Origin of the sequence: Aeromonas sp. QDB63 (assembly GCF_027707425.1) — a bacterium.
Classification (GTDB): Bacteria; Pseudomonadota; Gammaproteobacteria; order Enterobacterales; family Aeromonadaceae; genus Aeromonas; species Aeromonas caviae.
The window spans coordinates 1-57,671 of the sequence record NZ_JAPCIS010000016.1; the positions used below are offsets into that span (position 1 = coordinate 1).

A 57,671-nucleotide genomic window follows, 5' to 3' on the forward strand; every position below is an offset into this window, starting at 1 on the left:
GGGGTAGCGACCCACTATCTGAGAAATTATCTGGGTTGGCGAAGGATGTTGGAGCGCTACGGGCGGGAAGTGAATGTACCACGTTGCTTGCATGAGGCGCTGGGGCGCCCCATGCAACACGTAATTGGGACATAGCCTAAAAAAAGAGAGGCCATTGGCCTCTCTTTTCATTGGGACTGTCCGGGAAGGGGCGTATTACTTCACGCGCATGCCCGGCTGGGCACCTTCCTGGGGCTCGAGGATCCAGAGATCCTTGCCGCCCGGACCTGCCGCCAGCACCATACCTTCGGACATGCCAAAGCGCATCTTGCGCGGGGCCAGGTTGGCCACCATCACGGTCAGCTTGCCTTCCAGATCTTCCGGGTTGTAGGCGGACTTGATACCGGCAAAGACCTGACGGGTTTCGCCGCCGATATCCAGCTGCAACTTCAGCAGCTTCTCGGCTTCCGGCACCGCTTCGGCTTTCTTGATCAGCGCCACCCGCAGGTCAATCTTGGCAAAGTCGTCGTAGGTGATGGTCTCGCTGATGGGATCGTCCACCAGGGGGCCTGCCGGCTTCTTGCTCTGCTCCTTGGCGAGGTCTTCCTTGGACGCTTCCACCATGGCATCCACCTTGGCGGACTCGATGCGGGAGAAGAGGGCCTTGAAGGGGGCGACGCCGTGGTCGACCAGAGGGGCGGCGATGCCGTCCCAGGTCAGGGTCTCGCCAAGGAAGGCTTCGGCGCGCTCGGCCAGTTGCGGCATGACGGGCTTCAAGTAGGCCATCAGCACGCGGAACAGGTTGATGCCGACGGAGCAGACGGCTTGCAGCTCGGCATCCGCCCCTTCCTGCTTGGCGATGACCCAGGGAGCCTTGTCGTCCACATAGCGGTTGGCCTTGTCGGCCAGGGCCATGATCTCGCGGATGGCGCGGCTGAATTCGCGCGCTTCATAGGCTTCGGCGATGCTGGCGCTGGCGTTGGCAAACTCGGCGTAGAGTGCGGGCTCGGCGCAGGTGGCGGCCAGCTTGCCGTCAAAACGCTTGGCGATAAAGCCGGCGTTGCGAGAGGCCAGGTTGACCAGCTTGTTGACCACGTCGGCGTTGACGCGGGAGACGAAGTCTTCGAGGTTCAAGTCCAGATCGTCGATGCGGCTGTTGAGCTTGGCGGCGTAGTAGTAACGCAGGCACTCCGGATCCAGGTGCTTGAGATAGGTGGACGCCTTGATGAAGGTGCCCTTAGACTTGGACATCTTGGCGCCGTTGACGGTCACATAGCCGTGTACGTTGACCTTGGTCGGCTTGCGGAAGTTCGCGCCTTCAAGCATGGCCGGCCAGAACAGGCAGTGGAAGTAGGCGATGTCCTTGCCGATGAAGTGATAGAGCTCGGCGTCGGAGTCCGCTTTCCAGTAGTTGTCGAAGTCGATGTCGCCGCGCTTGTTGCACAGGTTCTTGAACGACGCCATGTAGCCGATGGGGGCGTCCAGCCAGACATAGAAGTACTTGCCGGGGGCACCGGGAATTTCGAAGCCGAAGTAGGGGGCATCACGGGTGATGTCCCACTGCTGCAGGCCGCTTTCGAACCACTCTTGCATCTTGTTGGCCATCTCTTCCTGGATGGCGCCGGAGCCGCGTACCCAGTCGGCGAGCCAGGCTTCGAACTGGGGCAGGTCGAAGAAGTAGTGCTCGGAGTCCTTCATCACCGGGGTCGCACCGGAGACGGCGGATTTCGGATCAATCAGCTCGGTCGGGCTGTAGGTGGCGCCGCACGCGTCGCAGTTGTCACCGTACTGATCGGGGGACTTGCACTTGGGGCAGGTGCCCTTGACGAAGCGATCCGGCAGGAACATGGATTTTTCCGGATCGAACAGTTGGGAGATGGTACGGATCTTGATTTTGCCGGACTCTTTGAGGCGGCCATAGATCACGCCCGCCAGCTCGCGGTTCTCGTCGCTGTGGGTGGAGTGGTAGTTGTCGAAGCTGATGTTGAAACCGGCAAAATCCCCCTGGTGCTCCTGGGAGACGGCGGCAATCATCTCTTCCGGCGAGATCCCCATCTGCTGAGCCTTGAGCATGATGGGCGTACCGTGGGCATCGTCGGCACAGACGAAATGCACCTGATGGCCACGCATTCGCTGATAACGAACCCAGATATCGGCCTGGATGTGTTCCAGCATGTGGCCGAGATGGATGGAGCCGTTGGCATAGGGGAGGGCGCAGGTTACCAGCATTCTACGAGGATCAGTTGCCATAATACGTTCTTTATGTGCCTGTTGGGATGATACAGTGCCGTGCATGTTACCCGAATTGGGGGCGGCCTGCCTAGGGTTGTGGCCCCCGGTGCCCTGACTGGCGGCATCGCGATGACGTCGGCAAGCCACTGATTTATGTGCGGTAACCGTTCACCTCAGCATAACGACAACATAATGGGGAGTTAATGGTGATTGATTCAGTAAAACAGATCCTGGCCGAATTTAAGCCGGCAGGATGGGGCAAGGATCTGGTCGCGGCCGGTTTTGTGCGTTCCGTTGAGCGGCACGAACAGACCCTGGCCATCACGCTGGTGCTGCCCTTTGCCGGCCAGTCCCTGTTTGAACAGATCAAAGAGGAGTTCGATGCGCAGCTGCGCAGCGCAACCGGCGCGACCCGCATCGACTGGGCGGGGGAGATAGACGTGGCCAGCATGCCCCGCGCGCAGCAACTGGCGGCGGTGCAGGGGATCCGCAATATCCTGGTGGTTGCCTCCGGCAAGGGAGGGGTGGGCAAGTCCACTACCGCGGTCAACCTGGCGCTGGCGCTGCAAAAAGAGGGGGCGCGGGTCGCCCTGCTGGATGCGGACATCTATGGCCCCTCCATCCCGACCATGACGGGGACCCTCAAGGAGCGCCCTGTCAGCTTTGATGGCAAGTTGATGGAGCCGGTGATGGCCTGCGGCATCAAGAGCAACAGCATCGGTTATCTGGTGGCCGAGCAGGATGCCACCATCTGGCGCGGTCCCATGGCGAGCAAGGCACTCGGGCAGATCCTGCACGAGACCCGCTGGGGTGAGGTGGACTACCTGGTGGTGGACATGCCCCCGGGCACCGGCGATATCCAGCTGACGCTGGCCCAGCAGGTGCCCACCACGGCGGCGGTGATCGTCACGACGCCCCAGGATGTGGCACTGGCAGATGCCCGCAAGGGGATCGCCATGTTCAACAAGGTCAATGTGCCTGTGCTTGGCATCGTCGAGAACATGAGTTACCACGTCTGCAGTGCCTGCGGGCATCACGAGCCGTTGTTCGGTACCGGCGGTGGCCAGAAGATGGCGGAGCAGTATCACGTGGCGCTGCTTGGTCAGTTGCCGCTGCATATCGACATTCGCCAGCACATGGATGACGGCTGCCCCACCGTGTTCGGTACGCCGGATGGCGAGCTGTCACAGACTTACCTGAAACTGGCTCGCCGGGTAGGGGCCGAGCTCTATTTCAGCGCAAAACCGATTGCGACTCCGCTCTACACGGTGGCGCTGGACGAATAATCGGCGTTCGGCCAAGGGGGACGGATTTGGGGTGGGCATGGCCACCCCTTTTTCATATAATGGATCGGTTTAAACAATCCCCAGTGCTCTTCTCTTTAGGTATTTTCAATGTCTGATACTCAACATTCCTGTGTGATCATCGGTATTGCTGGTGCATCCGCGTCCGGCAAGAGTCTTATCGCCCAAACCATCTATGAAGAGCTGGTGGCCGAGCTGGGAGCGGGTCAGATTGGTGTGATCACCGAGGATTGCTACTACCGTGATCAGACCCACCTGACCATGGAAGAGCGGGTCAAGACCAACTATGACCACCCCAATGCCCTGGATCACGATCTGCTGGTGCAGCATCTGACCCAGCTGACGCAAGGGGAGGCGGTCAACATCCCCCAGTACTCCTATACCGAGCACACGCGCATGACCGAGGTCACTACCTTTGCACCGCGCCGTGTCATCATCCTCGAAGGGATACTGCTGTTGACCGACAGCCGCCTGCGCGAACTGATGGACGCCTCCATCTTCATGGATACCCCGCTCGACATCTGTTTGCTGCGCCGTCTGGTGCGCGATGTGCAGGAGCGCGGTCGTACCATGGACTCCGTACTCAAGCAGTATCAGAAGACTGTGCGTCCCATGTTCATGCAGTTCATCGACCCGTCCAAGCAGTATGCCGACGTGATCGTGCCCCGTGGCGGCAAGAACCGCATCGCCATCGACATGCTCAAGGCGCGTATCCGCCATATGTTGATTGGTTGAGAGAAAACAAGCCGGGTGATGCCCGGCTTTTTTTAATGAATCTTTTGTCAGGAGAGTCGCAGAATGCGTCTTTGTGATACCGATATCGAACGGCACCTGGATGAAGGCAAGATCGTCATCGAGCCGCGGCCCGGTGTTGAGCGGATCAGCGGCGTCAGCGTCGATGTGCTGCTGGGCAACGAGTTTCGGGTGTTTCGCGATCATACCGCGCCTTACATCGACCTTGGCGGTACCAGTGCCGAGATGGCCGATGCCATCGAGCGGGTGATGAGCGAGGAGATCCACGTGCCGGACGGTGAAGCCTTCTATCTGCACCCGGGTCAGCTGGCGCTGGCGGTGACCTATGAATCGGTTACCTTGCCCGCCGATATCGTCGGCTGGCTGGATGGTCGCTCCTCCCTGGCGCGCCTGGGCCTCATGGTGCACGTCACCGCCCACCGCATCGATCCGGGCTGGTCAGGTCGCATCGTGCTGGAGTTTTACAACGGCGGCAAGTTGCCTCTGGCCCTGCGTCCCAAGATGAAGATCGGTGCCCTGAACTTCGAGATGCTGTCAGGTACCGCGGCTCGCCCGTACAACAAACGGGAAAATGCCAAATACAAGAGTCAGCAAGGGGCTGTGGCCAGCCGGATCAACCAGGATTGACCCCCGCACCGTGCGGCTTGTCTATCGAGGAGGGTGCCAGGGCACCCTCTTTTATATCTGACAAAAGGAAACGGACGTGCCGAGCGGGTTGAAAACGGCCTTTTTCGGGACATCGAGCTATGCTTCGGCTTTGATTGGCGCCTATCCACAGCAATGGAATGGACTTAAATTAATCCTCGACAAGCCCCGTTCCTACAGGCCCTAAGACATTTTCTGACGGAATGCCCTTTTTTTTTTTTGCTGAAATATTTCAACAACGGGTATGGCGCATCGAGCCTTCTGGCATAATCCGCCGCAACTCATAAACAGGTTCGTTTTTATGTTTGAAATGTTTAGTGGTTTGGGTTTGTGGTGGTCAATCGGTTTGGTATTGGCCGTTTTTTTTGTGCTGGCCTATGAATTCATCAACGGCTTTCACGATACCGCCAACGCGGTAGCAACGGTTATCTATACCAAGGCGATGCCGGCTCATATGGCGGTGGTGGCTTCCGGTCTGTTCAATTTCGCCGGTGTCATGCTGGGTGGGTTGGGGGTGGCCTATGCCATCGTTCACCTGCTGCCCATCGATCTGCTGCTTGGCATGGACTCTACCCAGGGTCTGATCATGGTGTTCTCCCTGCTGTTCTCGGCCATCGTCTGGAACCTGGGAACCTGGTACTTCGGCATTCCGGCATCCAGCTCCCACACCCTGATCGGTTCCATCCTGGGGGTAGGCGGCGCCTATGCCCTGATCAGCCATCAACCCCTGAAAGAGGGTATCAACGTCGGCAAAGCCATCGACATCATGCTCTCTCTCATCATCTCTCCCACCGTGGGCTTCATCATTGCCGCCCTGCTGCTGTTCGCCATGAAGCGCGTATGGCTTGGCAGCAAGATCCACAAGACCCCGGAAGAGCGCCTGCTGGTGGACGGCAAGAAGCATCCACCATTCTGGGCCCGTGTCACTCTGATTTGCTCCGCAATGGGGGTGAGCTTCGTGCACGGCTCCAACGATGGCCAGAAAGGCATCGGTCTGGTGATGCTGGTGCTGATCTGCATGGCGCCTGCTTATTTTGCGCTAGACATGAACAGCCGCTCCTATGATCTGGACAGAACCCAGGATGCCAACCAGCGCATCATGGAGATCTACCAGCGTAACCAGGAACAGGTTTCCCATCTTGTGAACTTCAGTGTGCCTGCCAAAGCCCAAGAAGAGCTGATGAGTCACTGTGCGGCAGGGGAGGCCCTGCAGGCCATGGCGACCCTCGACAAGCGTCTGGGCCAGGTGCGCACCTACGAGGAGATGAACCTGGTGGATCGCCGCGAGGTGCGTCGTCTGCTGCTGTGCATCGACGACACTGCCCGCAAGGTCTCCAAGTTGCCACTGCCGGCCAAGGAGCTGACCGATCTTGCCAAATGGCGCAAGGATCTGACCGCCACGGCCGAATATGCGCCGACCTGGGTCATCGTGTCCATCGCCCTGGCGCTCGGTTGCGGCACCATGGTGGGCTGGCGTCGTATCGTCTACACGGTAGGGGAGAAGATCGGTTCCTCCGGCATGACCTACAGCCAGGGCATTGCAGCCCAGATCACGGCCGCCGCGTCCATCGGGATTGCGAGTCTGACCGGGATGCCGGTGTCCACCACCCACATTCTCTCCTCAGCGGTGGCGGGGACCATGGTGGCCAACAAGTCCGGCCTGCAGAGCCAGACCATCAAGACCATTCTGCTGGCCTGGGTGCTGACATTGCCGCTCACCATGCTGCTCTCCGGCGGTCTCTTCCTGCTGAACAACCATCTCTTTGGCGGGTAAGACGACAGTCATTGGAAATGAAACAAGGGCCTTCGGGCCCTTTTTTGTTGCCTGGTGAATATCACGTCATGCGGCAATAGTTCAATAAGTGATAGTTGTATGCCATCAGACAAGAAGTTGAATTACATTATCTATCACCTCTTTTGCTTCTCTACATCCCTGAGCCACTCGTTGTGCACAGTGAGGGGACCTGTCTGTGTGATGCCTTGTTACAAGCCGATGCTTGCACGTAAAGCAGAAGGGAGGGTGTGCAACGTGCCTATGTTCCTCACCAGAAATGATGAGAGTGAAGAGCGCCACAGGTTGCCCTATGTCTGGCATTCCCGTTCAACCTGGGTTGTCTCAGCCACCACTGAACACACCGACTGTGCTACCAAAGGGGAACGCTGCCAGACGGTTTGCCAATGGCTTCATATGCTGTCAATGCACGGACCCTGTCGACAAAGCAGAGCATGTCGTGATGCTTTGACAGAGATGAATTCTCTGTCTGGTGTGTTATTCACGTCTTGTTTGGACTGTGTGTGGTCGCTGAACATCGGGAAAGCGGCGGATATCGAAGAATGGGCAGGGGGGAGAGCAAGGCGATGTCAGCCCAAAAAAAGAGATAAAAAAAGAGCCACACGATGTGTGGCTCTTTATTCAGACTAACGAGTCTGCTCAGGGGCGACCGGCCGGGCTGGTTGCCACGTTGCTGGCAGCGGTGCTGCCACCGTGGCGACCGGAGGTCACGACTTCGCTGCGTACCAGGGGAGCGTACTCCACGGGTTCACGGGGTGTCGGGGCAGGAGCCGCAGCCGGCGTTGCCATGGGGGCATAAGCCTTGCGGGCACGGGCCAATACACCGGCACCCTTGCTGACCTTCACTTCGGGGCTGGTTGCTGGCTCGGTTTGCACCACTGCAGCCGGCATCTCGACGACCTTCGCCTCGGCGGTGGCCGTCTCCTCAGCGATCACGACAGGTGCCGCTTCAGCAACCGGTGCAACCTCTTCTGGGATGGCCTCCACTTGCTGGGTCTGCTCGACAGCGTCGATCAAGGCTACAGGTTCGTCATGAGAGGCGGTGTCGACGATAGGTTCGACCATCTCGGGTTCGACAACTGCCACTTCGGCGGCGGGTTCAGCGTCTGCTTGCGCAGCCTGTTCAACTTCGTCAGTGGAGGGCGCGTCCACTGCCTGGGCTGCCAGTGCTTGCTCTGCCGCTTCCTCAGCAATGGCTTCAGCCACCACGTGCTCGGTCAGAGCGGCGGAGGCCTGCAGGGCTGCTGCAACCGCTTCTGCGCTCGGAATGGTGATGACAGGCACAACCGGTTCTTCCACCTTCACCTGAGCCGCATCGGCCTGGGCCGCGGTAGTCAGCTGCACTTCACCTTGTGCTTCGTCTTCACGCTGGCCACGAGCCTCTTCGTTGATGCGCTTGCGACGTTGCCCTTCGATGCGCTGATTGCGCGGGGTACGGCGGGAACGACGCTGACCTTCGCCTTGCTCTTCTTGCTGCTCAGCGGCGGCTTGCACGTCGGCGACATCGATGATTTGCTCGTCAGTCGGCAGGGCAGGGGTGTCGGTCGCGGCGACATCGACACGGATCTGCTTGCGCAGTTGGCGACGTTCGCGGCGCTCGGCCACTTTTTGCTCTTTTTCCTGACGCGGTTCAGCGCTGGCGACCGCAGTATCAACGGTATCAACCGCCTCGACGATCACCTCGGCACGGGGTTCGCGGGGGGCGCGAGGTTCACGAGCCGGACGCGGGGCACGAGGTTCGCGCTCTTGGCGGGGTTCGCGAGGCTCACGCTCCATGCGCTGCTCGGTGCGCACTTCGCCACGGGGTTCCCGTTCCTGGCGCGGTTCCCGCTCTTGACGAGGCTCACGCTCTTTGCGCGGGCGACGATTGCGATCACTGCTCTCGCGGCTGGCTGCGCCTTCACGCTTCTCTCCGGCCTCGGCATTGCGACTGCCGCGGTTGTCGTCGCGACGACCACGTTGACCACGGCTGCGGGATTCATCGCGCTGGTGACGGTGCCCGTCATCCTTGCGAGCTTCGCGCTGGGCGGCCGGTTTGTCGGCAGGCGCCTTCACCTCGGCCGGAGCCGCATCGGAGGAGGCACCGAACAGGCCGGAGAAGGCCTTGGCCAGCTTGCCAAAGAAGCCGACTTGTTCTGCAACCGGAGCGGGAGTCGCAACAGGAGCCGGGGCGGCGGGCGCAACCGGCTGAGGAGCCGGGGCAAACCCTTGCAGCAGCGGTTGTTCACGCTCGACTACCTGAGCTTGGCGCGGCTGGTAGACCGGCTTGGCAATCTCGGTTTTGAGCTCGTAGCTGGCCGCTTCTGGGATCTCGTTCTGACGGATGCGGGTCACTTCGTAGTGCGGGGTTTCCAGATGCTGGTTCGGAATGATGTAGACACGCACATCATTGCGCTGTTCCAGATTGGCGATGGAGGTACGCTTCTCGTTGAGCAGATAGGCGGCCACATCGACCGGCACCTGGGCATGCACCTGCTCGGTGTTGTCCTTCATGGCCTCTTCTTCGATGAGACGCAGGATGGACAGGGCGAGGGATTCGTTGTCACGGATGACCCCCTGACCCTGGCAACGGGGGCAGATATGGCTGCTGGACTCGTTGAGGGAGGGACGCAGACGCTGGCGAGACATCTCCAGCAGACCGAAACGGGAGATACGGCCCAGCTGGATACGGGCACGATCCTGATGCACCGCTTCACGCAGACGGTTTTCCACTTCGCGCTGATGGCGAACCGGGGTCATGTCGATGAAGTCGATGACAATCAGGCCACCTAGGTCACGCAGGCGCAGCTGGCGAGCGATCTCATCGGCCGCTTCCAGGTTGGTCTGCAGGGCGGTCTCTTCGATATCGCCGCCCTTGGTAGCGCGGGAGGAGTTGATATCGATGGAGGTCAGTGCTTCGGTCGGATCGATGACGATGCTGCCGCCGGAGGGCAGGCGCACTTCGCGCTGGAAGGCCGATTCGATCTGGCTCTCGATCTGGAAGTGGTTGAACAGGGCGACATCACCCTTGTAGAGCTTCACGCGATTGAGGAAATCGGGACGGACCAGCTCGATATGTGACTTGGCGCGCTCGAAGATGACCGGGTTGTCGATCAGGATCTCGCCCACATCGCGACGCAGATAGTCACGGATGGCGCGCACGATGACGTTGCTCTCCTGGTGAATGAGCACCGGAGCGGAACGTTGTTGTGACGCCTTATGGATGGAGTCCCAGTGATTGAGCAGAACGTTCAGATCCCACTCCAGCTCTTCCGGGGACTTGCCCACACCGGCGGTGCGCACGATGAGGCCCATGCCGTCCGGTACGGTCAGTCCGCTCAGGGCTTCCTTCAGCTCGGTCCGCTCGTCACCCTCGATGCGACGGGAGATGCCGCCGGCACGGGGGTTGTTCGGCATCAGCACCAGGTAGCTGCCAGCCAGACTGATGAAGGTGGTGAGGGCTGCACCCTTGGTACCACGCTCTTCCTTGTCGATCTGGACAATCACTTCCTGGCCTTCGCGGACCACTTCTTTGATGTTGGGACGACCCTGATAGGAGTAACCGGAGGGGAAGTAATTGCGGGCGATTTCCTTTAACGGCAGGAAACCGTGGCGTTCGGCGCCATAGTCAACAAAAGCAGCTTCGAGACTGGGTTCTACTCGGGTGATTTTGCCCTTGTAAATGTTCGCTTTTTTCTGCTCGTGTCCCGGACTTTCAATATCCAAATCGTAGAGCTGTTGTCCGTCAACCAGCGCTACGCGCAACTCCTCTTCCTGAGTCGCGTTGATTAGCATTCTTTTCATTGAGTTCTCATTATTTTGTCATTTTGATTCCTCCACTGGGTCCTGCCGGCGCCGGCCTCGGGTCTTCAGCATGCTGGGGCAACCTCCCGGTTGGGGTATGCATGAGGCGCAAACTAAGGGCACTCTGGTTCAGCCTTCTCGAGAGGGCGTGAATTAAGGATACCGATGTGGAGACAATTTACGTCGGCTCTGTTTGTGTTCTCCATGCGTTGTACCTCGCACCCGGGAACCGTCATGTTCTTGTATACACGGTGTTTCGGGATTGGGTGGCATACATTTTGGCCACTTAGTACAAGGCTTGAACACAATGACAAAACCTTGTTTATTATCCCATTTAAACCACTTTTATAGCAAGACGCCATTTTTTAACAAAGCATGCAGCCAAGGGCTGTCGGCGGTGTTAAAATCCGCGCCATGACACAGATACATCAACAAGTGCAGCTGCTCACCATCGAAGCTGAGCATGACGGGCAGCGCATCGACAATTTTCTCAAGACTCAGTTAAAGGGCGTCCCCAAGAGCCTGATTTATCGCATCCTTCGAAAAGGGGAGGTGCGGGTCAACAAGAAGCGCATCAAACCGGAATACAAGCTTTGTGCCGGTGACGAGGTGCGGGTGCCCCCCGTGCGTGTGGCCGAGAAGAATGAGTTGCCTTCTGCCAACCTCGGCAGCATCCAGCGTCTGGAGAGCCAGATCCTGTTTGAAGACGACGCCATGATAGTGCTAAACAAGCCGTCCGGCATGGCAGTGCACGGCGGCAGCGGCCTCAGTTTTGGCGTCATCGAAGGGCTGCGTGCTCTGCGCCCCGAAGCCCGTTTCCTCGAACTGGTGCACCGGCTGGATCGCGACACCTCCGGCGTGCTGCTGGTTGCCAAGAAGCGCAGTGCCCTGCGCAGCCTGCACGAGCAGTTGCGGGTCAAGACCATGCGCAAGCAGTATCTGGCGCTGGTGCGCGGCCAGTGGCAACCCCACGTCAAGGTGGTCAATGCGCCACTTCGCAAAAATGATCTGCAATCCGGCGAGCGGGTGGTGCGGGTCAGCAGCGATGGCAAACCTTCCGAGACCCGGTTCCGGATTACCCGTCAGTTTGCCGAGGCCACACTGGTCGAGTGCAGTCCCATCACTGGCCGTACTCACCAGATCCGTGTCCACACCCAGCACGCCGGCCATCCCATCGCCTGCGATGACAAATATGGTGAGGCCGGGTTTGATGAAAAGATGCGAGGGCAGGGGCTAAAGCGTTTGTTCCTGCACGCCTGGAAGCTCACCTTTACTCATCCGGTGGACGACCGGGAGATGCAGGTGGAAGCGCCATTGTCACCGGAGCTTGAGGCGTTTCTCGCCAAGCTGCCACGCTGACAACCATGAAAAACGGGAGCCAAGGCTCCCGTTTTTCATGGCAGAGTTCTTGTTATGGCAGAGCCAGGCCGTGGCGACCCAGGAGATCAACCAAGCCTATCAGGGGAAGACCGACAAGGGCGTTGGGATCGCGCCCCTCCAGCGCCTTGAACAAGACGATGCCCATTCCCTCGCATTTGAAGCTGCCGGCACAATCCAGAGGACGTTCGGCCTCCACATAGCGACGGATGGCTGCTTCGTCGAGCGAGCGAAAATACACGGTGAAAGGCTCGACGAGCTGCTCGGCATGGCCATTCGCAGCATTGATCACACAGAGCCCGGTGTAAAAGATGACGCGCTTGCCTTGTGCCCGCAGCAACTGCTCGACCGCCTTCTCCACCGTGCCGGGCTTGCCGAGGATCTGCCCGTCACAGACGCACACCTGATCTGAACCGATGATCAATCCTTGATCACGGTCAGTAGCAACGGCATTCGCCTTGGCAAATGCCAATCTGCTGACCAGGGCTTCTGCGGTCTCCCCGTGTCGCGCTGTCTCATCGACTTGAGGCGCAGCACAGTGAAATGGCTGACCGAGTTTTTCCAGCAAGGTTTTGCGGTAGGACGAGGTGGACGCGAGGATCAAGGAAGGCTGCATGTTTTGATGATATCCATTTATAAATCAATTGGTTGATTCTATCTGTGCAGATGGGGCCACGCAAACAGGAGATGTCTACAGCGGGACTCGCCTAATTAGCGGGAAGCATGCATGCTGATGGAACCACAGCACAAACACAATCGCCAGCTGGGCAGGGACATGGCAACTTCGTCAGGGGGATGAGGGGGTGATGCTTTGGACCCAGCCACATCCTCCGACATCTTTTCAGGCCTTACGTCTGGAGATGCGCGTGAATGTCGATCCTGGCGCGCTGATCACGGTACTGCGCAACACGGTGCGCCATGAAGAGTGGTTGCCCCAGAGCCGTGAAGTCAGGGTGCTGGCCAGATCTGGTCCCGACGATGATCTGGTCTATACCCGCCTGGCGTCTCCCTGGCCGGTGCAAGACAGGGAGCTCATCACCCGCTCCCATTTGAGTCGACGCATCGATTGCGGCCTGACTCTCGAGGTGTGGGCAGAGCCGAATGCCCTGCCATTGCATGCAGGGCTGTTCCGGATCCAGGAAAGCGCTGGACGGTGGGAGGCGCTACCCCAACGGGATGGCAGCACACTCGTTCGGCTCGAAACCTATACCAACCCGGGCAACAACTTGCCGGGCTGGCTGGTCAATCCCATTGCCATCAAGGCTGCCGTGGGCAGTTTCAAAGCCATACGCAGACTGATGGAAGCCGAGCCCAGAGTGGCTGCGACACCAGGCCTGCTGGGGAGAGACCCGCGCTGTTCTGCCACCTGATGAGACACCAAGGAGCACATCCGGTGGACAGACAGGAGAGGGGAACAGGATCCTGTGCCAGATCCTGCACGATATGGCATAATCGGCCACCGATGAGCACAAGTTCCTCTTGCAGGGGCCTGTGAAGGTAAAATCATCGGCGGTAAGGACTTTTTCCTTTGACTATCCCTTGTTGGACCTATAATATTCGCGCCCTATGCAAAAGGTGAAGTTGCCCGTTAAGGTTGATCCAGTCCGTAATGCCTTGAAGCTACTCGATTATGTCGGGATAGTGGAAAAGTCGCAGATGCCCAGGCTGGAGGAATCAACCGAAGGCTTGCGAAGTGATGTGGATGTCACACTGCACTTTGGCAAAGATGTCCAGAAGTTGACCGTTATGAAAGGCACTGCCCATGCCAAGGTCGACCTGGTTTGCCAGCGTTGTGGTGAGACGTTTGAACACCTTTGTGAAGCTAGTTTTATTTACACTCCGCTGTTCGAAAGAACAAACGAGGAAGAACTGCCGGAAGCTTATGAGCCCATTGAGTTGGACGAAAACGGCGAGATAGATCTTCATCAAATCCTGGAGGATGAACTCATCCTCTCGTTGCCTCAGGTAGCCATGCATCCGGTGGATGTGTGTCCCAGAGGAAACATGGAGATGACCTGGGGTGAAATCGAACCTGCTGATGAGCGGCCGAATCCCTTTGCAGTTCTTGAAGCGCTCAAACGTAAGTGAATTTTAGGAGTTAGCCTACCATGGCCGTACAACAGAACCGTAAAACCCGCGCCAAGCGTGGCATGCGTCGTTCCCACGATGCGCTGACCACCGCTGCCCTGACTGTTGATCAGACCAGTGGCGAAATTCATCGTCGTCACCACGTGACTGCCGATGGTTTCTACCGCGGTAAAAAGGTAATCGCTTAAGGATTGCCTTTGTCTACGCAAACTGTCGCGCTAGACATAATGGGGGGAGATATCGGCCCCTCGGAAACAGTGCCTGCCGCCGTGCAGGCACTGTCTCTTCTACCCCAGCTAAAACTTGTTCTGGTCGGTGATCAACACCAGACCGCCTCTCTTCTGCAGCAACATGGCTTGCTCAACCACCCTCGCGTTCGTCTCGTGCATGCCTCCCAGGTCGTGGGCATGGGCGAAAAGCCTATCGTGGCGCTGCGTACCCTGAAAGACTCCTCCATGCGCGTGACCCTGGATCTGGTCAAGAGCGGCGCTGCCGATGCCTGTGTCAGTGCAGGCAACACCGGTGCCTTGATGGCCATGGCCAAGTGCGTGCTAAAATCCTTGCCCGGTGTTGACCGGCCAGCCCTCATCAAGGCGCTGCCCACATTGAGTGGAAAGCGGACCGTGATGCTGGATCTGGGTGCGAACGTGAGCTGCGATGCCGACACCCTGCTGCAATTTGCCGTGATGGGCGCCGTAGTCGCAGAGAAGGTGGAGGGGATACCTTCACCCAGAGTGGCACTGCTCAACGTAGGGGAGGAGGAGATCAAGGGCAACGACCTGGTGCGCCACAGCGCCGAGTTGCTGCGCCAATGCTCCGCCCTGAATTTTGTCGGTTTTATCGAGGGTGACAGGATCTTCAGCGGCGAGTGCGACGTGATCGTCTGCGACGGTTTCGTGGGCAACGTGGCGCTCAAGACCGCGGAGGGGGTGGTGCGGATGATGGCCGAACTGGCCGGATATCCGCGCAAAAAACGCAGTTTTCTTGGTCGACTCGCCGGATTTATGTTCAAACGGCGTTTCTCTTACCTGAACCCCGACCAGTATAATGGCGCGAGTCTGTTAGGATTGCGCGGCATTGTGGTAAAAAGCCATGGGCGGGCCGAGCGCCGCGCTCTGTGTCATGCGATTCTGCTGGCCGCACAAGAAGCCAGACATCAACTTCCATTGCAAATTGCAGATCGCCTTGAATCTGTCTTTTCCGACAGGGATTTATAAAACTCTATGCATAGCAAAATTCTGGGTACTGGCAGTTATCTGCCGAGTTCGGTTCGTACCAACGCCGATCTTGAACAGATGGTTGAAACCAGTGACGAATGGATCGTGGAACGCACCGGGATCCGTGAACGCCGTATCGCCGGAGCCGACGAAACCGTCGCGACCCTTTCTCATCAGGCGGCCTTGCGTGCGCTTGATGCGGCAGGTCTGACTGCCGCCGATCTGGACATGATAGTGCTGGCCACTACCAGCGCAGAGAATGCCTTCCCAGCTGCTGCCTGTGAACTGCAGGGGCTGCTTGACGTACCGGGGATCCCGGCGTTTGACGTAGCCGCCGCCTGTGCCGGCTTTACATATGCTCTCGCCATCGCCGATCAGTTCGTCAAATCCGGCGCTGCTCGCTACGTGCTGGTTGTCGGTGCGGACGTGCTGTCACGCATGTGCGATCCCGAGGATCGCGGCACCATCATCCTGTTCGGGGATGGGGCAGGGGCCGTGGTCATCGGTGCCAGCGACACTCCTGGGATCCTCTCCACCCATCTGCATGCCGATGGCCGTTATGGCGAGCTGCTCAAACTGCCGCAGCCCCGTCGCGGCATGCCGGGTGCTGAGCTCGAAGCCTACATGTACATGAAGGGCAACGATGTCTTCAAGGTGGCGGTGACACGCCTTAGCGAGATCGTGACCGAAACCCTGGCTGCGGCCAACGTCGAGCCGAGCGAGCTGGACTGGCTGGTGCCCCATCAAGCCAACTTCCGCATCATCAATGCCACCGCCAAGAAACTCGGTATGGGGCTCGACAAGGTGATCCTGACCCTGGATCGTCATGGCAATACCTCCGCGGCCTCCGTGCCCATCGCCTTCGATGAAGGGGTGCGCGATGGTCGCATCAAACCCGGCCAGCTGGTCCTGCTGGAAGCCTTCGGCGGCGGTTTTGCCTGGGGCTCTGCGCTGGTTCGCCTCTGATACCGAGCGGTGCCCGGTCCTCGGGCGCCCGCTTACCGAATTCGTCTTACCTTAAAGGAATCAATGATGACCCGATTTGCCATTGCCTTCCCGGGACAAGGCTCCCAGAGCGTCGGCATGCTGGCCGAGCTGGCCGAGCAACACGCAGTGATTAAAGAGACCTTCGCCGAGGCGAGCCAGGTGCTGGGCTATGACCTGTTTGCCCTGGTGATGGCAGGCCCGGCCGAGGATCTCAACAAAACCTGGCGTACCCAGCCAGCGCTGTTGACCGCCTCCGTCGCGCTGTGGCGCCTGTGGCAACAACAAGGCGGGGTAACCCCTGCCGTGATGGCCGGCCACAGCCTGGGGGAATACTCCGCCCTGGTGTGCAGCGGCGCGCTGGCGTTTGCCGATGCCGTCAAGCTGGTCGAGCTGCGTGGTTTGGCCATGCAGGAAGCCGTACCGGAAGGCACTGGCGCCATGGCTGCCATCATCGGTCTGGACAACGAAAGCATCGCTGCCAACTGTGAGAAAGCGGCCCAGGGGCAGGTGGTTTCTCCGGTCAACTTCAACTCTCCGGGTCAGGTGGTCATCGCCGGCCACAAAGAGGCGGTCGAGCGTGCCAACGTGCTGATGAAAGAGTCAGGTGCCAAGCGTGCCCTGCCGCTGCCGGTCTCCGTGCCCTCCCACTGCGCCCTGATGAAACCGGCCGCAGAAAAGCTGGCCGCCGCCCTGGATGGGATCGAGATCAAGGTTCCTGCCATCGCCGTCATCAATAATGTTGACGTCTCTTGTGAGCAGGATCCTGCCGCCATCAAGCAAGCCCTGGTGCGTCAGCTGTTCAGCCCGGTTCGCTGGACTGAAACGGTAGAGTGCATGGCAAACGACGGTGTTACCCTCGAGATCGAGATGGGCCCGGGCAAGGTATTGACCGGCCTGGCCAAGCGTATCGATGCGCGAGTGGAAGGTATTCACGCCAACGACGCCGCCTCGTTCGAGCAGGCACTGGCCCAGATCAAGTAAACAGGAGCAAGTCATGAGTTTTACCGATAAGGTTGTGTTGGTCACTGGCGCCAGCCGTGGCATTGGTCGTGCGATTGCGGAGATGTTTGCTGCTCGTGGCGCCAAAGTCGTGGGGACCGCGACCAGCGAGAGCGGTGCCGAGGCGATCAGTGCTTACCTGGGTGAACAAGGCTGCGGCATGGCACTGAACGTGACCAGTCAGGAATCTATCGAAACCGTCTTCGCCGCCATCAAGGCGCGTTTTGGCGACATCGACATCCTGATCAACAACGCCGGCATTACCCGCGACAACCTGCTGATGCGGATGAAGGATGACGAGTGGAACGAGATCATCGACACCAATCTCACCTCCCTGTACCGTCTGAGTAAGCCGGTATTGCGTGCCATGATGAAGAAGCGTAACGGTCGCATCATCAGCATCGGTTCCGTGGTCGGCACCATGGGCAACGCCGGTCAGGTCAACTATGCTGCTGCCAAGGCTGGTCTGGTTGGCTTTACCAAGTCGCTGGCCCGTGAAGTGGCATCTCGTGGCATCACGGTGAATGCGGTTGCTCCCGGTTTCATCGAGACCGACATGACCAAGGCGCTCAATGAAGAGCAGCGCGCCGGCATCATGAATCAGGTGCCTGCTGCCCGTTTGGGCGATCCGAAAGAAATTGCTGCCGCTGTGGTATTCTTGGCATCGGATGATGCCGCCTATATTACCGGCGAAACCCTGCATGTTAATGGCGGGATGTACATGGTGTAATCAATTTGTCGTGAGTTCTGTTCAAATTTGCGATAATACGCCGAAGTTTGGCGAATTTCGTGGTTTGACCAGCGGCAAGTCACTTGCAAACTCACGTCAATTGAATACACTACCCCAACCAGACGCAATAGCGTATTTTTAAAGGAAAATTCAGGTCATGAGCAACATCGAAGAACGCGTAAAGAAAATCATCATCGAACAACTGGGTGTTAAAGAAGAAGACGTGAAGAACGCTGCCTCCTTCGTCGACGACCTGGGCGCTGACTCTTTGGATACCGTTGAACTGGTAATGGCGCTGGAAGAAGAATTCGATACCGAAATTCCTGATGAAGAAGCCGAGAAGATCACCACTGTTCAAGCGGCTATCGACTACATCACCGCTAATCAGGAATAAGTTCCTGTTCTGAAAGAAGCGGCCCAAGGGCCGCTTCTTTTATGTTTACCCCTTTCAAAACACCTCTCGGAGACTACCTCAGTGTCAAAACGCAGAGTCGTGGTGACCGGCTTGGGGATGCTTTCCCCGGTAGGCAACACTGCCGAATCCAGCTGGCAAGCCCTGCTCAACGGGCAGAGCGGCATTTCCCTCATCGACCACTTTGATGCAAGCGAGTTCGCAACCCGTTTCGCAGGCCTGGTCAAGGATTTCGACCCCGAAGAGTTCGGCATCAACCGCAAAGAAGCCCGCAAGATGGATCTCTTCATCCAGTATGGCGTGGCGGCGGGTGTTCAGGCCCTGGAAGATTCCGGCCTGATCATCAACGAAGAGAACGCGGAGCGGGTAGGCGTTGCCATCGGCTCCGGTATCGGCGGTCTGGGTCTGATTGAGCAGAACCACAGCAGCCTCATCAATGGCGGCCCTCGCAAGCTGAGCCCTTTCTTCGTTCCGTCCACCATCATCAATATGGTGTCCGGTCATCTTTCCATCATGAAAGGCATGCAGGGCCCGAACATCGCCGTGACTACCGCCTGTACCACGGGTACCCATGCCATCGGCATGGCTGGCCGGATGATCGCCTATGGCGATGCGGACGTGATGGTTGCCGGTGGTGCCGAGAAAGCCTCCACCCCCATGGGCATGGGCGGCTTTGCCGCTGCCAAGGCGCTCTCCACACGTAATGACGAACCGCAGAAGGCGAGCCGCCCCTGGGACAAGGATCGCGACGGTTTCGTGCTGGGCGACGGTGCCGGCGTGTTGGTGCTGGAAGAGTATGAACATGCCAAGGCCCGCGGCGCCAAGATCTATGCCGAGCTGGTCGGCTTTGGCATGAGCGGGGATGCCTATCACATGACGGCCCCTCCCTCGGACGGCGATGGTGGCGCACGCGCCATGAAGAACGCCATCAAGGATGCTGGCATCGCACCCGAGCAGATCGGTTACATCAATGCCCACGGTACCTCCACGCCCCTTGGGGATGTGGCAGAGCTGCGCGGCATGAAGAAGGTGTTTGGTGACCATGCCAGCGCCCTGATGGTCAGTTCCACCAAGTCCATGACAGGCCACCTGTTGGGTGCGGCTGGCGCCATCGAGGCGATCATCACTGTGCTCTCTCTGCGTGACCAGATGGTGCCTCCCACCATCAACCTGGACAAGCCGGATGATGAGTGCGACCTGGATCTGGTGCCGCATGTTGCCAAGGCTGGCAGCTTCGAATATGCCCTCTCCAATTCCTTCGGTTTTGGCGGCACCAATGGCTCCCTGATCTTCAAACGCGTATAATTCGCTCTGGGCGAATGATAAGGCCCGATACGGCAGTATCGGGCCTTTTTTATCGGAGGGATCCCCTTGCTGATTAATGGAATACCCACAGAAACACTGTCAGCCAGGGATCGTGGGCTGGCATACGGTGATGGTCATTTCACCACCATGCTGGTGAGGGAAGGGAAGGTACTCTGGTGGCAGGACCATCTGGCCCGGCTGCAACATGCCAACGCCCGGCTTGGTTTTGGTGAGCACTCCTGGGACCTGCTTGCCGACGAGGCGGCGCAGCTGGCTTCTGGGCAGGCACAGGCTGTCGTCAAGATAATGCTGACCCGGGGCGCCGGTGGGCGGGGATATGACGGCGCAGGCTGTGACACGCCCACTCGCATCGTCTCTTTGGCACCTTATCCTGAGCATTATCATGATTGGCAGCAAACCGGCATCAATGCCTTGGTATGCCAGCAGCATCTTGGGGACAGTCCCATGCTCGCCGGTCTCAAGACGCTGGGGCGCCTCGAACAAGTGATGCTGAAGCGCGAACTTGCTGCGCGCGGCGGGGTCGAAGGTATAGTCTTGAACAGCCGGGGATTTCTGGTAGAAGGGGTCAGCGCCAATCTGTTTTGGCGTCGCGGCAGGACGGTGTTCACACCGGATCTCACCCGCGCCGGGATCGATGGCATCATGCGCAAGCGCGTGATGACGATGCTTAAACAGATGGGCATTGAACTGCGTGTCGTTGAAGCTCCATTGGAGTCACTCTGGCAGGCGGAAGAGGTCTGGCTGACCAATACCCTGATGGGGATTGTCCCGGTCACCAGCATCGGGGATATGCACTATCCCAGTCCGGTATTGATCCGCCGTTTACAGGAGCGCTTGGTCATTGAAGTTTAATCGGCTTTACACCCTGCTCGCGGGGGCGGCACTCTCTGTCGCCGTTGCCGGAGGGTACGTGTATCACAAGTGGCAACAGGTGGAGACGCTCACCAACAAGGGGCCAACCCGCCTCTTTACCGTCGAAAAAGGCGCCCATGCGGCGCGCCTGATTGCCGAACTGGGAGAGGGGGAAACCAGCCCCTGGGCGGTGCGCCTCTGGTTGCGCGGTCATCCCGAACTGGTGGCCATCAAGTCCGGCACCTATGAAATCAAGGAAGGGGCGCCGCTCAAGGAGACTCTCTCTCTCTTTGCTTCCGGCAAGGAGTTTCACTTCAGCCTGACCTTTGTCGAAGGGTCCCGTTTTGAGGATTGGCTGAAGCAACTTTCCAGCGCCCCCTATCTGGAGCGCCTGACTCTGGAGCAGAGCGAAACCGAGCTGGCTCAGGAACTCGGCATCGAAAATGGCAAGCTGGAGGGGTGGTTCCTGCCGGAAACCTACGCCTATACCACTCATGCCAGCGATCTTTCCATCCTGCGCCGCGCCTATCAGGACATGAAAACGTTCCTGGAGGCTTCCTGGGAGAAGCGTCAGGCCAATCTGCCCTACAAGACACCCTATGAGGCGCTCATCATGGCCTCCATCATCGAAAAAGAGACGGGCCAACCGGATGAACGAGCCCAGATTGCCTCTGTGTTCGTCAACCGTCTACGCCTTGGCATGAAGTTGCAGACCGACCCTACCGTCATCTACGGGGTGAAGGAGAGGTACGATGGCAACATTCGCCGCAGCGATTTGACCGACGTGAACCCCTACAACACCTATGTGATCGACGGTCTGCCTCCGACGCCCATCGCCATGCCGGGCAAGGCCTCCATCGAGGCGGCGCTCAACCCCAAATCGACCGACTATCTCTACTTCGTTGCCAAGGGGGGCGGTGCCCACTACTTCTCCAAGACCCTCGATGAACACAATCGGGCGGTGCGTGAATACATATTGAAGAAACCCTAATGTCTAAATTTATCGTGATTGAAGGATTGGAAGGGGCAGGGAAGAGCTCTGCGGTGCGCTATGTGACCGACTATCTGCAAGCCCACGGAGTTGCGCGGATCGAGTGCACCCGGGAGCCGGGCGGCACGCCGCTGGCGGAACGCATGCGGGCCATCGTCAAGGAAGTGCACGACGAGCGCCTGACAGTCGAGGCCGAGCTGCTGTTGATGTACGCCTCCCGGGTACAACTGGTGGAGACCCGGATCAAGCCTGCCTTGGCAGACGGCATCTGGGTAGTGGGCGATCGCCACGATCTCTCCTCCCAGGCCTATCAGGGGGGTGGCCGCGGCATCGATGCGAACCTCATCGGCGCCATCAAACGGGCGGTCCTCGGGGATTTCAAGCCGGATCTGACGCTCTATCTGGACATCGATCCTGCCATCGGCCTGCAGCGGGCCCGCCATCGCGGCGAGCTGGACAGGATTGAGCTGGAGCAGATCGGCTTCTTTGAACGTACCCGCCAGCGTTACCTCGAGTTGGCGGCCGCCGATGATTCCATCCAGGTCATCGATGCCGGGTTGCCCCCGGCGCAAGTCAAAGCCGCCATCGAGGCTGCCCTTGAGCATTATCTGGCAAGCGAGGGGCTATGTATCCCTGGCTGATCCCGGATTGGCATGCCCTGAGCGAGACGGCCCGGGCCGGACGGCTCGGGCACGCCTGGTTGCTGCTAGGCGATCCCGGTCTTGGCAAGGAGCAGCTTGCAGAGCGACTGGCGCGACTGCACCTGTGTCAGCATCCACAACGAGGTGAGCCTTGCGGTCAGTGCCACTCCTGCCAACTGTTTGAGAAGGGGCATCACCCGGATCTTGGCACCCTGGGGCCCGAGGGCAAGACCATAGGTGTCGAAGCCATCCGGGAGATTTGCAGCCGCCTCCAGAGCACATCCCAGCTCGGTCGCGGCAAGGTGGTGATCATTCAGGAGGCGGAGCGCATGACGGAGTCTGCCGCCAATGCTTTGCTGAAGACGCTGGAAGAGCCGGCTGGCGACAGTCTGTTGCTGCTCATCGCATCCCGGGTATCTCGCCTGCTCCCCACCATCTTGAGCCGTTGTCACAAGCATGTCTGCCAGCTCCCCTCTGAGGGGGAGACCCTTGCCTGGCTCGCCGAGCAGGGCCATCAGGCCACCCAGGCCCAGGTGCGGATCTGCCAGGGTGCGCCGCTGCGGGTGCTGAGCTACATCGAAGCACAGCAAGATGATGCCAGACGGGCATTGCTCGACGGATTTGTCTCGCTGGCATCGGCCCCCACCCGTGCGGCGAATGTCTGTGCCCAGTTGGCCGAGGATACTCAGGTCCGGCTGCACTGGTTGCAGCTCTTCCTGTGTGATGCCCTCAAGCTTCAGGCTGGCTGCGGCCATCATCAACTGGCAATGCCGGATCTTGCATCACTCAGCCAGCAACTGGCAGAGAAACACTCCAGCGAACGGCTCCTGGAAGCCGAACAGCAGCTGGTTATGCTGAAAGAGGCTTGTCAGCCAGGGCAGCTTTCCAATCCCACCATCCATTTGATGAACTGGCTCAATCGCTGGTTATAAACAAGGTTGTCTATGTTACTCGTTGATTCCCATTGCCATCTCGATCGCTTGAGTTATGGCTCCAAGCAGACCGACATGGCCGATGTATTGGCCAAGGCGGCGCAGCAGAGCGTGGGATATTTTCTCTGCGTGAGTGTGACCCAGGCCCAGTTCCCGACCATGATGGAGGCCATCGCTCCCTATCCCCAGGTGTTTGCCTCCTGCGGTGTCCACCCGCTCAATCAGGATCCCGGGGTGGATGCTGCCTTGCTGCTGACTCAGGCGGCCGATGAGAGAGTGGTGGCCATCGGCGAAACCGGGCTCGACTACTTCTATTCACCGGAAAACAAGGATGTACAGCAAGCCTCTTTCCGCGAACATATTCGTGTAGCCCGGGCACTGAACAAACCGCTCATCATCCACACCCGGGATGCCCAGGAAGACACGCTGCGGATCATGCGAGAGGAGGGGGCCGAACAGGTGGGCGGAGTGCTGCACTGCTTCACCGAGTCCCTCGAAATGGCCGAGGCCGCGATGGCCATGGGGTTCTATATTTCCATCTCGGGAATAGCCACTTTCAAGAACGCCTCAGCCCTGCAGGCCGTGGTCAAGGCGTTGCCCCTGGAGCGACTGCTGGTTGAAACCGACTCTCCCTATCTGGCACCGGTTCCGCACCGGGGGAGGGAGAATGAGCCGGCCTTTGTTCGCGACGTTGCCCAATTTATCGCGGATCTTCGCCAGATTCCGCTCGCTGAATTGGCGGAGGCCACCAGCCACAATTTCTTCGAGTTGTTCAAGTTGGCAAAGCGATAACAGACAACGCCCCGCATAGCGGGGCGTTTTACTATGACAATTTGCACTATCATGATCCATCCAAAAACAATCATGCCAAGTTGTTATCTCTCATTTTGTATGGTGGGTGCTGACGAGATTAAATCGCCAGCACCTGATAAAACGGAGCAGGGATGACAGAGTGCTTGAGGAATCAATGAGGGAGCTGAAATGGGTTAAAGCAGTCTTCATAAGTATCGATAATATTCATTATCGATACTTGATAGATCTGAATGATCCTGTAAGATCCACCGAAACTCCGCTTTAAATCATAGAGTTAAGTGAACTACCCAAGCCTTCAAAACCCAGTTCAGCAATCCTTGCAAAGCGTCTTCGATCCTCAGCTGAACAGCCGGGCAAGACGCTTCCTGCGCAGCGCTAAAGCCGACTCCACCCTCAATGCCTATCAGGCAGATACCCGTATCTTTGTCTCCTGGTGCCAACTCCATGGGCTGGATCCCTTGCAGACAACACATCACGACATCATGAATTTTCTGGCGGATCAGGCCGACGGCATCCTGGCCAACTGGGTCTGGCTGGACAAGGAAGAAGGAAAGGGGGAACTTCGCAACGGGGAACCTCGCAAACCGGCCACCCTGGTAAGACGGCTTGCCGGCATTCGTTATGCCTTCAAGCAGAAGGGGATCCACCCCATGCCGACAGAGCATGCGGAGATAAAGGAGATGATGCGGGGCATAGTACGGCTCGGTGATAACCGCAAACGCAAAACGGGGGCGCTGACCCTGAAACCATTGGCCTGCGTATTGGACGAGATAGACACCAGCAACCTGGCTGGGCTTCGAGATTACACCCTGTTGCTCCTGATGTTCAGTGGCGCCTTGCGTCGATCGGAAGCGGCCAGGATCGAGGTGAATGACGTGCAGTTTGTGGGGCAGGGGATACGCCTTTGTCTCAAACCAAGCAAACATCAGCTCCATGAATCGGAGATAGCACTCATTCCAGGAACCCGGTATTGCCCGGTCTCTGCACTGCAACAATGGCTGAAAAAAAGCCGGATTGCTGAAGGCCCCCTGTTTCGTCGAATGAATCGCTGGGGACAGCTGATGACAGATCCCCTGGGGCCGCAAGGTATCAACTTGATGATCAAGCGGCGAACCGGCCAGGCCATCGACGATCTCCACGTCAGTGGCCACAGTTTGCGGCGGGGGTTCATCACCTCGGCGGTGACGGCGGGCAAGCCGATGAACAAGATCATCGAGGTGACCCGACACAAGGACATGCGCACCTTGCAGGAATATTTCGACGATGCCCACAAGTTCTCCGATCACGCCCTGGATGGGTTGTTATAGAGAACCGCGCCTCTCCATTTTTTATGTTAAATGATATCCTGTTGATCTGGTGATATATTCATGTCGTCCTCCACAGACATCATAACGGTGGGAGAGTCGTAATCCGATTTACTTTCGTAGAAGATGCCAATGAAAAATGAGAGATAACATTCACGATGTAGACATGTCGGAAGGTCACGATAGCCAGGAATTGAAGAAAAGCGCTGCGCAAGAGAATGCCGAACGGCAGCGCCAGCACGTGAAGCGCAAGCAGGAAACCCACAGCCGGTTGCAATGCTGGATAAGCAATCGTCATGCAGAGAGGTTGGCCATGCTGGGGCAACAACTGGAAGACAGTCAGGCCTCCATCATCGAGCAGGCAATCGATCTGCTCTATCAGCACGAACTGCAACAAACGACCAACGCGCAGCAGAGCGATATCCCCGAGTCGGCAGACATACTCGAATAGACGATGGTATCGAACCGGCGTGATTGAAAAAGGAAGACAAAAAAAGCCAGGTACGAATTCCTTGTACCTGGCATAGGGGAATTGGCTCCTTGCAGAGCCGTGCGCTAACTGGTATGCAGATAGCCTTAAGCTTAGACAAGGCTCTAGGCATTTCAAGAACCGGATAAAAGTTCAACCAGAGTGGGGGTTTTTCAGACTCGAACAGGCGCTATTTTTGCTCGAGCGACCCCACTCTCACGCATTGAACAGGTTGTTATCCCGTACCAGCTCCCGGGGCAGGGCATTCTTGATGCGACTCCCCACCCATTTCCCCATGCCGAGCGGGTGCCCCTGGTAACGAACGATCACTTCCCCAGTCCCGGCATCCTGCTCTGGCCAGACATCTCGTCCCATCATGAATTCACGGGCATTGGAGGCATCCAGCTCGACGCATCCCTTACTCGCCTCATGGCCGTAAGCCAGAGCCCATTCATGGGTCAATCGATATCCCTTCTTGAAGGTCTCAGCCAGCTTGATGCCGATGCGATCGAAGCGCAGCTTCCCCTGTACCTGCTCGAAGGCGTGAGGGAAGAGCCAGATCTCGTCATTGCGGCCAAACAGTTGGCCATGGGGCACGATGCCAAAATTCCCTTCAATCTCCCGCAGCATGGGGCCAGCCTCTTTCTCTGGCAGCGGCGAGAAGGGGAACTTGCCGAGCTTGCCCGGTTTGAACATGGTGTTGGGCACGGAGTGATGCTTGCGCAACCGGGCGACGAAAAATCCTTCACTGTCGAAGATCTGGGGCCAAACGTGCAAGTATCCCTCCGGTGTACAGGCTTTCTCCGCTCCCGGAAAGAGATCGGCCAACGAGTCAAAGCTGAAGGCATCACCGAACTTCTCCTGCAACGACTGACAGACGGCCTGATTCTCTTGCAGGCTCAGGGTGCAGGTGGAGTAGACCAGTACGCCGCCGGGTTTGAGGGCGTGAAAAGCGCTCTCCAGCAGGCCACGCTGCACCGCGGCAATCTCGTCGATGCTCTCGAGACTCCAGTTGCGCAGCGCGTCTTCATCTTTTCGCACCGTCCCCTCGCCGGAGCAGGGGGCGTCGAGCAGGATGGCGTCGAAGGTTTCAGGCAGCCATTGGCCAAAGACCTTGGCATCGAAATGGGTCATGCCGACGTTGGTCACACCGCAGCGCTGGATATTGGCGCTCAGCACTTTCAGCCTGCTGCTGGAAAACTCGTTGGCGATCAGCATGCCGCGGTTCTCCATCAGCGCCGCGATCTGGGTAGTCTTGGAGCCAGGGGCGGCGGCCGCGTCCAGCAACATGCCATCCCCTCTGGTTTGCTCACTGGCAAAGAGCGCCGTCACCGGCAACATGGAGCTCGCTTCCTGAATATAGAAGAGGCCGCACAGATGCTCGGCCGTGTTGCCAAGGGGGACGCTCTCATCACTGCGGGTGAGCCAGAAGCCGGTTTCACACCAGGGCACGGGATCCAGCTGCCAGCCAAGCGGCGCCATGCGGGCGACAAACTCGGATACCGTGATCTTGAGGGTGTTGACCCGGATGCTGCGCCGCAGCGGCTGCCGGCAACTCGCCACGAATGCCTCCATGGAGAGATGGGATGGCATGAACTCCGCAATGTGACGCAGGAAGTGATCGGGGAGGTAGGTGTTGTCGTGCACGGCGCAATCTCGCTGACCCAAAATGAGGGGCGACATCTTACCACAGTGCGCCGCCCTTCTTGATGGGAGAGTCCATGAGGCCATAAAAAAACCGGCACAAGGCCGGTTTTTGACGAGCAGGGGAATAACTCAGGGCAAGATGCGGGGACTCCACTCCAGCCACTCTTTCTCTGCCTTGGCATGAAGCGGATAACGATGGCCCGCCTTGACGGTCGCGCCCATCTCCCGCTCCGGCGTATTGAAGGCAATCCCGCCCGCCAGCAGGCTTTGCACCGTTTCGACCTCGATGGTGCCACCGGTCAGCCCGATATCGGCCTTGACCCCGGAGACATTCCAGAACCGGCTGTTGGCGCGTATCAGATGGGCGTACTGTCCATCCACATTCACATCGATCAGCACCTCGCTGCCATCCCGGGCCAGGGTCACGCCGGTGACGCTGCCCACCACCATCTTGCGAAACAGCAGGGGGCTGCCCACGCTGATGCCATCGACGGAGGGGCTCTTGAGGGTCAGGGCAAGACCGGCGGGGCCACTCTGGCTCAAGGGGAAGGTCTCCTTGCCAGCCCCTCGGCCCGGTGTCGCCTCCACAAAGGCCCCCTTGATCAGGGTATCGAGGTGGGCAACGCCTCCCAGCCCGACCTTGGCCTGCACCAGTGCATAGCGCGCCCCGGATTGCAGGAAGCGCGCGGCATATTGCTCATTCAGCTCGGCCTTGAAGCTTACCTGGCCCAGGGTCGGATCCAGTTCCACCTGCTCCACCTTGCCGATGTCCACTCCGCGATAGCGGATGGGGCTGCCGACCCCGAGACCCGGGTTGTGATCCGCCGTGAGCGTGAGGGTACGCACCTGGGAGCTTGCCTGCTCCTTGCTGTCAAAGAGCTGATGACTGCTGCGACCTGTCCCCAGCTTGTCGAATTCGATGGCACCACGCAGCAGGGTGGCGAGGTTCCCCATCTTGACCTGCACGCCGTCGAGCCGGATCTTGCCGTCGATGGCGGCCTTCTTCCAGAACTGAGGTTGCTGCTTGAGCAAAGGAGCATAGATGGCATCGATCTCCAGGGTGATGGCCACCCCGCGATCATCGGCATCCAGCGCCTTGACCTTGCCCGCTTCCAGTCCCAGATAGAGGACGGGGGAGCCCACACCGATCCCATCAGCCTGAGCGGCACGAAGCGTCCAGCTGACCGCTTTGGCATGGCGGCTCCCAAGCAGGGCCAGCTCCTGGCTGGGGTAGAGGCGGTCAATCCTGTCACCCTTCGGGGCCTGTACCAGCTTGATGCCCCCCGCCAACCAGGCACTGGCCGGGCTGGTCTCCACCTTGATACCGCTGAGGTCCGCCTCCACCTGCAAGGGGGCGGCGCGATAGAAGCGAGCCCGTTGCAGCAGATGGCGATAACGCTCGTTCACCAGCAACTCGACACTGGCATTGCCGCCGGCATCCAGGGTCAGTGCCCCGAGCTGACCTATCTGCAACCCCTTGAACCAGAGCGGAGCCCCTTCGCTCAAACCGGCGAGATCCTCTGCCTGCAGGGTCAGCTTGATGCCGCCGCGCTGTGCCTGGCTCTCCAGGGTCATGGTGTTGACCCGTTTACCGGGTTCATAGTCCAGACGAATGGCGGGCCCGGCCAGCAGGCGATCCGCATGCTTGATCCCGGCAGGGGAGAGAGAGACCGTCTCCCACACCAGACGACTCTTGCCGGTCACCCGGAACGCCTGCTCGGGGTTGATGAGGGCCGTCACGCTCCGCCCCTGTTCGGTGAGGCGAATGGGGTCGATGCGTCCAATCTCGATGCCCTCATAGAGGATGGGCATCCCTTCCTTGATGGGCAGAGTCCCCGCCTGGATGGTGATGCGCTCACCCCGGGCGGCCTCGGCCAGCCCCTTGTAGAGGATGAAGTTGACCCCCTTTTGCGCCACGGGAGAATCCTTGGGGGAGTCAAACGCAATGCCGCCGCTCAGGATGGAGGTGAGACTGCCCGCCTCCACGCTGACGCCAGCCAGGCTGAAGGAGCCCTTGATGCCGCTGATGTTCCAGAAGCGGGTATCCGCCTTGACGAGGTGCTCGAAGCGCGGCTCGATCACCAGATCCAGGATCACGTTCTGGTTCTCTTCCCCAAGACGGGTGTTGATGACACTGCCCACCTCCAGCCCGCGGAAATAGATCTTGGCACCGATGCCCACCGACCCCAGAGAATCGGCTGTCAGGTGCAGGGTTCGCCCCTGGGCCTGATAACCAGGGGGAGGGCCATCCAGGGCATCGAACTCATCCTCCAGCGGGTTGTTCTCCCGTCCGGGTTGCAGGTTGATGTAGTTGCCGGACACCAGGGTGTCCAGGCCGGAGATCTCGGTCAGTGACGCCTTCGGACTCACCAGCCAGAAGTCGGAGCCCTTGCGTATGAGGGAGCGGGCACGGCTGTCCACCTTGGCCAGCACCGCAATCTTGCGACCATCCTGTGCCAGTTCCAGCTCCTGGACCACGCCGATGGCGACCCCCTGATAGCGCAACTGGGTCTTGCCCGGCAAGATACCGTTGCCCTGGGCAAAGTTGATGCGAATGAGTTGACCACTGCTCGTCCACTGCTGGTAGAGAAAGCCTCCCGCCAGCAAGAGGGCGATGAAGGGCAGCAACCAGACCGGTGATAACCAGCGGTGCTTCTCAATGACGGGCTCAGCCCCGACCATACCGACTCCTTACATTGGCTGTGATGCACAGCGCGTTCGACACAAAAAACATTAACGGGCCGCCTTGTCCCACAACAGGCGGGTATCGAGCATCCTGGCCGACATCATGGTGAGCACCACCACGCCGGCGAACGCCGTCGCCCCGGGGCCGGCACGCACATTGAGCAGCACGCCGCGATCCACCAGGGCCACCATCAGCGAGATGACGAAGAGGTCCAGCATGGACCAGCGTCCGATGAAATCGATGATGCGGTACATGACGAGTTGGCGTTTGCGGCGCACCGGCTTGCTGCGCTGCAACTGCCAGCAGATCCAGCCAAGACCCAGGATCTTGCCGATGGGCACGATGATGCTCGCGGTCAGTACTATGGTGGCGATGCCGGACATCTTGCTGCGATAGAGCGCCATGATACCGCTGAAAATGGTATCGGACTGCAATAATCCCTTGTTGTAGAAGTGGGTGATGGGCAGCAGGTTTGCAGGCAACAACATGAAGGTGGCCAGCGCCAGCAGGCCCCATGACCAGGCGAGGGAATGGGGAATGCGCATCTGCAAGGGGGTATGACAACGAGGGCAGCTCATGCCGTGTTGATGGCGCACCAGCAACCCACAGGTATGGCAGCGGCAAAGCCCCAGTTCACGGGCGCTGATCGGGGACATGGTCCGGCTCCCGGGAGGCATGTTGCAGCGGAATCCGCTCCCAGTAAGGGGCAGGATCAAAGAGGATCAGCAACGTCATGTTGAGCAGCATCAGACAACCCAGGCTCAGCAGACCGCCTCCCAGGCGCACGTCGGCGATGTCGATAAGCTTGAACAGGGCGACCAGCAGGCTGACGATGTACACCTCCAGCATGGCCCAGTGGCGAAATACCTCGACCGCTTTGAGGGTCCACGCCAGCAGATGCCAGCGCTTGGCCAGGCCGGAGGCGAGGGCAAAGATCCCGAGCAGCAGCCCTGTCGGCGCCAGCACGGCGCACCAGAGCACCAGTGTTGCCACCCAGAGCTCGCTCTCGGCATACAGCATCATAATTCCCTTGATCAGGTTGGCGTCCGAGTTCACGCCCGCCAGACGAAGATAGATCAAAGGCTCAAAAAACGCGGAAGGCAGCAACAGGAATCCGGTGATGGTCAGCGCCATCAACTGGGAAGGGCGAAAGGCATAGCGCCCATACAGATGCTGATGACAGCGGGGGCAATGGGCGTGACGGCGCAGCGGCAGCAACTTGCGTTCGATCAGCAAGTCACAGGCCGGACAGACAATCACCGAGTGCGGATCCGACATACGATTCAACCTGTTGAAGGAATTGATGAAATTTACCTTAAAACGCCTGCCCTGTCTTGCCGCGCTGCACACCCCCCTTTGAAAAGACGTGTTTTCCGCTGTGAACTGGCCGCCGCCAGCCAAGCAGGGGCTGGGGATGCACGCCGACATGCTGAGGGTATTTGCAATACTGTATATACGTACATATACTTGCGGTCACTATCATCAGGAGGGCGCCGCGATGGCCGTTGAGATCAAGTATGTTGTGGTACGTGGGGGAGTGGAGAAGATGACCTTTGCCAGCAAGAAAGAGGCGGATGCCTATGACAAACTGCTGGACACCGCCGATGAGCTGATGACACTGCTGGCGGGTGCGCCGGTCGCGCTTGCACCGGAGCAGCAGGAGAGTCTGGCCTTTTATCTGGCCGAGCAGCGGGATCAGTTGCAGCAGGTATTGCGCGGTGGAAAAGGGCAGGGGAATTCCCCCAAAGAAGACAAGCTGGATACTGAACTGCCAAAGGGGAAGCCCCTGAAGAGCGTGGCTTGAGACGAAAGGGCGGGGAAGGGGATGTGAGGCAGAATCCACTTTCTCATTCATGAAAAGTGCAACTTAAGTCATTGTCACGCCTCTTTTCCCCGAGAATTTTCCAACCACACCGCATATTTATTGAATATGCCGATTGCTCGTTATCATGGGGTATCACAGCAAGATGCCTCAGGTCGTTGCCCCCAAGGCGCACTGCAACCCCTGATGCCGATAACCCCATTTATCGGCATCAGGGGGGTGCGGCCCCGTTCAAAACATTCAACCGACATCACACACCATCATGACTCATCCAGCACTTCCACCCGCCATGCCACTGTTCGATAGCGTGGACCACCTTGAGGCGGGCAATCCCCAGGTCAACCAGTACCTCGCCACCCTGAGTCTTGGCAAAGTCCCCGACGCGGGGATCGTGTATGAGCTGGCCGTCGACTGGCTGCTGGAGCAGCGCCACAGCGAAAACAACTACAAGACCTATCGCAGTGAGCTGACCACTTTTTTGCACTGGTGTTTTTGCGAGGTGGCCATCAGCCCCAGGGATCTCACCAGGCGCATCATGATGCGCTATCTCGACTATTGCCAGGCGCCACCGTCCAGACTGATTGCCTACCGCAACGTCGCCCAGTTCGTGCTCGACAAGGAGTGGGGGGAACGGTTGCCAAACCCCCTGTGGCGTCCGTTTCTTGGCAAGCGGGAACTGGGCCGGGAGCTACCGTATCGACTGAGTGAGCAGGCGATGAAGACAAAACTCGCCATTTTGTCCGCCTTCTTCCAGTTTCTCATCCAGGAGGAGTACATGGATCGCAATCCGGCTCTCCTGCTGCAGCGGGTTAAACGTGCGGGCCCCCAGGAGGCTGGTGAAGACGCGCAATCCTTCACTGAGCTGCAATGGTCTTATGTGATGCAAGCCGCCGAACAGCTCGCTGCCGAATGCCCGGCACAACATGAGCGCAGCCGCTTTCTCATCTGTCTGATGTATGCCTGTTATCTGCGGATTTCCGAGGTGGCGGCCAGGCCGGGTTTCAGCCCCGTCATGGGCCAGTTTCGACGTGACGCCAAAACGGGCGTCTGGGGTTATGACATTCCCCGCAGCAAAGGCGGTAAACGTCGCACCGTGGCCGTTTCTCAGGCTCTGCTCGAAGCCCTGACTCGCTATCGTACCTTTCTTGGCCTTTCGCCACTGCCGGCCCCCGGCGAGCAGACCCCGCTGTTCGTACGCCACAAGGCGGCGGCCCATGGCCGCGAACAAGGCGAACTCAATGCCAATCTGGGTATCCGCCAGCTTCGAGACCTGGTAATGGCGGTATTTGAACAGGCCGCAAGCCTCGCCGAACAAGACGGTTTTGATCAGGATGCCGCTGAAATGCGAACCCTGACGCCGCACTCCATTCGCCATACCGGTATCACCCATGACATCAATCTGCACGGCCGGCCTTTATCCCACGTACAAGCCGATGCGGGACACGACAGCATCGACACCACCTCCAAGTACCTGCACACCGGCAACCGGGAACGTCACGAGAGTGCCAGCCGCAAGCCGCTGGATCACTTGCTCGACCAGAACCGTACATATGACTGATAACCAATGGTGAACAATAAAACTGCACTCATAACCAAGACACGGGACCTAAAGGCAATCCTTGATTGATTATGCCCTGGGACTCATAAAATACGACACTGCGCATAATGTATATTATGTTAAATGAAATATCTTGGTATTCTGTCACCCTCAACCGAACTGTGTATAATGGTGGCAATTGATCCTATCCCCGACCGGATGTCTTAAGTGGCTGAATTAACATCAGAACAATTAAAACCCGCTTTCTCGATTGAGCAGTTCCCCACACTTGGCGAGCTCGACCCCATTCCGTTTGCCGCCCTGCAACCCAGAGCGATTTCGGGTATCAAACGGCTGGCCAGTTTTGATGGTGACTGCCCGGTCATGATCCTCAACGGTTTCCCCGGTGCAGATTACGAGAATGTCTGCCAGACCCTGATCGCCTCTTCGAATGGCAAGGATGGCGACCTGTTCGATCTCTGTTATACCGAGAATCTCAACAACCCTTTCAAGCCCATCTGGCTGCGCCTGCAACCGGGCTCGGGTTTCGAGTTCTGCGAAATGGTCGGTGAGCTGCTCAAGCTGATGAGCCACCATCTCGACGCCGAGCGGCTGGTCACCCGGATCATCCGCAAACAGAACAACGACCCCAAGATCGTGGATTTCCTCTCCGATCTGGCCGCCCATGTCGCCCAGGGCCTCGAGTTCCAGCACCCGGTGCTCATCAACCTGCTGATCCATCATGAGGATCAGCAAGCCCCTGTCGTCTACGGCCGTGACCTGAACTGGGATACCTTGTTCGGCTCTATCAACTATCAGACGGAACAAGGCTCCGTCTACGCCAACCAGCACCTTTTGGAACCTGGTCTGCTGCGGGAAGCCAACGGTGGTTACCTGATACTTCAGCTCGATGAGCTGCTGGATCAGCCTCATCTCTGGTTCAAGCTCAAAAACGCCATGCAAAAAGGCGAGCTGGACTGGAATGCCTATCAGGAAGGCAAGACGCTGACACCGTTCTTCACCCCGGAAGCGACCCCCATCCGGTTCAAGTTGATCCTGGTCGGTGACAGGCTGGACGTGGCGGAATTCCAGATGCTGGACAGGGACATGGCGGAGCGCATCTTCCTGCGTGCCGATCTGGTCTCCGAAGTGAACATCGAGGAAGATCTCCCCGCCTTCCTGCAATATCTCGCCTGGCTGCGAGCGCGCTGGGCGCTGCTGGATTTCACGCCAAGTGCCCTCCTCGCCCTCTGTCGCCATGCCAGCCGCCTGTGTGACCACCAGGAGTGGCTATCCCTCTCCGAGGTACAGCTCGGCGCCATCATGCGCATGGCCGACAGCCTGGCCCGCGAGCTGGAAGCGACCAGCGTCACTGACGAACATATCCTGCTCGCCCTGGAAGAGCAGGATTACCGCCTCAACTATCTGGTGGAGCAATCGGATCAGGGTGTTATCGACGGCCAGATCCTGCTGCAGACCGACGGTGAAGAGGTTGGCCAGATCAACGGCCTTTCCGTCATCCAGGTGGCCGGCCATCCCTATGACTTCGGGGAGCCGGTACGCCTCACCGCGACCGTCCACCTCGGGGATGGCGATGTGGCTGACATCGAGCGCAAGGCGGAGCTCGCCGGGCACATTCACGCCAAAGCCATGATGATCATCCACGGTTACCTCTCCAACAAGTTCGGCGCAGAGAACCCCTCGCCGCTCTCGGCCAACCTGGTGTTCGAGCAGTCATACCACGAGATCGATGGTGACAGCGCCTCCCTGACCGGCCTGTGTGCCCTGCTCTCTGCCCTCGCCCGCCAGCCCATCTACCAGCACTTCGCTGTGACCGGTGCGGTCGACCAGTTCGGCAATGTGCAGGCCGTTGGCGGCGTGAACGAGAAGATTGAGGGCTTCTTCCGGGTGTGCAAGATCCACGGCCTCACCGGCAAGCAAGGCATTCTGCTGCCCGGCACCAACGCCCAGCAGCTCAACCTCTCTGATGAAGTGATCGCGGCAGTAGAGGCCGGCCAGTTCCACATCCACCCGGTGGATCACGTGGAAGAGGCTATCGAGCTGCTCACCGGCTGCGTTGCTGGCGAACCAGACATGCCGGATACCCTGTTTGGCCGCATCCAGGAGAGACTGGACGAACTCAATGGCACGGCAACCAAGAGTGGCGGCCTGCTGCGCAGCCTGCTGGATCGGCTGCTTGGCCGTTAAATGAAGTGATCGGAGTTGTTTAGCGAACATCTGTAAGCTAAATTGGCCCGGCTTTGACCCATATGAAGGATAAACAGCGTGACCCTAGATAACGACACCACTGATCCCCGCCTCTCCCTGTGCGAACAAGGCAAAGAGTCCTTTACCCGTGAAGAGCTGCTTGCCTGCAGCCGTGGCGAATTATTTGGTGAAGGTAACAGCCAGCTGCCCGCCCCCAACATGCTGATGATGGATCGCATCGTCAAGATCAACGACCATGGCGGCGAGCACGGCAAGGGTGAAATCCTGGCTGAACTCGATATCACGCCGGATCTCTGGTTCTTCGACTGCCACTTCCCCGGCGATCCCGTCATGCCCGGCTGCCTGGGCCTGGATGCTATGTGGCAACTGGTCGGCTTCTTCCTGGGCTGGAAAGGGGGTCCTGGCAAAGGACGTGCGCTGGGTGTCGGTGAAGTCAAGTTCACCGGCCAGATCCTGCCGACGGCCAAGAAGGTCACCTACAAGATCACCTTCAAGCGCGTCATCAACCGCAAACTGGTCATGGGCATTGCCGATGGCGTCGTGGAAGTGGATGGTCGCCCCATCTACAGCGCCACCGATCTGAAAGTGGGCCTGTTCAAAGACACCACCGCATTCTGATCCTGCTCCTGGGTGAGCAGAGACAACGTAAAGGGGCCACGATGGCCCCTTTCCTATTGTAATGAGTGATGAAGTATCGGTTACTTCATGAAGAGGCCTGAGCCTCGCCCTTCCATGGCATCGCGCCAACCACCAAGCCAATGGCCCCTGGCATCCAGGCACTGGTACGGACACGCTTCTTTCTGTTTGCCGACTACGCCAGCCTGATAACCACGAGCGCGAGCTCTCTCCAGACGGTCCCGTTTCTGTCTCTTCATCATCTACGACCCTCTTCGTGGAACAAAAAAAGCGACCAGTTTTTCACCGGTCGCCTTCATCTTTACCCCAGGGGGGAGGCAGGGTCAAACAAAAAATTCCATGCTATTCAGGGGTTGTGACACAAGATACTGAACTGCATTAATTTTTGATGACACTTACTTATCGCTGATAGCGACGCAGCCAGGCAAAGGGCAGCGCCAGCAGAGTCAACCAGAACAGGCTGCCACCACCGCCCTCGCCACCATCCTGACCGGTCTGGTTGTTGACCGGCGCATTGCTGACCACATAGCTGGCCGGGGCATTGCCCTGATAATCCGCCACGGCCGGCGTCAGTTTGACGGCGACCACGGTGGCGTTGGCGCGTTTGTTGAGGTCGCTCTCGCTGTCATAGCGATACGCCGTCGCGGCAATGGTGCCGTCGCTGCTGATGCCGCTGGCATAAGCGATGTGATAGTACTTGCCGTTCTGGGCACACTGCTTGTTGCCGGCGTCATCCTTGCCACAGATGAGATCGTTCAGATACCAGCTGTTGGCCGGGGCGGCCGCGTTCAGCAGGAAGGCTTCCTGCATGCGGTTGGTGCCATTGACCACCGGTTGGGTCTGATGGCGGGAGTCGCGCCAGCCAACCACCATGTTGTGCTCGTTGATGGCGGCCGCTTCCGAGCCTGCCCCCGAGACCGGCTTGTCTTGAAGAGGAAGGCTGGCCGCCGTACCCGGCTTGCTCAGGTTGAACAGGAACATCTCCACCGGGCGGTTCTGACCCTTGTTGATGCGATAGCGCTGGTTGCCGATCACGTAGCCGTTGTCGTTGACGGCCACGGCCCAGCTGTGTTGCAGCTTGGCATCGTCCTTGCCAGGCTCGCCATCCGGCAGCGGGATGATCTTGGTGGTGCCCACGGTGCCGGCAGCCGTATCCAGGGTCCAGTAGCTGGCGAGGTTGCGGCCATCCAGATCACCGGTGCCCACCTCGCCGGTAGAGCTGTAGCCCACGCCGTAGAGGGTGCCGTTGTACTTGGCCACGCCCAGTGCAGAAGCGGTTTGCAGCACCTCGTCACGCTGATGGCCATAGGTGCCGGCCTGCATCAGCTTGTTGAACCCGCCCGAGCTGTTGAGCAGCCAGAAACTCGCCTGGGTATCGACCCCGGGGCAGTAGCGGAAGTCACCGTACTGGCTGTCATTGCCCGTCTCGAAACACCACTTGTAGAAATCACCGCCCACCTTGTGGCGATACTTGTCGCTGGCCGCGGTACCGGTCACCAGATACTGACCGTTGTCCAGCTTCTTGATGGAGGTGGGTACGCTCAGGCCGTGGGTGCTGGCCGCATCCTTGAGCTCGACCGGGTTGCCGTCATTGACCACGGCAAAGGCGGTGCGCAGCTTGCCATTCATCTTGTAACCGACCCGATCCTCCGGAACATCCCCGAGGGCCGTCACCAGGCCATCGACCTCGGAGCTGGTCACGTAGCCCAGGTTGCTGCGTTGATCCACCTTGTCCAGGAAGTCGCGACGCCACTGGTAGGCAAAGCCCGAGTTGTCGCTCCAGAAGGAGTTGCAGACCGAGTTGGAGAGCATGCAACCCTGCTCGAAACGGAAACGATCCACCAGGAAGTCGGCAAACCGCACGGTGGAGAAGTATTCCGCCATGTTGTTCTTGGTGTTGAGCCCGATGAGGCCGTTGGCATCGCCGCTGATCCCGCTGGCATAGCCTTTGACTTCGTCATCGACGATGGTGAAAAAGGAGCTTTGTGCCGCCTGCGCGTTGAGGCTGGCGCCGACCAGGATGGCCAGCATGGATAATTGCTTTTTCATCTACTTCCTTAGTCTTGATGTTTCAACGCTTCCAACTCCTCCCAACGGGAGAAGGCGTGTTCCAATGCGGCCTCTGCCGCATTCAATGCATCCAGTTTGGGCTGGGTCTGCTCTGCTGGCAGGGAGAAGAAACCGGGGTGGTTAATCTCGGCCTGCAGGGCATCGAGTTCCATTTCCAACTGTTCCAGCCGGGCTGGCAGATTATCCAGCTCCAGTTGCAACTTGTAAGAGAGTTTTCGTGTTTTTTTCGCAGGCTCCGCTGCCGATGCGACAGGCTCTGCCACCTTGACCGGGGCCGGCTTGGCCGTCTGTTGGGCGGCCTGCAGGGCTCGTGTGGCCATCATGTCGGCGTAGCCCCCGACATAATCGCTGATCCGTCCATCCCCTTCAAACAGCCAGCAGCCGGTCACGGTATTGTCGATGAAACGGCGATCGTGGCTGACCAGCAGCAGGGTGCCCGGATAATCGGTGAGCAGCTCTTCCAGCAATTCCAGCGTTTCGACATCCAGGTCGTTGGTTGGTTCATCCAGAATCAACAAGTTACTGGGTTTGAGGAAGAGTTTGGCCAACAGTAGACGGTTTTTCTCGCCCCCTGACAAGGCCTTGACCGGGGTGCGCGCCCGCTTGGGCTCGAACAGGAAGTCCTGCAGGTAGCCAAGGATGTGGCGGGAGCGGCCGCGAACCATCACCTCCTGCTTGCCCTCCCCCACGTTGTCCACCACCGTCTTCTCGGGATCGAGCTGCTCACGGTATTGATCGAAGTAGGCCACTTCCAGGTTGGTCCCCTGGCGCACCGAGCCACGGCTCGCCTCGAGCTGGCCCATCAGCAGCTTGATCAGGGTCGACTTGCCGCAGCCGTTGGGGCCAACCAGAGCAATCTTGTCCCCGCGCAGCACCTGCAGATCCAGTCCCTGGAACAGGGTGCGATCACCAAAGTCCAGCCCCAGCCCCTCGGTCTCGAACACCAGCTTGCCGGAGCGGCCCGCCTCGTCCAGTTGCAGCTTGGCCTTGCCCTGCAGTTCCCGGCGCTGGGTGCGCTCCATGCGCATCGCCTTGAGGGCCCGCACCCGTCCCTCGTTGCGGGTACGACGCGCCTTGATCCCCTGGCGGACCCACACCTCTTCCTGGGCCAGCTTGCGGTCGAACTCGGCGTTTTTCAGCTCCTCGACCCGCAACCACTCCTCCTTGCCTTGCAGATATTCGTCATAGTTACCGGGCCAGGAGGTGATCACGCCGCGATCGAGATCGATGATCCGGGTCGCCAGCTTGTGGATGAACTCCCGGTCGTGGGAGATGAAGACGATGGCGCCACGAAAGTCCTTGAGGAACTCTTCCAGCCAGTTGATGGCATCGATGTCCAGATGGTTGGTCGGCTCGTCCAGCAGCAACAGGTCCGGGTCACACGCCAGGGCGCGGGCCAGAGCCACCTTGCGCAGCCAGCCGCCAGACAGACTGTCGAGCGTCACATCAGGGTCGAGATCGAGCAGGGTCAGCACCTGATTGATGCGGGTTTCGTACTGCCAGCCGTTCTGATAGTCGAGCTGCTCCTGCAACTGGCTCATGGTGCGAATGTTGGCATCGGAAGGGTCGTGCGCCAGGGCGTGGGAGACATGGTGGTACTGCTTGAGCAGCTCCCCTACCCCGGCCAGCCCTTCTGCGGCGTAATCGAACACGGTGATCTCGCTCGAGGCGGGCGGATCCTGCTCGAGGCGGGTCACTTTCAAATCTTGTTGCAACACCAGACGGCCGTCGTCCAGCGGCAGTTCGCTGGCAATCACCTTCATCAGGGTGGACTTGCCCGCCCCGTTGCGACCCACCAGACAGAGGCGCTCGCCCCGCTCTATGGTGAGCTCGGCATGGTCGAGCAGCGGAAAATCACTGAACGACAGGGACGCGCCGTGCAATGTCAAAAGAGCCATGTTTGTTCCTTGTTGCTTATGAAAAAACGGGCGGCAGCGTGAATCTGCCCCCGTTTTGTCGTCAAATCCTGCTCACCCCTGTGCCAGCCAGCCTTGCAGCTCCCCCAGGGTGAAGGGCCAGCCCAGCTCCCGGCCGGCACTGTCTTGCAGCACCGGGATGCGCACCCGGTAAGCCTCGAGCCAGGCCTCCTCCTCCAGGATGTCGCAGCGGCGGGTCTGCGCGGCCATCCCGGCCTGTTCCACCAGCGTCCACGCCTGTTCGCACAGGTGGCAGCCGTCGGTGTGAAACAGGGTCAGCATCAGCCTTGTGCCTCGGCGTGGGTGATGATCCAGCAGTTGTGGATATGCTGGTTGCGCTCGAAGTCCTTGGGCCGGGTCTTGTTCGTGATGTTCTGCGCCTTGAGACCGATGGCGTCAAGGCCGGCCAAGTCCATCTTGAAGTGGCGTTTGTTGTTGGAGAAGACCAGGGTGCCGTCCGCCGCGAGCAGGCGCTTGAGGTGCTGCATCAACAGCAGGTGATCCCGCTGCACGTCGAAGCTCTCGTCCATCCGCTTGGAGTTGGAGAAGGTGGGCGGATCGATGAAGATGAGGTCGTACTGCTCGTCGGCTTCCGACAACCACTTCAGGCAGTCCGCCTGCACGAACTTGTGCTCGCGGCCCACCAGCGAGTTGAGGCGCATGTTGTCCTGGGCCCAGTTGAGGTAGGTGCGCGACATGTCCACCGTGGTGGTTTCGCGGGCGCCGCCGAGCCCCGCGTGCACGGTGGCACTGCCGGTGTAGGCGAAGAGGTTCAGGAAGCGCTTGCCCTTTGCCATCTGGCCCAGCATGCGGCGGGTCTGGCGGTGGTCGAGGAAGAGGCCGGTGTCCAGATAGTCGTAGAGGTTGACCCAGAGGCGTGCACCGTACTCCTGCACCTCCATCCGGTGCTGCTCTTCGGAGAGCTTCTGGTACTGCTGTTTGCCTTCCTGGCGCTCGCGCACCTTCAGGATCACCTTCTCGCCGTCCATGCCGGTCACCTTGATGGCGGCCTGCACCATGTCCAGCAGACGCTGGCGGGTTTTCTGGGCGGGAATGTCCTTGGGCGCCGCGTACTCCTGTACCACCAGATAATCCTGATAGCGGTCGATGGCGGCGTTGTATTCCGGCAAGTCCGCGTCATAGAGGCGGTAGCAATCGAGGTTCTCCTTGCTCGCCCATTTCTCGAGGGTCTTCAGATTCTTGCGCAGACGGTTGGCAAAGTCCTGGGCCACCTCTTTCTGGGAAGCGACGGCATCGAGGGCGATCTGATAGTTGCGCAGCTGGCACTCGAGGGCGCCGTTGAACAGGCGATACTGCTTGTCGGCACGCAAGCGCAGGCAGCTCAGGAGTTCGGGAGAGGCGGAGAGAATGGTGACCTTCCACCCCTGGAAGCCGCGGCGCAGGGCATCGCCAAGGGCCTGATGCACTTCCAGCAACGCCGGGAATTCACCGAGACGCTCGCCATAGGGCGGGTTGGAGATGAGCATGCCGACCTGACGGCTCTCTCCTTCCACAGCCGGCATCGGCAGCGGATTTTCCAGCTTGGTGACATCGGCCTGCTTGAAGGTAATGAGATGGGCCACGCCGGCGGCCTTGGCGTTGTCACGGGCCTTCATCAGGACCCGGGTATCCGCATCGCAACCGAACAGTTTCACCTCGCAGCGCTGCATGCCGCGCTTGGCACGCACCTGGGCTTCCATCATCAGACTCTGCCACAGTTCACCATCGTGTTGCAGCCAGCGATCGAAACCGAAGCGCTCACGGCGCAGCGCAGGCGCCATGTCGGCAGCGATGAAGGCCGCTTCAATCAGCAGGGTACCGGAGCCGCACATGGGGTCCATCATGGGCTCGCCAGCCCAGCCGCTGCGGGCAATCATGGCCGCAGCCAGGTTCTCTTTGAGGGGCGCCTCGCCGGTGCCCTGGCGATAGAAGCGCTGGTGCAGCGCCGGTCCTGACAAGTCCAGCGTGATATTGGCCTTGCCTTTGCCAAGGTGCGCCATGATGCGAATGTCCGGAGACTTCTTGTCCACATCCGGGCGCACGTGGCCGCGCTTGGTGAAGCGATCGACGATGGCGTCCTTGATCTTCAGGGCGCCGTACTGGGTATTGCGAATGGAGGCGTTGGTACCGGTAAAGTCCACCGCGATGGTGGCGGTACCGGAGAAGTGCTCCTCCCAGGGAATGGTATGAGCCCCGAGGTAGAGGTCCAGATCGTCGTTCATCTGGAACTCGGAGAGCACCAGCACGATACGGGAGGCAAAGCGGCTCCACAGACAGGCCTTGTAGCCGATGGCCAGTTCGCCCTTGAAGTGGACGCCGGCCACGGTCTCACGGACCTGCTCCGCACCCAGATTGGTCAGCTCGACGGCCAGCAGGTTTTCCAGCCCCTTGGGGCAGGTTGCAAAAAATTCTTTCATCACGCTCACGGGGATGCCATAAAAATAGTGCCGCATTATACCTTATCGGCCCGCGCTCGGCACTCGAACCTTGGACAAAGGCGCCATATAAACGGCAAGAGGCGCGGCAGACTCTCCCCTCCCCCCTTGCGGGCGACAGGATCCCGCTCTTGGCTGGCAGCTGTCTACCATCACATTCGTAAAGAATTCGAAAATCTTGCCCGGACCAGGCAGAAAATGGTCGTGACGACCAGACGAAGGAAAAAGACAAATAATGGAACAAGAGAGAGACTGTGCGCTTAAATATCAGACCAATATAGCAGGCCTATAACAGACTTATTCGTCGCCATATAACGGCCCCATCGTCAGCCCACTTCCCGATATTGTGTCTGTGCCCGGACTCTGGCTTGCATCCGGTTATTCATCACCTTGATCACGGCAAAGCGCGGCAGCGTCTTGCTGTTGGTCAGTACCAGCTCGTCGGTCAGGTTCAGGCAAACGCTCGCCTGATCGCCGGCTTCGATGACCATGAATTCCCCCCGACCATGGGGCGTATCCATCCACACCAGGGATCCCATATCCGGAAAAACATGAGCCTGCTGTTCATGAAAGAACCAGCTTTGCGGCATCAGGGGTTTATAAAAACGGCTGACGGCGATGGCATTGAGGACCAGCTGGACCTGGTGGGGCGTACTCCAGTCGAGTTCAGCGGCCTTGTCCATCAACTGGTAATAGAGGGCGGCATCATCCACGCAAAAAGGCTGGGTGGTGAAAGAACAGGGAACAAGTTGTCGACCTTTATATTCGGTGGCAAATATCATGCGATCGGACAAATCCAGCATCAGGCGATCATCCTGAGCGTCATAATGCCACTGCCAATTGTCATTGGGTTGAATACACATGGTGGTGCCCTTATCTAAGCCGTCCCTCGACTTTATTCCATGTCGAGAATTTGAGCAACGTTAAATAAGGGCAACCGGTTATTTTTTAAATATGAGTAACGATCTCTTTGACCAGACCCGGCCCTTTATAAATAAAGCCGCTGTAAATCTGGACAAGACTGGCACCCGCTGCCAGTTTTTCCCGAGCCGCCATGGCGCTGTCGATACCACCCACACCGATAATGGGCAGGGCGCCGTCGAGGGCCTTGGCCAGGTGGCGGATCACCTCGGTGCTCTTGTGCTGGAGCGGACGACCGCTAAGCCCGCCGGCCTCTGCGGCATGGGGCATGTCATATATCATCTCCCGCTCCAGAGTGGTATTGGTGGCGATGACACCGTCAATACGGTTCTTGATCAAAGAGGCGGCTACCTGATCTATTTCATCGAGTGACAGATCCGGGGCAATTTTCACGGCCAGCGGCACATACTTTTTATATTTCTCGGCCAGCTCCTGTTGGCGCTGTTTCAATGCGGCCAGCAGTTCATCCAGTGCATCGCCATATTGCAATTGACGCAGACCCGGGGTGTTTGGCGAGGAAATATTGACCGCAATATAACCGGCGTGGTCATACACCTTGTCCATGCAGAGAAGGTAATCATCCTTGCCCTGCTCGATGGGGGTGTCCTTGTTCTTGCCGATATTGATGCCGATCACCCCCTGATATTTGGCCTCTTTCACCTTGGCCACCAGGTGATCGACTCCCTTGTTGTTGAATCCCATGCGATTGATGATCCCCTCGGCCGGGATCACCCGGAAGAGACGAGGCTTGTCATTGCCGCTCTGGGGTCTGGGGGTCACGGTACCGACCTCGATGAAACCGAACCCCATGGCGCCGAAGGCATCGATGCACTCCCCGTCTTTATCCAGACCGGCGGCCAACCCCACCGGATTGGCAAAATTAAGCCCCATGACGGTGACGGGGCGTTTGGGCAGAGAGTGGCGGAAGAAACAATCAAGCGGGGTACCGAGAAGGCGGGGCAAATATTTGATGGAGAGATCGTGAGCCTGCTCCGGATTGAGTTTGAACAGGAAATGCCTGGCGAGTGGGTACAGCATGCTTGCTCCTTAAAAAAAGCCCCGGCAACTGGCCGGGGCTTTTGGGGTTATGCCGAGGTTCGGCAATTCAACTGGAGCAGGTTCAACTCTCGCAAGGCCACCGAGAACTTGGCGAACTCGTGCGTGCTCGTGGTCTTGAAGTCGGCCAACATGTGGGTCCAACGGGACAAGAGTTGCTCATGCTCCGAAATCCAGTCGGCCAGTATGGTAGCGCATTCCCCCTGCTCTTTGCACCCTTCCAGTACCACGGAGGTGAGGCTGCGTTGCTGCCAGTCCAGATCTTCGCGGAAGGAGGCCCGCGCCATCGCCTGCCAGTGGTTGCCCACCGGCTGATGGTTGATCTGTTCGAGGAACCAGTGCAGATCCAGCTTGGCACCCAGGCGGTAGTAGACGTTGGCAACCCGCAGGATGTCGGTCTTGTGCTCCGCGGCAATCTGCGCCAGATCCAGGCAGGAGAAGAGGCTGCTCATGTGGGCCACGCGACGGGCGATGGCCTCCGGCACCTGTTTCTCCACCAGGGCGGCGACCGCCTGGCTGTGTTCGGCCACTTCGCTTTCGTCCATTACCTCATAAAGGTGCTGACTCAGGGTCTCGAAGGCCGGGCGGAAGAAGGCGATGTTCTCGCCGATGCTCCAGCTGCGGTTGCGGGCGCGCAGGAACCAGCGGGTGGCGCGGCGTACGATGCGGCGGCTGTAGAACATCAGCTCTAGCTGGGTCTGGGCATCCACCCCGTTGTCACACCCTTCGATGTCACGCCACAGGGCGCCGAGGCCGAACACTTCCCGGGCCATGGCGAAGCAGCAGGCCACTTCCGCCACCGAGGCACCGGTCTCGTCCTTCATCCGGCTGGCGAAGTTGAGCCCCATGTCGTTGACCAGCATGTTGGCCACCCGGGTCGCGATGATCTCGCCTCGCAGCGGATGCTGGGCCAGGGCCGCGCCAAATTGCTGCTGCAACTGGGTCGGGAAGCTGGTGACCAGCATGTTGGCGAGGAAGGGCTCGTCGGTCACTTCCGGGCAGTTGAGCTGCTCTTTGAGCACCATCTTGCCGTAGGCCACCAGCACCGCCAGCTCGGGACGGGTCAGCCCCTGCCCCGCCGCCATCCGCTCGGAGAGCTCCTCGTCGGTGGGGAGGAACTCGAGGCCGCGGTCCAGCTTGCCTTCCCGCTCCAGCCCCTGGATGAAGCGCTGCTGCTCTTTGAGCTGCTCGGCGCCACGGAACGCCGTGACCGAGATGGACTGGGACTGGCGGTAGGCGTTGGTGATGACCACCTGCGCCACCGCATCCGTCATCTCGTAGAGCATCTGGTTGCGCTGCTTGAGGGTCAGATCCCCGGCGGCCACCAGCTGGTTCAGCAGGATCTTGATGTTCACCTCGTTGTCGGAGCAGTCCACGCCGCCCACGTTGTCGGTGAAGTCGGTGTTGATGCGACCACCCTGGCTCGCGTACTCCACCCGGCCGAGCTGGGTGAAGCCCAGGTTGCCACCCTCGCCCACGATGCGGGCACGCAGATCGCGACCGTTGACTCGCAGCACGTCGTTGCTGCGATCCCCGACGTCGGCGTCGCTCTCGCGGGCACTCTTCACATAAGTGCCGATGCCGCCGTTCCAGAGCAGGTCCACGTTCAGACAGAGCAGGGCCTTGATCAGCTCGTTCGGCGCCATGCTGGCCTTGTCAGTGCCGAGCAGGGTCTGCATCTCGGGGCTCAGCTTGATGGACTTGGCCGAGCGCAGGAAGATGCCGCCCCCCTTGGAGATGAGCTCACGGTTGTAGTCATCCCAGCTCGAGCCCGGCAGCTCGAACAGGCGCTTGCGCTCGACGAAGCTCCTGGCCGCATCCGGGGTCGGGTCGACGAAGATGTGCATGTGGTTGAAGGCGCCCACCAGCTGGATGTGCTCGGAGAGCAGCATGCCGTTGCCGAACACGTCGCCGGCCATGTCCCCAATACCCACGCAGGTGAAGTCGGTGGTCTGGCAGTTGATGCCAATCTCACGGAAGTGGCGCTTGACCGATTCCCAGGCGCCGCGGGCGGTGATGCCCATCTTTTTGTGGTCATAGCCCACCGAGCCGCCGGAGGCAAACGCATCGCCGAGCCAGTGGCCGTATTCGAGGCTTATCTCGTTGGCGATGTCGGAGAAGGTGGCGGTGCCCTTGTCGGCCGCCACTACCAGGTAGTAGTCATCCTCGTCGTGACGCACCACGGATTTTGGCGGGATCACCTCGCCGCCGATGATGTTGTCGGTCACATCGAGCAGGCCGCGGATGAACAGACGGTAGCAGGCCTTGCCCTCCTCCTGGATGACGGCACGGGGGGCGCCTGCCGGCATCTGCTTGCAATAGAAGCCGCCCTTGGCGCCCACCGGCACAATGACGGTGTTCTTCACCTGCTGGGCTTTCACCAGACCCAGCACTTCGGTGCGGAAGTCCTCCTTGCGATCGGACCAGCGCAGGCCGCCACGGGCCACCTTGCCCCAGCGCAGGTGTACCCCTTCCACTCGCGGGGAGTAGACGAAGATCTCGAACTTCGGCAGCGGCAGCGGCATGTCGGTGATGCTGGAGGGGGCCAGCTTGAAGGAGATGTAGGGCTTGATGTTGCCCGCCTTGTCCAGCTGGTAGTAGTTGGTGCGCAGGGTGGCGTCGATCATCTCCACATAGCGGCGAATGATGCGATCGTCATCCAGGTTGGCGACCTGATCCAGCTTGGCGGCGAGCTGCTCATGCAGCTTGGCGGATGCCTTGGCATCTTGCGATGGCACCTTGGCGTCCTGCTTGCCGGCCGGATCCAGACGCTGTTCGAACAGAGTGAACAGCAGCTCTGCGATATCCGGATAACGGGTCAGGGTCTCCTCGATATAGGACTGACTGAAGGAGACGCCGGTCTGGCGCATGTATTTGGCATAGGCCCGCAGCACGGATACCTGACGACCGGTGAGGCCGGCCCCCAGCACCAGACGGTTGAAGCCGTCATCTTCCAGGGTCTTGTTCCAGATGGCGGCGAAGGCCTGCTGGAAGCGCTGCTGGCTCTGCTCCAGATCGAACGGTTGCTCGCCCCGCAGCAGCATGGAGAAATCGAGGATCCAGAACACCTCGCCGGTGGGGGTCCGTACCTGATACGGGGTCTCGCCGATGACGCGCAGTCCCATGTTTTCCAGCATGGGCAGGACGTCGGAGAGGTGGATGGGTTCGCTTCGGTGGAACAGCTTGAGGCGTACCCGGCGATCGTTCTCCTCCTCCTGGGCGCGGTAGAACAGCATGCCAAGCGGCTCGGCCTCGCTCAATCCATCCAGGGCCATGATGTCCGCGACGGCAGAGCCCGGCAGCACATCTTCCTTGTAGGCACGGGGGAAGGCGGTGCTGAAACGGCGGCGCAGCTCGTTACCGCGGGCCTCGCCATAGTGGGAAAGCAGCACGGAATCCAGGCGGTCATCCCAGCTGCGGGCCGCTTCAATCAGGTTGTTCTGTACTTCGTTCACATCCACATCCACGTTGTTGTTGTTGACCCGCACTATGTAGTGGGTCCGTGCCAGCACGCCCTCGGTGAAGTAGACGTTGAACTCCACATCGATGCTGCTGCCAAAATATTTCTGCAAAATCTGCTGGGTCTTGACCCGCAGCGCCGTGTTGTAGCGCTCCTTGGTGACATAGACCATGCAGGAGAAGAAGCGGCCGTAGACGTCGCGGCGCACGAACAGGCGCAGCATGTCCCGCTCCTGCATCTCCAGCACGCCGAGACCGGTGGCCAGCAGCTCCTCTTCACGGGCCTGGATCAGCTCGTCGCGCGGGTAGGTTTCCAGCACGTTCAGCAGCGCCTTGTAGGCATGAGAGCCCGATTCAAAGCCGGAGGCGGCCATGATGCGCTCGAGGCGGTGGCTGATGAGGGGGATCTGGGTCGCACTGGTGTTGTAGATGGAGGAGGCATACAGGCCGATGAAGCGATCCTCTCCCACCACCTTGCCGTGCTCGTCGAAGCGCTTGATGCCGATGTAATCCACATAGGCCGGACGATGCACCCGGGACTTGCTGTTGGACTTGGTGAGGATCAGCAAGTCGGAACTGAGGGCCGCGTGACGGGCGCTGGCGGGCATGGTGCCGAGGCGCTGGCCTTCGTCCTTGATGGAGTTCTTCATCAGCCCCAGGCTGGACTCGGGCTGCGGCAGGATCTCGTGATCCCCCTCCACCGCCTTGACGTCGTAGCGACGATAACCCATCAGGGTGAAGTTGTGGGCGGCCACCCATTTGAGGAAGGCGACGCAGGAGTCCACCTCGGCCTGGCTGACCGGGTTCTTGCGTTTGGGCAGCTCCTCGATGATCTCGTTCAGGCGCGTCAGCATGGGCTGCCAGTCTCCCACCGCCAGGGCCACTTCCCGCGCCACCGAGTTGAGCTCGGCAGTCAGGGCGTCCATCTCCTCTTCACCGGTCAGGTGATCGATTTCGATGAGGAAGGCGGTTTCCACCGAGGTCTGCTCTGCGGTGTTGTCCAGATCCAGGATGGCGCCAATCTTGCCGCCTTCGCCGCGGATCAGGTGCAGCGGCTGGTGCAGCATCATGTGGGCGGTGATATTGAGACGCTTGAGGGCCATGCGGATGGAGTCCACCAGGAAGGGGGAATCCTGCAGGATGATCTCGACGATGGTATGGGGAGACTGCCATCCGTGGCGGGTCAGCTCGGGGTTGTAGACCCGGATATAGGGCTCGATGCCGGTACGGTGGTTGAGGGCATTCCACAGACTGAGGGCGGCGCCATAGAGATCGCTGTCATTGCGGTCATGCAGATCAGTGCTGGCCATGTTGCCGTAGAACTTGGCAACGAAACATTCGACCAGGGAGGCACTGTTTTTCGGCAATTTCTGGTGGATCAGACTGAGAACGTTTTCGAGCAGAACGGAGGTAGGGGCGTCTTTCAATGCCATTGCTAGTTTCCTTATCGGACGACATCACAGACACGGCGACATCCACCCAGGATGCCCACCGGTACAGAGTTGCAGCGAAGTGTAATGGCTTGGATCAAGGAAGGCGAGCAAAGGTGATAACGGGATGTTAAAAACAAGGGACAGATCACGGCTTGGGTTGTGATAAATTTTGCCAAGTTGGCAAAATTCAGAAAATCCCACTGGATGCCGCGCCATTTGCCGGATAGATAGTGACTTAAAGCAGATAATTACCCGGATTGATGTTCAAGTTTTGTTAATTTATGCGTTCCAGGGAAATGAAGCGATGATCGTCCTGGGTTTTCAGTCGAAAGTAGCCGTGAACGCCGCTCTCCGACACAAAACGCCGGATTTTCTCCAATCCCAGCTCCAGGGTCAGACCCTGCTCGGTACGTACCACCAGGCGGTTCACCTGCCCCTGGTACATCAACATGATCTCGTCGCGGCCAAGGGAGAGCCGAAAAGTGTATTGCCTCATGTCACCTCCTGGTCATCCATGAAAAACGGGCAGGAAAGCCAGGCTCCCCTGCCCGCCGTCGCGGCGCTTACTGTGCCAGCGCCTTGCTCACCTTCTCGAACAGATCCCGCGCCAGCCCGTCCAGGTTGGCCAGGCGGGTCAGCTCGGCGCGAACCAGCGCCTTGCGCCCCTCATCGAGCCGCTTGAACTGGATAAGCGGGGTGATGAGGCGGGACGCCACCTGGGGATTGACCTCGTTGAGCTCGATCAAGAGATCGGTCAGGAAGCGATAGCCGCTGCCATCGGCGGCGTGGAACTGCACCTGGTTGTTCATGGCGAAGCTGCCGATGAGCGCCCGCAGCCGGTTCGGGTTGCGGATGCTGAAGGTCGGGTGCGCCATCGCCTGCTTCACGTCATGGAGCACATCCTTGGCCGGCTTGGCCCCCACCAACCGCAGCCAGTTGTCCAGTACCAGGCCATCATGGGCCCATTTGCCTTCGAAGTCGGCCAAGAGCGCGGCGCGGCACGGCAGCAGATGGCTGTTGGCCACCTGGAGCGCCGCCAGGGTGTCGGTCATGTTGTCGGCAGCCTCGTACTGCTCGCGCACCAGGGTATCGGCCTTCGCGGCATCCAGCGCCGCCAGATAACCCAGCACCACACCCTTGAGGGCCCGCTTGGCCATGTCGGCATGGACCACCTGATAAGCCGGCAGACGCAGGCTCTCGTAGCACGCCAGCAGGCGGTCGCCGAAGGCGTGGGCCAATGCGGTCTGGATCCCGTTGCGCACCTGGTGGATGGCGTCGATGTCGGCCACCTCGAACAGCTCGGCCAGGGTCGCCTCCCCCGGCAGGGCCAGGATCTCTGCCTTGAGGGCGGGATCCAGTGCAGCCTCGTCCAGAATGGCGACAAAGGCCGCCAGCAGGGTGTGGGAGAGTTCAACCCCCTGCCCGTGCTGGACCCGGGCCACCCCGTCGATCACCGCCTTGTTGATCAGCATCTGGGCGGCGTCCCAGCGGGCAAACTCGTTGCGGGCATGACGCATCAGGAAGGCCAGGGCCTCGTCGCTGTAGTCATAGTGCAGCTTGACCGGGGCGGAGAAGTCTCGCAGCAGGGAGGGTATCGGTCTGACCGGCACTCGATCGAATTCGAACGTCTGCTGTGCTTCCAGCACGTCCAGCACATTGCCGATGGCCTTGCCCTGGTATTGCAGCGGGATGACGGCACCCTGTGCATCGTAGAGCTCGATGTCGAGGGGGATATGCAGCGGCAGCTTTTGTGGCTGATCCTGGGTCGGCGGCGTGTGCTGGCTCACGTGCAGACGATAGACACCGCTTTCGGCATCGTATTCGTCGGTCACGGTGAGCTCGGGGGTGCCGGACTGGCTGTACCAGCGGCGGAAGCGAGCGAGATCCACCCCGGAGGCATCCTCCATCGCCTGCACGAAGTCGTCGCAGGTGGCAGCAGAGCCGTCGTGACGCTCGAAGTAGAGTCGCATGCCCGCCTGGAAGGCGTCCTCCCCCAGCAGGGTGTGCATCATGCGGATCACTTCAGAGCCCTTCTCGTAGACGGTCAGGGTGTAGAAGTTGTTCATCTCGATCACCACATCCGGGCGGATGGGGTGGGCCATGGGGCCGGCATCTTCGGCAAACTGCGGACCGCGCACGGTGCGCACGTTGTTGATGCGGTTGACGCCGCGCGACCCCAGATCGGAGGAGAACTCCTGATCCCGGAACACCGTCAGTCCCTCTTTGAGGCTTAACTGGAACCAGTCGCGGCAGGTGACGCGGTTGCCGGTCCAGTTGTGGAAATATTCGTGGCCGATCACCCGCTCGATGCCGTGGTAGTCCGCATCGGTGGCTGTGGCCGGGTTGGCCAGCACGAACTTGGAGTTGAAGATGTTGAGCCCCTTGTTCTCCATGGCCCCCATGTTGAAGAAGTCCACCGCCACGATCATGTAGATGTCGAGGTCATACTCGAGGCCGAAACGCTGCTCGTCCCAGCGCATGGAGTTGATGAGGCTCTCCATGGCGAAACCGGCGCGGTCCAGGTTGCCCTTGTCCACGAAGATCTCGAGCGCCACCTGGCGGCCGCTTTTGGTAATGAAGTGGTTGCGTTCCACATCGAAGTCCCCCGCCACCAAGGCGAAGAGGTAGCTCGGTTTGGGGAAGGGATCCTGCCACTGCACGAAGTGGCGACCGTCGTCCAGATCGCCGCTCGCGACCTTGTTGCCGTTGGAGAGCAGATAGGGGTACTTGGCCTTGTCGGCGGTGATGCGGGTACTGTAACGGGCCAGGATGTCCGGCCTGTCCATGTAATAGGTGATACGACGAAAGCCCTCGGCCTCGCACTGGGTGCAATAGGCATCGCCGGATTTGTAGAGCCCCTCCAGCGCCGTGTTGGCGGCGGGATCGATGTCGGTGACCACGGTCAGCACGCACTCGGCCGGCAGGTTGAACAGGGTCAGGCTGCTCTCTCCCTGCTCGTATTGCTGATAGGGCACGCCATCCACAATGACGCTGACAAGGTCAAGCCCCTCGCCGTCCAGCACCAGGGGTTCGTTGTGATCGCCGCTGCGACGCAAACGGGAAATGGCGGTGACCCGGGTCAGGGGCTCTTGCAGCTGAAAATCGAGATCCAGGCTGTCACACCAATAGAGGGGAGCCTGGTAATCCTGGCGATATTTGGCCGTCATGGCCTGAGGTTGTTCAGTCATTATTGTGTGCTTCCACGCTTTGTTATTGACGTGTCAGAGGCTGTCACAAGGCTCGGACAGGGTCAAATAGTTTGCATTCAGGCAAAAGAAAGGGCGACCCGAGTCGCCCTTGTCATTTCGTTGCCAGCATCAGCTCTTCTTGCTGAGGGTGGCCAGATCCGCCGTGATGTTGGCCGCTTCCACCTGGTATTCGTCAGGTGCCTCGAAATCGGTCGGCAGTTCATCCAGGCTCTTCACCGTCGGCTTGCCAAGACGGGTCAGCCGCTCGTTGGCTCGCGCCAGCGCCTTCTCATCCTGTTTGGCCTGTTCAGCCAGCCGCTCGGCTTCGTTCAGGGAGACCGACTTCTTGTCCTTGTCCGCCTGATACTCCTTGATGTCCTGCAGCACATAGGCAAATTCCGGATCCTTGGTGATCCGCGCCTCGTGGGCCGATTTCAGCTTGGGCAGCAGGCTGGAGAAGTCCCCCAGTCGCTCGTAGCTGGCCGAGGCGATCTTGTCCCAGGGCAAGGCGTTGAACTCGCGGCTCTCCCCCGTCTCACCCGGCGCCACTGCGGTCGGGAAGGCGATATCGGGAGCAACCCCCTTGTTCTGGGTGCTGCCGCCATCGATACGGTAGAACTTGGCGATGGTGTACTGCACGTGACCCAGCGGCTGCTCGTAGAAGTCATAGACCTTGGCGAGGCTGCGATGCTGCTGCACCGTCCCCTTGCCGAACGAGTTTTCGCCGAGGATCAGCGCACGACCATAGTCCTGCATGGCGGCGGCAAAGATCTCGGAGGCCGAGGCGCTGTAGCGGTCGATCATCACCGACATGGGGCCACCGTAGTAGACATTGCCGTCGTCGTCTCCATTGACGGTGATGCGACCCATGTGATCACGGATCTGCACCACGGGGCCGCTGGCAAAGAAGAGACCGCTCAGGGCGGAGGCTTCCGTCAGGGCACCGCCACCGTTGCCGCGCAGATCGACGATGAGGCCGTCGATCTTCTGCTTGTTGAGGCTGGAGATCTCCTTGATCACGTCGTCGTGCAGGTTGACGTAGAAGCTCGGGATCTCGAGCACGCCGATCTTCTTGCCCTCGGCGGTGATCACCTTGGACTTGGCGGCTCGGTCTTCCAGACGCACCTTGTCACGCACCAGCTCCACCAGCTCTGTCTTGGCGGTCGCGCCCTTGCCGCGCTGGATCTCCAGCTTCACCTTGCTGCCCTTGGGCCCCTTGATGAGCTCGACCACGTCGTCAAGACGCCAGCCTATGACATCCACAATCTTGCCGTCGTCCTGCCCCACCCCGGTGATCTTGTCATCGGGTTTCAGGTGATTGGACTTGGCCGCCGGGCCACCGGGCACCAGGGAGCGGATGACGGTGAAGTCATCTTCCGCCTGCAGCACGGCACCAATCCCCTCCAGCGAGAGGTTCATCTCGGTGTTGAACCGATCGGCGCTGCGCGGAGACAGATAGCTGGTGTGCGGTTCGATGGCGCGGGCGAAGGAGTTCATGAAGAGCTGGAACACGTCCTCGCTCTCGGTCTGGGACATCCGCTTGATGGCGTTGTTGTAACGCTTGCCAAGCAGCTCCTTGATCTCGGGCCACTCCTTGCCGCTGAGCTTGAGGCTCAGGGCATCGAACTTGACCCGCTGACGCCACAGCTCGTTGAGCTCGGCTTCATCCTTGGGCCAGGGAGCCCCTTCCCTATCGAAGACATAATTGTCTTTCTGGGTAAAATCGAAGGGAGTGTCGAGCAGTTTGAGGGCGTATTCGAACCGCTCGTACCGCCGCTGCTGACTCAGGTTGAACATCTCGTAGGCCGGAGCCAGTCGCCCTCGCTCGAGGTCGGTGTCAAAACCGGTACGATATTTCTCAAAACGGCTGATGTCAGAGGCCAGAAACAGGTTGCGGCTGTAGTCCAGATTCTCCAGATACTTGTCAAAGATCACGGAGGAAAAGGCGTCGTCCAGCTTGAACTGTTTGTAGTGGGAGCGGGTAAACAGATTGGCAATTCGCTTGCTGGCCGTAGCATGTTGGCTCTCTTGAGCCAACACAGGCAAATCACTTTCCTTGAGCACCGGCTCGATGGCCTGTGCGAGCCCGGCAAGCGCCAGGCTACAGGCAACGAGTGAAAAACGAATCACGCCATGCTTCAACATTCGTCTCCTTAGAGAACCAGATGCTCGAACTTGACCCGCAACATCATGCCGGTCTGCAATTGAACCTGTACGTCATCCTTGGTCACTTCCTTGATGGTCGCAGGCACAGGGGACTTGCCCAGCACGACGCGCACGCCCTGCTCGACTTTCAGGGTAGCGGCATCCACTTTCACCAGCGGCGCATCGGCGACCGGTGCAGCCTTGGGAGCAGGGGCGGACTTGGGCTTGTCGGAGCGGGGAGCGTCAGCCTTGCGCGGCGCGTTGCGACGCGGCTGCTTGGGCTTGTCTTCCTTCTCCTTGGTGTTGGTGCGGCGGCTGGCAAAGACACGTTCCTTGCTCTCCTTGAGCGCCTGTTTGGCATGCTCGATGTGCTCTTCGGTGAGCAGCTCGCCCGGGTTGCCGTCCAGATCGACACGGGCCTGGCCAGCCTTGAGGCCATGCAGGTAACGCCAGCTGGAGGTGTATTGACGCAGAGCAGAGCGCAGCATGGTCTTGGAGACTCTCTCGTCATCAGCAAGACGCGCGGCCAGATCCTGGAAGATGCCAATCTTGAGTGGCTTGGCCTCTCCTTCAGCGATGAAGCAGGCCGGGAATTTCTCGACCAGGTAGGCGACGATCTCTTTACTGTTCTTCAGCTTTTCAGTGTTTTCCATGTATAACCTTGGCTTTCATATAGACGCACGGGCATGCCCGAACACAACAAAGGCCCCATTATAGAGAGCTTGGGACCTTTTGCGAACCATCTAGCAATGACTTAGAGCATGCTTTCCAAAATTTGCACCGTTTCTTCGAGGCCAATCCGGTCCTGCTCGTCAAAGCGGTTAAAGATTGGACTGTCGATGTCCAGCACCCCGATGATCTCCCCGCCACGGCGCAGCGGGATCACGATTTCCGAGTTGCTGGCACCGTCGCACGCAATGTGCCCCGCGAACTGGTGCACGTCGTCCACCAGCTGGGTCTTGCCCTCGGCAACCGCAGTGCCACAGACGCCGCGCCCGACCGGGATGCGCACACAGGCCGGCTTGCCCTGGAACGGGCCGAGCACCAGGGTCTCGCCCTGCAGCAGGTAGAAACCAACCCAGTTGATGTCAGCCAGTTCCTGATTGAGCAGGGCAGACAGGTTTGCCAGGGTGGCGATCATGTCGGGTTCGCCCTCTAGCAATGCCTGGGCCTGCTGGTTGAGCGTGCGATAAAATGCTTGTTTTTCAATCATGATTAAATGAACTTCACTCTTTGATAATCAATGCAAGGTACCGTCCTGCCTGAAAATTTCAAATCAATTTTCATTTATCCCCCCTCCTGGGGCCCGATGAGAGTCCGTTCAACGTGCCGCGCCCAACGTCAGTTGATGGCGCTGGCCATTGCTCCACTCGATGGTCAAGAGCCAGTCCATCGCCTCTGCCGTACAACTTCCCACCTGGGTCACCCCTCGCCACCCCGCATCGCTGGCTTCAAACAGCACGGGGATGAGCCCCATGAACATCTCCTTGCCCTCGAGCCAGGCCTTGACCGGCGTAATGGCCGGCACACCCCCTTGAAGGCGCAGGACAAAGTCATGTTCAGGGCGGATCGGCAAGCCATCGATGCTGACCGTCAGCGGGCGATCCCCGACGATGAGGCGGCAGGGGCTGTGGGACAGATCACAAATCTGAACATTGGAGCCCCCTGCATGGTCGCTTCCTGTGCCTGAAAACCAGGTTCGATAGGCCATCAGGGAGAGCAAAATGACCAGCACCATGGACAGGTGGACGATTTTGCGTGAAGTGAGTCTCTCTTTCATGAAAAAACAGCTCTGTAAGGTACGTAGAAAATGTAATTTTCGTGATCTGGCTCAAGGTAAAAACTGGCGGACATGAGACCCGCTGGAGCCAAATATATCACTGTTTGTACTGTTATTTTACCGGTCATTTCAGTATCATTCTCAATGGATTTTCATTTAACCACCTTTTGCTTTTCCTTTTATTAACAGATGTTAACGAGGGGATTTTGCAAAACCGGGGTGAAAATGGCCCAGGACACCGGGCAACACTAACAACAGCATCGGAAGCGGAATACAACGATGAGCCATACAACAAACCACCCTGAGTACAACTACACCGTTGTGCGCCAGTTCACCGTCATGACGATTGTCTGGGGTATCGTCGGCATGTCGGTGGGTGTATTGATTGCAGCCCAGTTGATCTGGCCTGCCCTCAACTTCGACACCCCCTGGCTGACGTACAGCCGTCTGCGTCCCCTGCATACCAATGCGGTCATCTTCGCATTTGGTTGCAGCGCCCTGATGGCCACCTCCTTCTACGTGGTGCAACGCACCTGTCAGGTCCGGCTGTTTGGTGGTCCCCTCGCCTCCTTCGTGTTCTGGGGCTGGCAGGCGATCATTCTGTCTGCAGCCATCTCGCTGCCGCTGGGGTACACCACCTCCAAAGAGTACGCCGAGCTGGAGTGGCCCATCGACATCGCCATCGCCGTGGTCTGGGTGAGCTATGCCATCGTCTTCTTCGGCACCTTGGTCAAGCGCACCACCTCCCACATCTATGTGGCGAACTGGTTCTTCGGTGCCTTCATCATCACGGTGGCCGTACTGCACATCGTCAACAACATGGAAGTGCCGCTCTCCGGCATGAAGTCCTACTCCATGTACTCCGGTGCCATGGATGCCATGGTGCAGTGGTGGTATGGCCACAACGCAGTGGGCTTCCTGCTGACAGCGGGCTTCCTTGGCATGATGTACTATTTCGTGCCCAAGCAGGCGGGTCGCCCCGTCTACTCCTACCGCCTCTCCATCGTGCACTTCTGGGCGCTGATCTCCCTCTATATCTGGGCCGGTCCGCACCACCTGCACTATACCGCCCTGCCTGACTGGGC

General features: G+C 59.2%; 48 protein-coding genes and 1 pseudogene (1 of these 49 running past the window's edge). 28 read left to right on the forward strand and 21 right to left on the reverse strand.

Annotation, left to right across the window (positions count from 1 at the left end):
* A pseudogene (locus tag PG879_RS11825) lies at positions 1 to 135 on the forward strand (IS1595 family transposase); the annotation flags it as partial.
* Between the two features lie 60 nt (positions 136 to 195).
* On the opposite strand, the gene metG reads toward PG879_RS11825, so the two are convergent.
* Positions 196 to 2,229 (reverse strand): methionine--tRNA ligase, encoded by a 2,034-nt coding sequence (gene metG, locus PG879_RS11830; RefSeq protein ID WP_041211419.1) that lies wholly within the window; start codon positions 2,227 to 2,229, stop codon positions 196 to 198.
* Positions 2,230 to 2,414: 185 nt separating this feature from the next.
* Here metG and apbC point away from each other — a divergent pair, with 185 nt between their 5' ends.
* The 4 genes from apbC (at position 2,415) to PG879_RS11850 (ending at position 6,687) form a co-directional block, all read left to right on the forward strand.
* The gene (gene apbC, locus PG879_RS11835; protein ID WP_182721848.1) at positions 2,415 to 3,497 is read left to right on the forward strand and encodes an iron-sulfur cluster carrier protein ApbC; all 1,083 of its coding nucleotides are present in this window, start codon (positions 2,415 to 2,417) and stop codon (positions 3,495 to 3,497) included.
* Between the two features lie 108 nt (positions 3,498 to 3,605).
* On the forward strand, positions 3,606 to 4,250 hold the full coding sequence (gene udk, locus PG879_RS11840; RefSeq protein WP_010674731.1) for a uridine kinase: 645 nt from the start codon (positions 3,606 to 3,608) through the stop codon (positions 4,248 to 4,250).
* A 63-nt stretch (positions 4,251 to 4,313) separates the two neighbouring features.
* Positions 4,314 to 4,895, forward strand: a complete 582-nt coding sequence (gene dcd / locus PG879_RS11845; RefSeq protein ID WP_010674732.1) for a dCTP deaminase — start codon at positions 4,314 to 4,316, stop codon at positions 4,893 to 4,895.
* Positions 4,896 to 5,214: 319 nt separating this feature from the next.
* Entirely contained in the window at positions 5,215 to 6,687 is a 1,473-nt protein-coding gene (locus PG879_RS11850; protein WP_041211421.1) for an inorganic phosphate transporter, read from the forward strand.
* A gap of 657 nt (positions 6,688 to 7,344) precedes the next feature.
* Here PG879_RS11850 and rne read toward each other — a convergent pair.
* Entirely contained in the window at positions 7,345 to 10,488 is a 3,144-nt protein-coding gene (gene rne, locus PG879_RS11855; protein WP_041211422.1) for a ribonuclease E, read from the reverse strand.
* Between the two features lie 414 nt (positions 10,489 to 10,902).
* On the opposite strand from rne, the gene rluC reads away from it, so the two are divergent.
* On the forward strand, positions 10,903 to 11,847 hold the full coding sequence (rluC, locus tag PG879_RS11860) for a 23S rRNA pseudouridine(955/2504/2580) synthase RluC (protein ID WP_201896700.1): 945 nt from the start codon (positions 10,903 to 10,905) through the stop codon (positions 11,845 to 11,847).
* Between the two features lie 52 nt (positions 11,848 to 11,899).
* Here rluC and PG879_RS11865 read toward each other — a convergent pair whose 3' ends face one another.
* A complete protein-coding gene (locus tag PG879_RS11865; RefSeq protein ID WP_029314530.1) occupies positions 11,900 to 12,481 on the reverse strand; it encodes a Maf family protein in 582 nt (193 codons plus the stop codon).
* Between the two features lie 244 nt (positions 12,482 to 12,725).
* Between PG879_RS11865 and PG879_RS11870 the strand changes: the two genes are divergently transcribed.
* The 16 genes from PG879_RS11870 to PG879_RS11945 all read left to right on the forward strand — a co-directional run bounded on the left by PG879_RS11870 (position 12,726) and on the right by PG879_RS11945 (position 25,608).
* Positions 12,726 to 13,235 carry a hypothetical protein gene (locus tag PG879_RS11870; RefSeq protein ID WP_232091063.1) on the forward strand — a complete coding sequence of 170 codons (510 nt, stop codon included), beginning with the start codon at positions 12,726 to 12,728 and terminating at the stop codon, positions 13,233 to 13,235.
* 196 nt (positions 13,236 to 13,431) lie between these two features.
* The gene (gene yceD, locus PG879_RS11875; RefSeq protein WP_029314532.1) at positions 13,432 to 13,953 is read left to right on the forward strand and encodes a 23S rRNA accumulation protein YceD; all 522 of its coding nucleotides are present in this window, start codon (positions 13,432 to 13,434) and stop codon (positions 13,951 to 13,953) included.
* Between the two features lie 20 nt (positions 13,954 to 13,973).
* A complete protein-coding gene (gene rpmF, locus PG879_RS11880) occupies positions 13,974 to 14,141 on the forward strand; it encodes a 50S ribosomal protein L32 (RefSeq protein WP_005300935.1) in 168 nt (55 codons plus the stop codon).
* Between the two features lie 9 nt (positions 14,142 to 14,150).
* Complete coding sequence (gene plsX, locus PG879_RS11885) at positions 14,151 to 15,170, forward strand: phosphate acyltransferase PlsX (RefSeq protein WP_010674739.1); 1,020 nt, start codon at positions 14,151 to 14,153, stop codon at positions 15,168 to 15,170.
* Between the two features lie 6 nt (positions 15,171 to 15,176).
* A complete protein-coding gene (locus tag PG879_RS11890) occupies positions 15,177 to 16,136 on the forward strand; it encodes a beta-ketoacyl-ACP synthase III (protein ID WP_041211424.1) in 960 nt (319 codons plus the stop codon).
* A gap of 66 nt (positions 16,137 to 16,202) precedes the next feature.
* The gene (fabD, locus tag PG879_RS11895; RefSeq protein WP_041211425.1) at positions 16,203 to 17,138 is read left to right on the forward strand and encodes an ACP S-malonyltransferase; all 936 of its coding nucleotides are present in this window, start codon (positions 16,203 to 16,205) and stop codon (positions 17,136 to 17,138) included.
* A 13-nt stretch (positions 17,139 to 17,151) separates the two neighbouring features.
* Complete coding sequence (gene fabG / locus PG879_RS11900) at positions 17,152 to 17,886, forward strand: 3-oxoacyl-ACP reductase FabG (protein WP_010674742.1); 735 nt, start codon at positions 17,152 to 17,154, stop codon at positions 17,884 to 17,886.
* Positions 17,887 to 18,043: 157 nt separating this feature from the next.
* Positions 18,044 to 18,280 carry an acyl carrier protein gene (gene acpP, locus PG879_RS11905; RefSeq protein WP_005300909.1) on the forward strand — a complete coding sequence of 79 codons (237 nt, stop codon included), beginning with the start codon at positions 18,044 to 18,046 and terminating at the stop codon, positions 18,278 to 18,280.
* 81 nt (positions 18,281 to 18,361) lie between these two features.
* A complete protein-coding gene (gene fabF / locus PG879_RS11910) occupies positions 18,362 to 19,603 on the forward strand; it encodes a beta-ketoacyl-ACP synthase II (RefSeq protein WP_010674743.1) in 1,242 nt (413 codons plus the stop codon).
* Positions 19,604 to 19,669: 66 nt separating this feature from the next.
* Complete coding sequence (gene pabC / locus PG879_RS11915; RefSeq protein WP_182721850.1) at positions 19,670 to 20,476, forward strand: aminodeoxychorismate lyase; 807 nt, start codon at positions 19,670 to 19,672, stop codon at positions 20,474 to 20,476.
* Positions 20,466 to 21,467 (forward strand): endolytic transglycosylase MltG, encoded by a 1,002-nt coding sequence (gene mltG, locus PG879_RS11920; RefSeq protein ID WP_029314535.1) that lies wholly within the window; start codon positions 20,466 to 20,468, stop codon positions 21,465 to 21,467. Before pabC ends, mltG begins: the two co-directional genes overlap by 11 nt.
* A complete protein-coding gene (gene tmk, locus PG879_RS11925; RefSeq protein WP_042017643.1) occupies positions 21,467 to 22,108 on the forward strand; it encodes a dTMP kinase in 642 nt (213 codons plus the stop codon). Before mltG ends, tmk begins: the two co-directional genes overlap by 1 nt.
* The gene (gene holB / locus PG879_RS11930; protein ID WP_042863870.1) at positions 22,093 to 23,040 is read left to right on the forward strand and encodes a DNA polymerase III subunit delta'; all 948 of its coding nucleotides are present in this window, start codon (positions 22,093 to 22,095) and stop codon (positions 23,038 to 23,040) included. The genes tmk and holB overlap by 16 nt, the downstream gene beginning before the upstream one ends.
* A gap of 12 nt (positions 23,041 to 23,052) precedes the next feature.
* Complete coding sequence (locus tag PG879_RS11935; protein WP_042863871.1) at positions 23,053 to 23,832, forward strand: TatD family hydrolase; 780 nt, start codon at positions 23,053 to 23,055, stop codon at positions 23,830 to 23,832.
* 299 nt (positions 23,833 to 24,131) lie between these two features.
* Positions 24,132 to 25,160, forward strand: coding sequence for a tyrosine-type recombinase/integrase (locus PG879_RS11940; protein WP_143237541.1), 1,029 nt, complete (start codon positions 24,132 to 24,134; stop codon positions 25,158 to 25,160).
* A 163-nt stretch (positions 25,161 to 25,323) separates the two neighbouring features.
* Positions 25,324 to 25,608 carry a RepB family protein gene (locus tag PG879_RS11945; RefSeq protein ID WP_041201618.1) on the forward strand — a complete coding sequence of 95 codons (285 nt, stop codon included), beginning with the start codon at positions 25,324 to 25,326 and terminating at the stop codon, positions 25,606 to 25,608.
* 234 nt (positions 25,609 to 25,842) lie between these two features.
* Here PG879_RS11945 and rsmF read toward each other — a convergent pair whose 3' ends face one another.
* The 4 genes from rsmF to PG879_RS11965 all read right to left on the reverse strand — a co-directional run bounded on the left by rsmF (position 25,843) and on the right by PG879_RS11965 (position 31,237).
* Positions 25,843 to 27,273, reverse strand: coding sequence for a 16S rRNA (cytosine(1407)-C(5))-methyltransferase RsmF (rsmF, locus tag PG879_RS11950; protein WP_029314541.1), 1,431 nt, complete (start codon positions 27,271 to 27,273; stop codon positions 25,843 to 25,845).
* Positions 27,274 to 27,402: 129 nt separating this feature from the next.
* Complete coding sequence (locus tag PG879_RS11955; protein WP_010674752.1) at positions 27,403 to 29,955, reverse strand: MlaD family protein; 2,553 nt, start codon at positions 29,953 to 29,955, stop codon at positions 27,403 to 27,405.
* A 51-nt stretch (positions 29,956 to 30,006) separates the two neighbouring features.
* On the reverse strand, positions 30,007 to 30,615 hold the full coding sequence (locus tag PG879_RS11960) for a paraquat-inducible protein A (protein ID WP_010674753.1): 609 nt from the start codon (positions 30,613 to 30,615) through the stop codon (positions 30,007 to 30,009).
* On the reverse strand, positions 30,593 to 31,237 hold the full coding sequence (locus PG879_RS11965) for a paraquat-inducible protein A (protein WP_010674754.1): 645 nt from the start codon (positions 31,235 to 31,237) through the stop codon (positions 30,593 to 30,595). Before PG879_RS11965 ends, PG879_RS11960 begins: the two co-directional genes overlap by 23 nt.
* 220 nt (positions 31,238 to 31,457) lie before the next feature.
* Between PG879_RS11965 and PG879_RS11970 the strand changes: the two genes are divergently transcribed.
* From PG879_RS11970 to fabA, 4 genes are all read left to right on the forward strand, one after another.
* Positions 31,458 to 31,763, forward strand: a complete 306-nt coding sequence (locus PG879_RS11970) for a YebG family protein (protein ID WP_010674755.1) — start codon at positions 31,458 to 31,460, stop codon at positions 31,761 to 31,763.
* Positions 31,764 to 32,043: 280 nt separating this feature from the next.
* Positions 32,044 to 33,339 (forward strand): tyrosine-type recombinase/integrase, encoded by a 1,296-nt coding sequence (locus PG879_RS11975; RefSeq protein WP_041201615.1) that lies wholly within the window; start codon positions 32,044 to 32,046, stop codon positions 33,337 to 33,339.
* Between the two features lie 207 nt (positions 33,340 to 33,546).
* Positions 33,547 to 35,526: a Lon protease family protein gene (locus PG879_RS11980; RefSeq protein ID WP_041211430.1), complete on the forward strand. Its 1,980-nt coding sequence runs from the start codon at positions 33,547 to 33,549 to the stop codon at positions 35,524 to 35,526.
* 78 nt (positions 35,527 to 35,604) lie between these two features.
* Positions 35,605 to 36,165, forward strand: coding sequence for a 3-hydroxyacyl-[acyl-carrier-protein] dehydratase FabA (fabA, locus tag PG879_RS11985; protein WP_010674758.1), 561 nt, complete (start codon positions 35,605 to 35,607; stop codon positions 36,163 to 36,165).
* 80 nt (positions 36,166 to 36,245) lie between these two features.
* On the opposite strand, the gene rmf is transcribed toward fabA, so the two are convergent.
* The 14 genes from rmf to PG879_RS12055 all read right to left on the reverse strand — a co-directional run bounded on the left by rmf (position 36,246) and on the right by PG879_RS12055 (position 56,586).
* Positions 36,246 to 36,425, reverse strand: coding sequence for a ribosome modulation factor (gene rmf / locus PG879_RS11990; RefSeq protein ID WP_005315693.1), 180 nt, complete (start codon positions 36,423 to 36,425; stop codon positions 36,246 to 36,248).
* Between the two features lie 157 nt (positions 36,426 to 36,582).
* Positions 36,583 to 38,232, reverse strand: a complete 1,650-nt coding sequence (locus PG879_RS11995) for a DUF3466 family protein (protein ID WP_010674760.1) — start codon at positions 38,230 to 38,232, stop codon at positions 36,583 to 36,585.
* 8 nt (positions 38,233 to 38,240) lie between these two features.
* Entirely contained in the window at positions 38,241 to 40,151 is a 1,911-nt protein-coding gene (gene uup, locus PG879_RS12000) for an ATP-binding cassette ATPase Uup (protein ID WP_029314544.1), read from the reverse strand.
* Positions 40,152 to 40,223: 72 nt separating this feature from the next.
* A complete protein-coding gene (locus PG879_RS12005; RefSeq protein ID WP_010674762.1) occupies positions 40,224 to 40,451 on the reverse strand; it encodes a glutaredoxin family protein in 228 nt (75 codons plus the stop codon).
* A complete protein-coding gene (gene rlmKL / locus PG879_RS12010; protein ID WP_039040793.1) occupies positions 40,451 to 42,622 on the reverse strand; it encodes a bifunctional 23S rRNA (guanine(2069)-N(7))-methyltransferase RlmK/23S rRNA (guanine(2445)-N(2))-methyltransferase RlmL in 2,172 nt (723 codons plus the stop codon). The genes PG879_RS12005 and rlmKL overlap by 1 nt, the downstream gene beginning before the upstream one ends.
* A gap of 308 nt (positions 42,623 to 42,930) precedes the next feature.
* Positions 42,931 to 43,467 (reverse strand): cell division protein ZapC, encoded by a 537-nt coding sequence (locus PG879_RS12015; protein ID WP_041215146.1) that lies wholly within the window; start codon positions 43,465 to 43,467, stop codon positions 42,931 to 42,933.
* 85 nt (positions 43,468 to 43,552) lie between these two features.
* Positions 43,553 to 44,563 (reverse strand): quinone-dependent dihydroorotate dehydrogenase, encoded by a 1,011-nt coding sequence (pyrD, locus tag PG879_RS12020; RefSeq protein ID WP_143237545.1) that lies wholly within the window; start codon positions 44,561 to 44,563, stop codon positions 43,553 to 43,555.
* 47 nt (positions 44,564 to 44,610) lie between these two features.
* A complete protein-coding gene (locus PG879_RS12025) occupies positions 44,611 to 49,473 on the reverse strand; it encodes an NAD-glutamate dehydrogenase (RefSeq protein ID WP_143237547.1) in 4,863 nt (1,620 codons plus the stop codon).
* Positions 49,474 to 49,747: 274 nt separating this feature from the next.
* Positions 49,748 to 49,969, reverse strand: a complete 222-nt coding sequence (locus tag PG879_RS12030) for a DUF2835 family protein (protein WP_010674767.1) — start codon at positions 49,967 to 49,969, stop codon at positions 49,748 to 49,750.
* A gap of 67 nt (positions 49,970 to 50,036) precedes the next feature.
* Positions 50,037 to 52,661, reverse strand: a complete 2,625-nt coding sequence (gene pepN, locus PG879_RS12035; protein WP_010674768.1) for an aminopeptidase N — start codon at positions 52,659 to 52,661, stop codon at positions 50,037 to 50,039.
* A gap of 129 nt (positions 52,662 to 52,790) precedes the next feature.
* Positions 52,791 to 54,806 (reverse strand): carboxy terminal-processing peptidase, encoded by a 2,016-nt coding sequence (gene prc / locus PG879_RS12040; RefSeq protein WP_045524882.1) that lies wholly within the window; start codon positions 54,804 to 54,806, stop codon positions 52,791 to 52,793.
* A gap of 8 nt (positions 54,807 to 54,814) precedes the next feature.
* A complete protein-coding gene (gene proQ / locus PG879_RS12045; RefSeq protein WP_010674770.1) occupies positions 54,815 to 55,459 on the reverse strand; it encodes an RNA chaperone ProQ in 645 nt (214 codons plus the stop codon).
* A 101-nt stretch (positions 55,460 to 55,560) separates the two neighbouring features.
* Positions 55,561 to 56,019, reverse strand: a complete 459-nt coding sequence (locus tag PG879_RS12050) for a GAF domain-containing protein (protein WP_010674771.1) — start codon at positions 56,017 to 56,019, stop codon at positions 55,561 to 55,563.
* 108 nt (positions 56,020 to 56,127) lie between these two features.
* Entirely contained in the window at positions 56,128 to 56,586 is a 459-nt protein-coding gene (locus tag PG879_RS12055) for a hypothetical protein (protein ID WP_143237549.1), read from the reverse strand.
* Between the two features lie 41 nt (positions 56,587 to 56,627).
* Here PG879_RS12055 and PG879_RS12060 point away from each other — a divergent pair, with 41 nt between their 5' ends.
* Complete coding sequence (locus PG879_RS12060) at positions 56,628 to 56,891, forward strand: hypothetical protein (RefSeq protein WP_125117269.1); 264 nt, start codon at positions 56,628 to 56,630, stop codon at positions 56,889 to 56,891.
* Positions 56,866 to 57,671, forward strand: the 5' portion of a protein-coding gene (gene ccoN / locus PG879_RS12065; protein ID WP_010674773.1) for a cytochrome-c oxidase, cbb3-type subunit I. It continues 619 nt past the right edge of the window; only the first 806 of its 1,425 coding nucleotides appear in the window; its start codon is at positions 56,866 to 56,868; its stop codon lies beyond the right edge, outside the window. The genes PG879_RS12060 and ccoN overlap by 26 nt, the downstream gene beginning before the upstream one ends.

Coding starts and splice junctions, on each gene's coding strand:
- dcd (WP_010674732.1), top strand. CDS start 4,314: ATGCGTCTTTGTGATACCGATATCGAACGGCACCTGGATGAAGGCAAG.
- udk (WP_010674731.1), top strand. CDS start 3,606: ATGTCTGATACTCAACATTCCTGTGTGATCATCGGTATTGCTGGTGCA.
- PG879_RS12055 (WP_143237549.1), bottom strand. CDS start 56,586: ATGAAAGAGAGACTCACTTCACGCAAAATCGTCCACCTGTCCATGGTG.
- PG879_RS12005 (WP_010674762.1), bottom strand. CDS start 40,451: ATGCTGACCCTGTTTCACACCGACGGCTGCCACCTGTGCGAACAGGCG.
- rlmKL (WP_039040793.1), bottom strand. CDS start 42,622: ATGCGGCACTATTTTTATGGCATCCCCGTGAGCGTGATGAAAGAATTT.
- PG879_RS11965 (WP_010674754.1), bottom strand. CDS start 31,237: ATGTCGGATCCGCACTCGGTGATTGTCTGTCCGGCCTGTGACTTGCTG.
- pyrD (WP_143237545.1), bottom strand. CDS start 44,563: ATGCTGTACCCACTCGCCAGGCATTTCCTGTTCAAACTCAATCCGGAG.
- PG879_RS11975 (WP_041201615.1), top strand. CDS start 32,044: ATGACTCATCCAGCACTTCCACCCGCCATGCCACTGTTCGATAGCGTG.
- PG879_RS12050 (WP_010674771.1), bottom strand. CDS start 56,019: ATGATTGAAAAACAAGCATTTTATCGCACGCTCAACCAGCAGGCCCAG.
- PG879_RS11870 (WP_232091063.1), top strand. CDS start 12,726: ATGCGCGTGAATGTCGATCCTGGCGCGCTGATCACGGTACTGCGCAAC.
- rpmF (WP_005300935.1), top strand. CDS start 13,974: ATGGCCGTACAACAGAACCGTAAAACCCGCGCCAAGCGTGGCATGCGT.
- PG879_RS11935 (WP_042863871.1), top strand. CDS start 23,053: ATGTTACTCGTTGATTCCCATTGCCATCTCGATCGCTTGAGTTATGGC.
- PG879_RS12025 (WP_143237547.1), bottom strand. CDS start 49,473: ATGGCATTGAAAGACGCCCCTACCTCCGTTCTGCTCGAAAACGTTCTC.
- rne (WP_041211422.1), bottom strand. CDS start 10,488: ATGAAAAGAATGCTAATCAACGCGACTCAGGAAGAGGAGTTGCGCGTA.
- PG879_RS12030 (WP_010674767.1), bottom strand. CDS start 49,969: ATGAGGCAATACACTTTTCGGCTCTCCCTTGGCCGCGACGAGATCATG.
- uup (WP_029314544.1), bottom strand. CDS start 40,151: ATGGCTCTTTTGACATTGCACGGCGCGTCCCTGTCGTTCAGTGATTTT.
- PG879_RS11890 (WP_041211424.1), top strand. CDS start 15,177: ATGCATAGCAAAATTCTGGGTACTGGCAGTTATCTGCCGAGTTCGGTT.
- rluC (WP_201896700.1), top strand. CDS start 10,903: ATGACACAGATACATCAACAAGTGCAGCTGCTCACCATCGAAGCTGAG.
- PG879_RS11955 (WP_010674752.1), bottom strand. CDS start 29,955: ATGGTCGGGGCTGAGCCCGTCATTGAGAAGCACCGCTGGTTATCACCG.
- acpP (WP_005300909.1), top strand. CDS start 18,044: ATGAGCAACATCGAAGAACGCGTAAAGAAAATCATCATCGAACAACTG.
- fabG (WP_010674742.1), top strand. CDS start 17,152: ATGAGTTTTACCGATAAGGTTGTGTTGGTCACTGGCGCCAGCCGTGGC.
- PG879_RS11995 (WP_010674760.1), bottom strand. CDS start 38,232: ATGAAAAAGCAATTATCCATGCTGGCCATCCTGGTCGGCGCCAGCCTC.
- PG879_RS11970 (WP_010674755.1), top strand. CDS start 31,458: ATGGCCGTTGAGATCAAGTATGTTGTGGTACGTGGGGGAGTGGAGAAG.
- PG879_RS11960 (WP_010674753.1), bottom strand. CDS start 30,615: ATGTCCCCGATCAGCGCCCGTGAACTGGGGCTTTGCCGCTGCCATACC.
- rmf (WP_005315693.1), bottom strand. CDS start 36,425: ATGATGAAGAGACAGAAACGGGACCGTCTGGAGAGAGCTCGCGCTCGT.
- PG879_RS11850 (WP_041211421.1), top strand. CDS start 5,215: ATGTTTGAAATGTTTAGTGGTTTGGGTTTGTGGTGGTCAATCGGTTTG.
- tmk (WP_042017643.1), top strand. CDS start 21,467: ATGTCTAAATTTATCGTGATTGAAGGATTGGAAGGGGCAGGGAAGAGC.
- apbC (WP_182721848.1), top strand. CDS start 2,415: ATGGTGATTGATTCAGTAAAACAGATCCTGGCCGAATTTAAGCCGGCA.
- proQ (WP_010674770.1), bottom strand. CDS start 55,459: ATGGAAAACACTGAAAAGCTGAAGAACAGTAAAGAGATCGTCGCCTAC.
- holB (WP_042863870.1), top strand. CDS start 22,093: ATGTATCCCTGGCTGATCCCGGATTGGCATGCCCTGAGCGAGACGGCC.
- PG879_RS12015 (WP_041215146.1), bottom strand. CDS start 43,467: ATGTGTATTCAACCCAATGACAATTGGCAGTGGCATTATGACGCTCAG.
- fabD (WP_041211425.1), top strand. CDS start 16,203: ATGACCCGATTTGCCATTGCCTTCCCGGGACAAGGCTCCCAGAGCGTC.
- PG879_RS11865 (WP_029314530.1), bottom strand. CDS start 12,481: ATGCAGCCTTCCTTGATCCTCGCGTCCACCTCGTCCTACCGCAAAACC.
- pepN (WP_010674768.1), bottom strand. CDS start 52,661: ATGACTGAACAACCTCAGGCCATGACGGCCAAATATCGCCAGGATTAC.
- prc (WP_045524882.1), bottom strand. CDS start 54,806: ATGTTGAAGCATGGCGTGATTCGTTTTTCACTCGTTGCCTGTAGCCTG.
- PG879_RS11945 (WP_041201618.1), top strand. CDS start 25,324: ATGTCGGAAGGTCACGATAGCCAGGAATTGAAGAAAAGCGCTGCGCAA.
- yceD (WP_029314532.1), top strand. CDS start 13,432: ATGCAAAAGGTGAAGTTGCCCGTTAAGGTTGATCCAGTCCGTAATGCC.
- metG (WP_041211419.1), bottom strand. CDS start 2,229: ATGGCAACTGATCCTCGTAGAATGCTGGTAACCTGCGCCCTCCCCTAT.